The sequence below is a fragment of the Streptomyces bugieae genome (assembly GCF_036352915.1).
GTDB lineage: Bacteria > Actinomycetota > Actinomycetes > Streptomycetales > Streptomycetaceae > Streptomyces > Streptomyces endophytica.
This window is the reverse complement of the sequence record NZ_JAZBJP010000052.1, coordinates 1-46,715: the sequence shown is the minus strand read 5'-3', so window position 1 is coordinate 46,715 and position 46,715 is coordinate 1. Positions and strand designations below refer to the sequence as shown.

Here is a 46,715-nt window from a genome sequence, read left to right as displayed (position 1 = left end):
CTTGATGGGGTAAGGCTCCCAGTAGACGACTGGGTTGATAGGCCAGATATGGAAGCGCCGTAAGGTGTGGAGTTGACTGGTACTAATAGGCCGAGGGCTTGTCCTCAGTTGCTCGCGTCCACTGTGTGGTTCCCGGGTTGCGAACAGTCGCACCGGTTGAACCAAGTTTCACTTTAATTAACTGAAGAGTGTGCTTGTTCGCTCGAACCCGATAGGGTTTCGGTGGTCATAGCGTTAGGGAAACGCCCGGTTACATTCCGAACCCGGAAGCTAAGCCTTTCAGCGCCGATGGTACTGCAGGGGGGACCCTGTGGGAGAGTAGGACGCCGCCGAACAATCTTTCAAGGACCCTTGGTCCCAGCGTGCATGCTGGGACCAAGGGTCCTTTTGTTTTTCCGAAGCGCGCCGAAGTGGTCGGTGCGTGAGAATGAATGCAGTACCGAAGACAGGAGTCACGTCGATGTCCACCAACTCTTCCGACGATCGTTCGGAGCGCCGTCCGCAGCGGCGTGACGACGGTGACCGCGGTGGTTTCCGGCGTGACGACCGGGGGCCGCGGCGCGACAGCCGCGACGCCCGCGACAGCCGGGACAGCCGGGACAGCCGCGGTGGTGACCGCGGCGAGCGCGGTGGGTTCCGGCGGGACGAGCGGGGCGGTGGCCGCGGCGGGTTCCGTCGGGATGACCGTCCCTCTGGTGGCGACCGTGGGGGCTTCCGGCGGGATGACCGTCCCTCTGGTGGCGACCGCGGCGGGTTCCGTCGGGATGACCGTCCCTCTGGTGGCGACCGCGGCGGGTTCCGTCGGGATGACCGTCCGTCCGGTGGCGACCGTGGGGGCTTCCGGCGGGACGAGCGTGGGCACGGCGGCGAGCGTGGGCACGGCGGTGACCGTGGCGGGTTCCGGCGCGATGAGCGGTCGGGCGGCGGCGAGCGCGGTGGGTTCCGCCGGGACGACCGTGGGGGTTTCCGCAGGGACGAGCGGCGGGACGACCGTCGGGACGACCGGTTCTCGCGGGACCGGGACGAGCGGTTCTCCCGGGGCGACCGGGGTGGCGACCGTGACCGCGGTGGCTTCCGGCGCGATGAGCGGTCGGGTGGCGGCGAGCGTGGCGGGTTCCGGCGCGATGACCGTCCGTCCGGTGGTGACCGTGGGGGCCTCCGGCGGGATGACCGTCCCTCCGGTGGTGACCGTGGGGGCCTCCGGCGGGATGACCGTCCCTCCGGTGGTGACCGCGGCGGGTTCCGTCGGGATGAGCGTCCGTCCGGTGGTGACCGCGGCGGGTTCCGGCGGGATGAGCGTCCGTCCGGTGGTGACCGCGGCGGCTTCCGGCGGGACGAGCGGCGGGATGATCAGCGGCGGGACGACCGTGGCGGGTTCCGGCGGGACGAGCGTGGGCACGGCGGCGAGCGCGGTGGGTTCCGGCGTGATGAGCGTCGGGACGAGCGGCGTGATGACCGTGGTGGGTTCCGGCGGGATGACGAGCGTGGCGGACGTGGCGGGTTCCGGCGGGATGACCGGGGGCCGCGGCGGGACGACCGTGGTGGGTTCCGGCGGGACGACGAGCGCGGTGGGCGCCGGCCGTACGGCGGCGGGCGCGGCCGGGACGACCGTCGGGACGAGCGGCGGGACCGGGACCGGGAGCCGATCAAGCGGCTGCCGATTCCGGACGACGTCACCGGTGAGGAGATCGACAAGGACGTCCGGCAGGAGCTGATGAGCCTGCCGAAGACGCTGGCCGGGGACGTCGCCAGGAACCTGGTGATGGTCGCGCGGCTGCTGGACGAGGACCCGGAGCAGGCGTACGGGTACTCGCGGGTGGCGCTGCGGCTGGCGTCGCGGGTCGCGGCGGTGCGGGAGGCCGCGGGCTTCGCGGCGTACGCGGTCGGCAAGTACAGCGAGGCGCTGGCGGAGTTCCGGGCGGCGCGGCGGATGACCGGCAGCGTGGAGCTGTGGCCGGTGATGGCGGACTGCGAGCGCGGGCTGGGCCGGCCGGAGAAGGCGCTGGCGATGGCCGGCGAGCCCGAGGTGCAGAAGCTGGACCGGGCCGGGCAGGTCGAGATGCGGCTGGTCGCGGCGGGTGCCCGCCGGGACATGGGGCAGGCGGACGCGGCGGTGGTGACGCTGCAGAGTCCGGAGCTGGCCTCAACGGCCGTGCACCCGTGGACGGCGCGGCTGCGGTACGCGTACGCCGATGCGCTGCTGGAGGTCGGGCGTGAGGGCGAGGCCCGTGACTGGTTCGCCAAGGCGCTGGAGGCCGACCAGGGTGGCACCACGGACGCCTCGGACCGGCTGGCGGAGCTGGACGGTGTGGAGTTCACCGACGTGCTGGAGGAGTCCGGCGAGACGGAGGAGAACGGCGACGCGGACGGCGGGGAGCGGCCCGAGCAGGGCTGACCGTCGCGGGCGGAAGTGACGAAGGGCGGGATCCCGGTGGGGTCCCGCCCTTCGGCGTTGTGGGGGGGGGTGCGGGGGTCAGCGGCCCGGTGCGTGGGGGGCGATCGGGTTGCGGAGGGTGCCGATGAGCTGGAGGGCGCCGGCGGGGTCCTGGAGGTCGACCATCTGCTGGTTGTTGCGCAGCTGGAGGCGGTTGAGGCAGGAGAGCGCGAACTCGTCGGCGAACATGTCGTACTGCGCGAACCTGTCGGCCAGGTGGGGGTGGGCCGCCTGGTAGTCGGTGACGCACTCGGCGACCGTGCGCCAGAAGGTGTCCTCGTCGAGGATGCCGCGGTCGTCGAGGGTGGAGCCGAGGAAGCGGAAGAAGCAGTCGAAGACGTCGGTGAAGACGGAGAGGAGCTTCTTGTCCTCGGGGACGTCGGCGCGGATGCGTTCGACGGCGGGCGGCAGGACCGCGTCGGGGTCCATGACCGCGATCTCCTCCGCGATGTCCTTGAAGATCACGCGGGCCACGGCGCCGTCCTCGATGACCAGGATGGCGTTCTCGCCGTGCGGCATGAAGACCAGGTCGTAGGCGTAGAAGGCGTGCAGGACCGGGACCAGGTAGCCGTCGAGGTAGCGGCGGAGCCAGACGGCCGGTTCCAGGCCGGACTCCTCGACGAGGGCGCCGGCGAGGGAGTCGCCGTCGCGGTCGGTGTGCAGGAGCGAGGCCATGGTGGCCAGGCGCTGGCCCGGTTCCAGGGTGGGGACCGGGCTCTCCCGCCAGAGGGCGGCCAGCATCTTGAGGTACGGGGAGCCCTTCTCGGTGGCGGCCTCGTACTGGCGGTGGTGGTAGCCGATGGCGGCGCGCTCGCGGATGATCGAGAAGCGGGCGGCGCGGAAGGTGTCGTCGGCGTCGACGAGCCGGGCCAGCCAGTCGTTGATGGCCGGGGTGGCCTCCATGTACGAGGCGGACAGGCCGCGCATGAAGCCCATGTTGAGGACCGAGAGGGCCGTTTTGACGTAGTGCCTGGCCGGGTCGGTGGTGTTGAAGAAGGTGCGGATGGACTGCTGGGCGAGGTACTCGTCGTCGCCGGGGCCCAGGCAGACCAGGTGCTGCCGGGCGACCTCGGCGGCGAAGGTGACCGACAGCTTGTTCCACCACTGCCAGGGGTGGGTGGGGAAGAAGTAGTAGTCGTCGGGGTCGAGGCCGAGGCCGGTGAGGGTGGTGGTGAAGCGGGTGCGGGTCTCCTCGGGGAGTTCGGCGCGGATCAGGGTGTCGTAGTCGAGGCCGGCGCCGGCGGTGAAGGTGGCGTGGTCGCGGCGGGCGGCGAGCCAGATCAGCGTCAGCGGGCTGGCGGCCTCGGGGGCGTAGGCGTGGTACTCGTGGATGCCGAAGCCGAGGCGGCCGTTGTTGGCGACGAAGCAGGGGTGGCCCTCGGTCATGCCGGTCTCGATGGCCTGGAAGCCGGACTTGGCGAGTTCGGCGGCCGAGGGCTGGTCGAGGCCGAGTTTGTAGGCGGTGCCGGAGAGGGTGGAGCTGATCTCCTCCAGGTAGACCGGCAGGATCTCCTGGCCGAGGCCCAGGGAGGCGCGGAGCTCGATGAAGAACTCCAGGGCGTCCAGGGGGAGTTCGTCCGATCCGCGGTGGCGGGTGATGCTGTCGGCGTCGACCTGCCAGTGGTCGAGGGCGGCTCTGCGGGCGGCGAAGCGGTATTCGGTGCCGCCGTCGTCGCTGCGTACGGCGTAGTGGCCGTCCTGCGGCAGGCGCTTGGGGGTGAGCAGGCGCTCGTGGGCGAACTCGGCCAGGCCCTTGCGGATCAGCAGGCGGTTGGCGCGGGCCCACAGGGCGGGGGTGAGGTGGGCGACGGCGTCCTGGGCGGTGGGCATCAGTGGTCTCCTCGGGCGGCCAGGAACTGGTCGCGGGTGCAGGTGCTCAGGTAGGCGTCCTTGGAGGGCAGCGAGATCGTGCGCCGGATCTCGAAGCCGACGGCCTTGTTGAGGGCGTGCACGCCGGTGTTGCGGGTGTCGGGTTCGACGACGACGCGGTGGGTGGCCGGGTCGGCGAAGAGCATCTCCATGACGGTGGTGATCACGGCGTGGGTGAAGCCGTGGACCGGGGTGTCGGTGGGGGCGCAGAGGAAGTGCATGCCGGTGTCGCCCGGTTCGGCGACGTGGATGCCGACCAGTTCGCGGTGGGCGGGGTCGTAGCGTTCCATGAGGAAGGCCGGGGTGCCGTTGTGCAGGCCGAGGAAGGCGTCGTGGTGGGGGTCGGCGTCGATCCGCGCGAACTCCTTCTCGACGGCGGCGAGGTCGCAGTCCTGCATCAGCCAGAAGACGGCCTTGGGGTGGGTGACCCAGGAGTGCAGGACGGCGGCGTCGGCGGCGGGGGCGACGGGCCGCAGGGAGAACTCCCCCAGAGCGGGATCGGTGCGGGTGAAGACGGGGGTGTTCATGCGGGTATCTCCATGGGGTGGTGCGGGCCGGCCGGGGCGGCGAACTCCTGGAAGGCGATGGCCTTTTCGACCGGGTAGTACTCGCGGCCGAGCAGCTCGCGCACGAGGCACGAGTTGCGGTAGGCCGCCATGCCGAGGTCGGGCGTGACGAAGCCGTGGGTGTGCAGCTCGGCGTTCTGCACGTAGATGCCCTGGCCGGTGGTGTCGATGCTGTAGTTGCGGGCGACGGCGTAGCGGCCGGCGTCGTCCCAGGCGATCCGGTCGCGGACCGGTTCGAGGAAGTCCGGTACGCGGTAGCGGTAGCCGGTGGCGAGGACCAGGCCCTGGGTGTCGAGGCTGAAGTCGGTGCCCTGCTCCTCCTGGCGCAGGCCCAGGGTGTAGGTGCCGGAGGTCTCGTCGTAGGAGGCGGTGTGGAGGGCGGTGTTGGTGAGCAGGCGGGTGCGGACCGGGCCGGCCAGGCTCTTCTGGTAGAGCAGGTCGAAGATCTCGTTGATCAGCTCGGAGTCGATGCCCTTGTAGAGGTGCTTCTGGGTGGCGTTGAGCCGGTCGCGGGTGGCTCCGGGGAGGGCGTGGAAGTAGTCCACGTACTCCGGTGAGGTCATCTCCAGCGTGAGCTTGGTGTATTCGAGGGGGAAGAAGCGCGGTGAGCGGGTGGCCCAGGTCAGGTGGTAGCCGTGGGCGTCGATGTCCGTCAGGAGGTCGTGGAAGATCTCCGCGGCGCTCTGGCCGCTGCCGATCAGGGTGATCGAGTCCTTGGCCTGGAGGGCGGGCTTGGCGTCCAGGTAGCCGGCGTTGTGCAGCAGGTCGCCGCCGAGGCCCCGGCAGGCCTCGGGGAGGTGCGGCGGGGTGCCGGTGCCGAGGACGAGCTTGCGGGCGCGGAAGGTCAGCCGTTCGCCGGTGGGGAGGTGCTCGGCGTGGACGGTGTACAGCTCCTCGCCGGCGTCGTACTCGACGGTGGTGACGCGGTGTCCGAAGCGGATGGTGTCGAGTTTGCCGGCCGCCCAGCGGCAGTAGTCGTTGAACTCGGCGCGCAGCGGATAGAAGCTCTCGCGGATGTAGAACGGGTAGATCCGCCCGGATTCCTTCAGGTAGTTGAGGAAGGAGAACGGGGAGGTCGGATCGGCGAGGGTGACCAGGTCGGCCATGAACGGCACCTGGAGGTGGCTGCTCTCCAGCATCATGCCGGGGTGCCAGTCGAAGGACGGTTTGTCGTCCAGGAACAGGCCGTTGAGTTCGTCGATCGGCTCGGTCAGGCAGGCCAGGCCAAGGTTGAAGGGGCCGAGGCCGATGGCGAGGAAGTCGTATGGGGCGGACACGGGGTCTCCGATGGGGGGTTCGGCTCGGGGAGGGTCAGCGCGCGGTGAGCGCCGGCCGCGGCTGCTCGGCGAGGAAGGCGCCGGCGTGCTCGGCGATCAGGTCGAGGACGGTGGCGATGTCCTCAAGGGTGGTCTCCGGGTTGAGCAGGGTGAACTTGAGGTAGTGGCGGCCGTCGACCTTGGTGCCGGCGACGATGGCGTCGCCGGAGGCGAACAGGGCTTCGCGGGCGTGCAGGTTGACCCGGTCGGCGAGCTCGGGGTCCGGGTCGGCGCTGGGGACGTAGCGGAAGACCAGGGTGCTCAGCCGGGGCTCGGTGACCACCTCGAAGCGGGGGTCGTCGTGGAGGAGTTTCCACGCGTCGGCGGCGCGGTCGATGACCTCGTCGAAGAGTTCGCCGACGGCCGCCGCGCCCATGATGCGCAGGGTGAGCCAGAGTTTGAGGGCGTCGAAGCGGCGGGTGGTCTGGATCGACTTGTCGACCTGGTTGGGGATCCGGGCCTCGGCCATCCGGCGCGGGTTGAGGTAGTCCGCGTGGTAGGTGACGTGCCGCAGGGTGGACCGGTCGCGGACCAGGACGGCGCTCGAACTGACCGGCTGGAAGAAGGACTTGTGGTAGTCGACGGTGACGGAGTCGGCGCGCTCGATGCCGTCGAGGAGTTCGCGGCGGCGGGAGACCAGCAGTCCGCATCCGTAGGCGGCGTCGACGTGCATCCAGGCGCCGTGGCGGGCGCACAGGTCGGCGGTCTCCGGGAGCGGGTCGATGGAGCCGAAGTCGGTGGTGCCGGCGGTGGCGACGACCGCCATGGGTATCAGGCCGTCGCGCTGGCAGCGGGTCAGTTCGTCGGCGAGCGCGTCGGTGCGCATCCGCTTCTCGGCGTCGGCCGGTACGGCGATGACGGCCTCGGCGCCCAGGCCCAGCAGGGTGGCGGACTTGCGGATGCTGAAGTGGCTGCATTCGGACGTCAGGATGCGCAGCCGGGGGAGGACGTCGGTGAGCCGGGCGCCGTGAGGCGCCCCGTCCCGGGTCAGTTCGCGGCGGCAGGCCTCGTCGCGGGCGAGCAGCATGGCCTGGAGGTTGGACTGGCTGCCGCCGCTGGTGAAGATGCCGTCGGCCAGCTCGCCGAGGCCGATCCGGTCGGCCGTCCAGTCGACCAGCCGGCGTTCGATGAGCGTGCCGCCGGCGCTCTGGTCCCAGGTGTCCAGGGAGGAGTTGACGGCAGAGAGCACGGCTTCGCCGACGAGTGCGGGGATCACCACGGGGCAGTTGAGGTGCGCGAGGTAGCGCGGGTGGTGGAAGTAGACCGCGTCGCGGAGGTAGACCTCTTCGAGTTCGTCGAGCGCGGCGGCCGCGTCGTGCAGCGGCGCGTCGAGGTCGACACCGCTGATCGCGGGGGCGAGGCGGTCGACGGAGATGCCGGTGAACGGGCGGGCGGTACCGGCGATTTTGGCGCTGATCCGTGTGACGCTCTCGGTGACCGCGCTGTGGTAGCGGTGGGCCGTACCGTTGTTGAGCAGATACGTCCGGCTGTCGGCCGGGTCCTCGGCGGAGTGCGCGAGGAGACTCATGAAGGTGTCCTCCCTGGTGCGGACTTGACCACGTCCTGCGCAGGACGGGGTGTGCGCAGGGGCAGGGAGACCCGCCCGGTGACGTAGTGAGGTAAGCCTAACCTAACTACGTCCCAGGTGGGGAGACGGGGCCCGTACCGGGCCTGTCCGCGGCCTTAGTTGTCGTCCTCCAGCGTCCGCAGGACCAGGCCCGTGGCCGGCTTGGGCCCGAACGAGGTGGACTTGCGGGGCATCGTCACACCGCACTCGGCGAGTTGACGGACGGTCTCCTCGGACGTGGCGCGCATCAGCACGGCCGAACCGCCGTGCCGGGCGGCGTGCTCGACGGCGGCCTCGGCGTGGTGCAGATAGCCGATGTCCGACGGGTGGTCGGGGATGTGCCAGACCTCGTCCAGCAGGACGGAGTGCAGCACGGTGGCGTCCAGTCGCCGCCACGCCTCGGGCCGGTCCCGGCGGATCGTACGGTCCAGCAGCCCGGGATCCGGGCGGTCCAGGAGGTGGAAGGTGTCCGGCCCGCCACTGAGGACGAAGGCGGTACCGGACGTCTCCTCCAGGGTCCCCAACGCGTCCGCCAGCCCGCCCGCGAGCGGACGGGTGCGGAAGGCGCCGGCCAGCTCCGCCAGCGCCTTGGCGGGCGGCAGATGCGGCAGTACGCGGTGGATCGCGCGGACCTGGAGCGGATAGCGGGCGGTGTCGACGAGCAGGACCAGGCCGGACGCCCACGGCGAGGCGGCCGTGGCGTCCGGCTGCTGCTCGTACAGCCGCTGGTAGGTCGCCCAGCGGTGGTGGCCGTCGGCGATCAGGGCCTGGCGGCCGGCGAGGTCCGCGTCGATGGTGGCGAGGTCGGCGGGGGCGGTGACCGCCCACAGGCGGTGGGTGAAACCGTCCTCCGTGGTGGTGGACAGCAGCGGGGTGCCCTCCACCACGCGCTCGATCACCGCGGTGGCGCCGTTCGCCGGATTCCCGCCACGGTACGACAGCAGCAACGGCTCGAAATTGGCGGCCGCGGCGCGCATCAGGGCGGCCCGGTCCTCGACGACCTCGGGGATCACGTCCTCGTGCGGCAGTACCGGGCCGTCCAGGCGCAGCGCGCCGATCAGCCCGCGCTGCAGCACCTCGCCGGAGCGCTGCTCGTACACGTACAGTGCGGGGTCGGGGTCCTGTGCCAGCACGCCCTCGGCGCGCCAGCGGCGCAGGGTGTCGGCGGCCTGGCGGTGCCGGGCGGCGGGGTCCGCGGTGTGCGGCAGGATCAGCCGGACGATGTTGTACGGATCGGCGGTCTCCAGATGGCGCACCCCCTCCGGCCGGACCACCACGTCGTACGGCGGCGAGGTCACGGCGGTGAGGCTGCTGATCCGGTCCGGGGCGTAGCGCAGTCCGCGGAACGGGAGGAGGCGGAGGCCGTCGGTATCGGTCATTGAAGAATGCTATGCCGCGGGGGCGATGAGGGAAGATCGGGGGACAGTCCGGATGTGGCTGGAAATACCGGTAGGTGCGAGGAGCAGGACGGCATGAACGAGCAGGTTCGCAGGCAGCCCGACGGGAGCCGGCGCGCGCTCCACGAGGCGTACGACACGGCGCTGCTGGATCTGGACGGGGTCGTCTACGCCGGTGGCCGGGCCATCGCCCATGCCGTCGACTCGCTGACCGCGGCCCGGGACGGCGGGATGCACCTCGCGTACGTGACCAACAACGCGGCCCGCACCCCGCAGGCCGTCGCCGACCAGCTGTCCGGATTCGGACTGCCCACCGGCGCCGAGGACGTGATCACCTCGGCGCAGGCGGTGGCCCGGCTGATCGCCGAGCAGGTGCCGGCGGGCGCCCGGGTGCTGGCGATCGGCGGCGAGGGGCTGCTGGTGGCGCTGCGCGAGCGCGGCCTCACGCCGGTGTTCTCCGCGGACGACCGGCCGGCGGCCGTGGTGCAGGGCTACGACCCGACCCTGGACTGGGGGCGGCTGGCGGAGGCCGCGTACGCCGTGCAGCGCGGGGTGCCGTGGTTCGCGTCCAACACCGACCTGACGATCCCCAAGGAGCGCGGGATCGCGCCCGGCAACGGCGCGTTGGTGGAGGTCGTCCGGATCGCGGCGGGCGGCACGCCCCAGGTGGCGGGCAAGCCGCAGCCGCCGATGCACCGCGAGACGGTGCTGCGGACCGGCGCCCGGCGGCCGCTGGTGATCGGCGACCGGCTGGACACCGACATCGAGGGCGCCCACAACGGCGGGGTGGACTCCCTGCTGGTGCTCACCGGCGTGACCACCCCCGCCGAGCTGCTGGCCGCCCCGCCGGAGCACCGCCCTTCCTACGTGGACGAGGACCTGCGCGGGCTGCTCGTGCCGCAGCCGGAGGTGACCGCGGACGGCGGCGGCTTCCGGTGCGGCGGCTGGCGGGCCGAGGCCACCGGCGACGTGCTCGCCGTGGCGGGCGAGGGGGAGCCGCTGGACGGGCTGCGGGCGCTGTGCGCGGCGGCCTGGACGCAGGCGGGGGACGGCAGTTGCCGGGCGGACGCGGGGAAGGCGCTGGCCCGCATCGGTATGTGAGGACGGCGCCACGGGGCCCGGCGCGTGGCGGGGCCCCGGCGCACGGCGGCCGATGGCTCAGTCCCGCTCGGCCGCCGCGGTACCCGCCGTCAGCTCGGCGAGCAGGTCCTCCTCGGTGGCGCCGCGCCGCCAGTAGCCGGTGAACTTGACCGCACGGCGGTCGAAGCCGCGCTCGCGGACCAGATGGCGGCGCACCGCCTTGACGGTGCCGGACTCACCGGCGACCCAGGCGTACGGCGTGCCCTCGGGCAGTGCGGCGGTGCGCAGTGCGTCGAGCACCGGCTCGTGGCGCGCCGCGGTGGCCGGGTCCCGGACGAGCCAGGTGACGTCGGCGTCCGCGAAGGTCGGCAGCGGCTGCCGGTCGTCCTCGTGGCCGATCTCGAGGAAGACCTTGGCCTGGGTGCCGGGGGAGAGCCAGGAGAGGATGCCGGCGATCGCGGGCAGCGCCGTCTCGTCGCCGGTGATCAGGATCCAGTCGGTACCGGCCGGCGGGCGGAAGTCGACGCCGCCGTTGTCCGGGACGGCCGGGGCGAGGACGGTCAGCCGGTCGCCGGGCCGGGCCGCGGCGGCCCAGCGGGAGGCCGGTCCGCCCTGCGTCACCGCGGCCCCGGGTTCCGCGCCGTGCAGCGCGAAGTCGACGTCGAACTCCCCGGCGTCCGGGCGCTGTTCGCGGATGGTGTACGAGCGCATCACCGCGCGCTCGGCCGGGTCCTGGGCCCGCCAGGCGGTGTACCAGCCGTCGCCCGTGTCGTCGAAGACCGGGCGGTCCTGGTGGGGTTGCGGGAGGAAGAGCTTGAAGCGCTGGTCACGGCCGCCGGAGGCCAGTTCGTCCAGCCGCTCGCCGCCGAAGGTGACCCGCAGCATGGAGGGGCCGAGCCGTCGGGAGCGGACGACGTGCACGTCGAAGAAGCGGAAGGGGGCGGAGGCGGGGGCGGCGGTCGTGGTCATGCGGGAACCTCCCGGACGGGGGTGGGGGTGGGTGGGGCCGCGGGGGCGCGCGGGTGCGGCGGGCGGTGCGCCGCGGCCGGCGGACGTGCCGTGCGGACGGCCCGGGGCGGCCCGCGCGGTACGTCGCTGCGTCAGCCGACCTTCTTGGCGCTCTCGACGGCCTCGGCCAGCGTCTCGATGAGCGGTGCGGCGCCCGCGTAGGAGAAGCGCGGCTCGCTCGACCACGGGGTGATCTGGCCGGCCTTGACGGCGGGCAGCTTCGCCCAGGAGGGCTTCGCGGCCAGGTCCTTGGGCTGGAGGGTGGCGGTCCGGTTGTCCAGCAGGAGTACGTCCGCCTTGTACTTGTCGGCGTTCTCCCAGCTCAGGCTCTCGAAGTAGCCGCCCTTGTCCAGGTGGTCGGGGACGATCAGGTCGACGCCGAGGGACTTGTAGTACATCAGGTCGGCGTTGATGCCGGGGTTGGAGGCGTAGAAGAGGTCCGGGCTGCCGGAGCAGGCGAGCACCTTGACCCGGTTCGACTTGGCGGCCTTGCGCAGCTTCTCGGCGGCCTGCTCGAAGCGGGACTTGGCGTCGGTGACCTTCTTGGCCTTGAGGTCGGCGCCGAGCGACGCGGCCAGTTCGGCGTAGCGCTCGATGATCTTGACGAGCGGGACGCGGGACGAGGTGATGGCCACGGACTCGGCCAGCTTGGTGATCTTGTCCTTGCTGTCGTCCGGGACGAACCACAGTGCGCCCGGCTCGTACATGTTGGTGACCAGCAGATCCGGCCGCAGGCCCGCGTACTTCTCGACGTTGAACTGGTTGTAGGCGTTGCCGATGATGGTGACCTTGTCGACGTCGAGGTCGCCGGCCTGCGGGTCGGGCTTGCCGTTCTTGAGCTTGGTGGGGCCGAAGACGCCGACGATCTGGTCGTCGATCCCGAAGTCGTGCAGGGCGGCCGCGGTGCCGGTGAAGGCGACGATCCGCTGCGGGGTGCCCTTGAGGGAGACCTTCTGCTTGCGGTCGTCGGTGAAGCTCCACGGACCGCCCTTGGCGCTGCCGTTGGCGCCCGCCGAACTCTTGCCACCGCCGCACGCGGCCAGCAGGGCGCCGATGCCGACGGCGCCGCCCGCGGCCAGGACGCCGCGGCGGGACGGAGTTACGCTTCGGGAGGTGCTCATGGTGGCTGCGCTTCTCTCTGGGAGGGCCTGCAAGTCGAATGTGAGGGTAGGCTAACCTAACTACCGTGTTGGTCGACAGTCCCCCCGAAGCATCAACGGCCCCGGCCCCCACGGCCCCCCGGAAGCGGCACGCCCTGCGCTCCGCGGGACTGCTCGGCTCCGTGGCCGTCCTCGCCGTCGTCGTCGTCCTCGGCATCGCCGTCGGCGCCAAACAGATCCCGCTCGACCAGGTGTGGCACGGGGTGTTCCACTACTCCGGCACCGACACCGACGTGGTCGTCCACGACGTGCGCATCCCCCGCACCCTGCTCGGCCTGATCGCCGGCACCGCCCTCGGCCTGGCCGGCACCGTCATGCAGGCCCTGACCCGAAATCCCCTGGCGGACCCGGGAGTTCTCGGTATCAACGCCGGCGCCTCGGCCGCCGTCGTCTCCGCCATCAGCTTCTTCGGCGTCACCTCCCTCACCGGCTATGTGTGGTTCGCGTTCGCCGGCGCCGCGGTGGTCTCGGTCGCCGTCTACGTCCTCGGCGGCACCCGCAACGCCACCCCGGTACGGCTCGCGCTCGCCGGCACCGCACTGACCGCCGTCCTCGTCGGCTACATCAACGCCGTCAACCTCATGGACACCGCGGCGCTCGACAAGATGCGCTTCTGGACGGTGGGTTCACTGGCCGCCGCCACCATGCCGACGGTCACCCACGTCGCACCCTTCCTGGCCGTCGGCGGGGTCCTCGCGCTGCTGCTCGCCCGCCCGCTCAACGCCATCGCGCTCGGCGACGACCAGGCGCGGGCCCTGGGCGCCCGGCTGACCCGCACCCGGGTCCTGGCGATGGTCGCGGTCACCCTGCTGTGCGGCGGCGCGACCGCCGCCTGCGGCCCGATCGTCTACGTCGGCCTGATGGTTCCGCACGTCGTACGGGCCATCACCGGCCCCGACCTGCGCTGGATCCTGCCGTACTCCGCGGTGCTCTCGCCGGTCCTGCTGCTCGGCGCGGACGTCCTCGGCCGGGTGGCGGCCCGCCCCGGCGAACTCCAGGTCGGCATCGTCACCGCCGTCATCGGCGGACCGGTCTTCATCTATCTCGTACGACGGCGGAGGATGGCCCAGCTGTGAACGCCCAAGCTCTGAAGCCCGCGCAGGGCACGAAGCGCGCGGCGGCGCTGCGCACCAAGGGAGGGCTCTCGCTGCGCCTGGACGTCCGCGCCGTGATCGTCGGACTGGTGCTGCTGGCCCTCGCGTTGGCCGCCGGCATCGCGCTGATCGGCTCCGGCGACTACCCGATGACGCCGGGCGAGGTGGTCGCCACGCTGACCGGCGGCGGCGATCCCGGCGCCCAGTTCATCGTGCAGGACCTCCGGCTGCCCCGGGTGCTGGTGGGGCTGCTGGTCGGCGCCGCGTTCGGGATCGCCGGGGCGGTCTTCCAGACCGTCTCCCGCAATCCGCTCGGCAGCCCGGACGTCCTCGGCTTCGCCCAGGGTTCGTCGGTCGGCGCGCTGGTCGCCATCGTCTACTTCCAGGCCGGCACCTTCGCGGTCGCCGCCGGAGCGGTCGCCGGCGGCGTGGCCACCGGACTCGCCATCTTCCTGCTCGCCTGGAAGCGCGGCATCCACGGCTACCGCTTCGTGCTCGTCGGCATCGGGGCCAGCGCCATGCTCTACGCGATGGTCCTCTACCTGATGACCAAGGCCAACATCGTCGAGGCCACCCGGGCCACCACCTGGATGACCGGCTCCCTCAACGGCCGCGACTGGGACCAGGTGGGGCCGCTCGCCGCCGTCTGCGCCGTCCTGATCCCGCTGGTCCTGCTGTACGCGCGGCCGCTGCGGATGCTGGAGATGGGCGACGACGCGGCGTACGCACTGGGCGTACGCGTCGACCGGGTGCGCATCGTCGTGCTGCTCGCCGCGGTCGTGCTGGTCGCCGCGGCCACCGCGGCGGCCGGGCCGATCTCCTTCGTGGCGCTCACCGCGCCCCAGCTCGCCCGGCGGCTGACCAGGTCGCCCGGCCCCAACCTGCTGCCCGCCGCCCTCATGGGTGCCCTGCTGCTGGTCGCCGCCGACTGGGCCTCCCAGCAGCTCTTCGGCGCCGACCAGCTGCCGGTGGGCGTGCTGACCGGTGTCCTCGGCGGCGGCTATCTGCTCTGGCTGCTGGCCACGGAGCGGAAGGCCGGGCGGGTATGAGGCCCCGGCGAACCGGGCCCGGGCACCGACCGCAGCGCGACCACGTCCTCACCACCACCCCAGGAGCTTCGAAGTGAGCCGTCTCATGGCCGAGAACGTCACCCTCGCCTACGACCAGCGGGCCATCGCCGAGAACCTCTCGGTCGCCATTCCCGACCACTCCTTCACGGTCATCGTCGGCCCGAACGCCTGCGGCAAGTCCACGCTGCTGCGCGCCCTCTCCCGGATGCTTCGGCCGAGCGCCGGCTCGGTGCTGCTGGACGGCGCGGCGATCTCGTCCCTCCCGGCCAAGAAGGTCGCCAGGACACTCGGGCTGCTGCCCCAGTCCTCGATCGCCCCGGACGGCATCACCGTCGCCGACCTCGTGGCGCGCGGCCGCTACCCGCACCAGGGGCTGCTGCGGCAGTGGTCCGGCGAGGACGAGCGGATCGTGACCGAGTCCATGGCGGCCACCGGCGTCGACGGACTCGCCGACCGCTACGTCGACGAACTGTCCGGCGGCCAGCGCCAGCGCGTCTGGATCGCCATGGCGCTCGCCCAGCAGACCCCGCTCTTCCTCCTCGACGAGCCCACCACCTACCTGGACATCCAGCACCAGATCGAGGTGCTGGACCTGTGCGCCGAGCTGCACGAGGAGCAGGGGCGGACGCTGGTCGCCGTGCTGCACGACCTCAACCACGCCGCCCGCTACGCGACCCACCTCATCGCCATGAAGGACGGCGAGATCATCGCCCAGGGCCCGCCCGCCGACATCGTCACCGCCGACCTGGTCACCCGGGTCTTCGGGATCAGCTGCCAGGTCATCGACGACCCGGAGACCGGCACGCCGCTGGTCGTGCCCGCGGCCCGGCAGCCCCGCGGCGGCCGGGCGGCGCGGCTGGCAGCCGGCGGGACGGCCGGCAGGGCCGCTACAGCAGCGTCCTGAGACGCAGCAGATCGCGCAGCCCGGCCTCCAACTTGACCCGGCCGCTGCCCCAGGCCCGGGCGAAGTTCAGCCGGCCGTCCACCAGCGCGACCAGGTCGTCGCCCGTCATGGCCAACCGGATCTCGGCCTTGTCCGGGGGCGGGCCGGGCACGCAGCTCACGTCCTGGATGCTGCCCTGGGCCAGCCGGCCGAGGAACGTCACGTCCAGGTCGGTGATGCGGCAGCTGAGCGAACGGTCCAGCGTGGCGGCGCTGCGGACCTTGCCGTCAGCCGAGGACAGGTTCTGGGCCAGCCGGTCGAGCGCGGCACGGCACTGGTCGAGGGTTGCCATCGCGATCGACGATACGCCAGGTCGCCGGGCGGCCGGTCCGCCCCGGACACCCGCCCGCCGAGGTAGCGTCAAAGGCATGGAACAGTCCACGCCCGGCCCGGAGCCGGAGGCAGCCGGCGGCCCGGAGCAGGCCGGGCCCGCGCGGCCGGCCGGCAGCGCCGAGGAGGCGGCGGCCACCGAGGAGGCCGGACCCCGGCCGCTCGGCGTCCCCGTCACCCCCACCGGACAGCCCGCGGTCGACGCCGGACTGCGGCGTCTCGCCGATGCCGACCACCTGCCGGTGGGCGGACACCTGAAGGTGTACGAGGATGTGCACCGCGGGCTCCGCGACGTACTGGCCGGTCTCGACCAGCACCCCGGGCCGCCCGCACCGTCCTCCACGACGCACGACAACAGGAGCTGAACCACAGGTGGCAGGAGTGGCACGACGCCGACTCGACGCGGAGCTGGTGCGCCGCAAGCTGGCCCGCTCGCGCGAGCACGCCAGCCAGCTGATCGCCGCGGGCCGGGTGACCGTCGGCGGCACCACCGCGAGCAAACCGGCCACCCAGGTGGAGACCAGCGCGGCCGTGGTCGTCCGCGCCGACGACAGCGACCCCGACTACGTCTCGCGCGGCGGCCACAAGCTCGCCGGGGCGTTCGCCGCCTTCGTCCCGCACGGCCTGAAGATCGAGGGGCGCCGGGCGCTGGACGCCGGCGCCTCCACCGGCGGCTTCACCGACGTCCTGCTGCGGGCCGGCGCCGGTCATGTCGTCGCCGTCGACGTCGGATACGGCCAGCTCGCCTGGTCGCTGCAGAGCGACGAGCGGGTCACCGTGAAGGACCGCACCAACGTGCGCGAGTTGACGCTCGACCAGATCGACGGCCGGCCCGTCGACCTCGTCGTGGGCGACCTCTCGTTCATCCCCCTGGGGCTGGTGCTGCCCGCGCTGGTCGGCTGCGCGGCGCCCGACGCCGACCTGGTGCTGATGGTCAAGCCGCAGTTCGAGGTCGGCAAGGAGCGGCTGGGCAGCGGCGGCGTCGTGCGCAGCGCCGCGCTGCGGGCCGAGGCGGTCACGGCCGTCGCGGGCCGGGCGGCGGAACTCGGACTTGGCGTACTTGGAGTAGTTGCGAGCCCGCTGCCTGGACCTTCCGGGAATGTCGAGTACTTTCTGTGGCTGCGCGCCGGGGCGCCTGCACTCGACCCGGCGGATGTCGACCGTGCAGTGGCGGAGGGGCCTCGTTGACCACAACCCAGGCAGTTGAAGGCAGCGCAGCACACGAGAACACCGGAGCCCGGCGGACGGTGTTCCTGCTCGCACACACCGGCCGCCCGGCGGCCGTCCGCAGTGCCGAACTCGTCGTCCAGGGGCTGCTGCGCAGCGGCATCGGGGTGCGGGTACTGGCCGAGGAGGCCGCGGACCTGCCGCTGCCGTCCTCGGTCGAACGCGTCGAGCTGGAGCAGTGCGCGGCCGAGGGCTGCGAACTGCTGGTGGTCCTGGGCGGTGACGGGACCCTGCTGCGCGGCGCGGACTTCGCCCGGACGTCCGGCGTCCCGATGCTCGGCGTCAACCTCGGCCGGGTCGGCTTCCTCGCCGAGGCCGAGCGCGACGACCTCGACAAGGTCGTCGACCGGGTCGTCACCCGCGCCTACGAGGTCGAGGAGCGGATGACCCTCGACGTCCTCGTCCGCAACAACGGCAACGTCGTGCACACCGACTGGGCGCTCAACGAGGCGTCGGTGGAGAAGGCCGCGCGCGAGCGGATGCTGGAGGTCGTGACCGAGGTCGACGGCCGGCCGGTCTCCCGCTTCGGCGGCGACGGCGTGGTCTGCGCGACCCCCACCGGCTCGACCGCCTACGCCTTCTCGGCCGGCGGCCCGGTGGTCTGGCCCGAGGTCGAGGCGCTGCTGATGGTCCCCATCAGCGCCCACGCCCTCTTCGCCAAGCCGCTGGTGACCTCGCCGCACTCGGTCCTGGCCGTCGAGGTCCAGCCCAAGACGCCGCACGGCGTGCTGTGGTGCGACGGCCGCCGCTCCGTCGAACTCCCCGCCGGCGCCCGCGTCGAGGTCCGCCGCGGCGCCGTACCGGTCCGCCTGGCACGGCTGCACCACGCCTCCTTCACCGACCGCCTGGTCGCCAAGTTCGCCCTCCCGGTGGCGGGCTGGCGGGGGGCGCCCCACTAGCGGGCGCTCACGACGACCCCGCGAGGAGTGCCCTGGCGCGGGCCAGGGCCGGGTCCCGGTGGGCGGCGAGGTCCGCGTCGGCGAAGACCGGGACCGGTACGGCCGGGGGGATGCCGGCGCCGTCGAAGGTCCGGCCGCCGGCGGTCAGGAACTCCTCGTTGGGCAGGCCGAAGCGCCAGCCGTTCGGCAGGCCGCGGTCCAGGACGTCGGAGAACACGCCCTGGGTGTGCTCCCCGATCCGGGTGGGCGCGGGGGAGCGGCCCATCAGGGCCTGGGTGAAGGTCTCGCCCGCACTGATGGTGAGACGGCCGGTGAGGAGTGCCACCGGGCCGGTGTAGACCGGCCCGTGGTGCGGCCCGACCCGCACCGGCACGGGCGTGGTGAACCGTGCCGGATCCCGCGGGTCGTTGCGCGCCCGCTTGCGGTAGGCGGAATAGCCGCGGTCGGTCAGCCGGGAGGCGATGCGCAGGCCCAGCGGATCGGCGCCGCCGCCGTTCAGCCGGACGTCGACGATCAGGCCGCGCAGCGCCCCCGGGCCCCGGGTACGGCCCTTCGTGAACACGGCGTCCAGGGCGCGGTCGAGCTCGGCGACGTCCCCCGTGTAGTCGCCCTTCTTCGTGTACCCGGCGAACTGGGTGACGCGGAAGTAGCCGATACGGCCGGGCAGATCGGCATAGGACAGCTTGCCCTGCGCCCACGCGCGCCGGTGGACGCCGGGACCGAGACCGGCCGCCATCGCCGCCTCGACCCGGGCGGTGAAGGCCGGGGTGGGCAGGACCGTACCGGGACGTTTCCCCGCGAACCACCGGTCGGGGCCGGCGACGACCCGGGTGTGCGCATCGTGCAGCGGCTCGATCATCGCGCGCAGCACCGCGAACAGTTCGGCGTCGGTCGTCCGGGCCGTGATCCGGGGGCGGTAGCGGTCGCGGACCGCCGCCCAGTCGACCTTCTTCGCCCGGAAGAACGGGTAGTTCTCGGCATACGTCCGCCAGAACACGTCGAAGACCGCCCGGGGATCGCGCGACGGGCGCCCGGCGCACCGGGCGGGCAGCGCGGCGATCCGGTGCAGGGCCCGCCGCCCCGCGTTGTCCGCACTCGTCAGCCGGGCGCCGCCGGAGCCGTCCGGGGCCACCGTGAGCGGCGCCGAGTCCGGCACCGTGAACCGGCTCCGGCCCCGCGCGTCGGGCCCGCCCGCCCGGGTGCCCGTGACGGCCCCCGGCAGACAGCTGACGGCGGTGGTCTCGTACGTCCGCAGGCTGCGGCCCTTGACAGTGACGAGGGTCCCGTAGCCGTCCATCCGCCAGACGCCCTCCAGGGACGTGCGGGTGGCGGACGGCGGCCGGGAAGCGGTGGCGGCCGGGTCGGGTGCGCAGGCGGTGGTGGCGGTCAGCGCGGTCACGGCCGTCACGGCGGCGAACAGCGCGAGCGTGCCGCGGGGGCGAGGGGAGCGGCCGGGGCCGCAGCGGTCGTTCATCGGATACCTCGTGAGGGTGGTCAGGCCGCGGCCAGGGTGTCCGTGGCGCGGTGGCGCAGGGTCAGATGGACCGGCAGACCGGTCGCGAGCAGGGCGAGCAGCAGGGTGCCGCCGGCGATCGCGGCGGCCGTCGTCCAGGGCACGTACGGCAGCGCGCCACCGAACGTCCGCCGGAGCACCGGGGCGAGCGTGAGAAGCGCGATGGCCGTGCCGAGGACCAGGGCGGTGCCCGCGACGACGGCCGCCTCCCAGGCCGCCATCGCCCGCACCTGGCGGCGGTACGAACCGATCAGCCGCAGCAGCGCCAGCTCGCGGCGGCGCTCGGCGGTGATCACGGCGAGGGTGTTGGCGGCGGCGATGGCGGCGAACCCCGCGTACAGCCCGGTGCCGACGTAGTCCAGCCACACCTGGTCGGGCGGGCCGGCGGAACCGGTCCGGTGCTGCGCGGTGGTGTGCAGCGCGATCTTCGTGGTGCCGAACGCCACCACCAGCACCAGCGGGACCACCGCCGCGGAGAACCGGCGGGACTGCGTCGTCACGTTCCGCATCGCCAGCCCGGCCGCGCCGCCCCGGCCGACCAGCCGGGACAGCAGCCACGCCGCCGGGCCCACCAGCCGCGGCCCCAGCAGCGCCACCCCCGCACAGAACAGCAGCAGCACCAGGAACGCGCCCTGGCCGGCCTTCTCGGCGGGCTGGTCGGCCAGCAGCCGGGAGAGCAGCACCCCGCCCGCCGTCGCCAGGAGCCCCAGCGGCAGCCGCAGCGGCCCCAGCCCCCGGCGCCCGGCCGCCGCCTCCGCGAGCGCCCGCGCGGGCCGCAGTCCCGCGAACCGGGCGGCCGCGAGCAGCCCGGCCACCGCCGACGTCACCACCGCGACCGCCAGGCACACCGGCAGCGCCACCCAGCTGAACCGGAAGGCCACCGTGCCGGGGATCAGGCCGCGGGCGACCATGCCGTCGAACCACCAGCGCGCCAGCACCACGCCCAGCCCGCACCCCGCGAGCGCCGCCGGCACGGCCGCCATCACCGCCTGCGCGGCCACCGCCCGCCGGATCTGCCACGGACGCGCACCGACCGCGCGCAGCATCGCGAACTCGCGGTGCTGCTGGGCGACGGCCGTACCCATCGTCGAGGCGACCACGAAGACCGACAGATAGACCGAGCCGAGGAGCAGCACCAGCGCCATGTCCCCGACACCGTGGGCCGCCATCGTCCGCCGCGCGGTGACCGGGACGCCGTCCGCGCCGGTCGCCGCGAGCATCGTCACCGACGCCCCGACGACCGCGGCGGCGAACAGCGCCGCCACCGCCGTCCCCGCGAACGCCGGCCGGTGACCGCGCAACGCCGCGCGCGCCAATCCGCTGGGCATGAACGCACCTTTCGTTTCGCAACCGTGATCAGGGCGGTCGGACCGGAACGTGATCGACGCGGCCGTCCCGGACCTGACCTGCGTGGTCGTCCCGGGAGCCGGCGGGGCGCCCGTCCCGGAACCGTGATCAGGGTCGCGGCCCGGCGGTACCGGGCACCATGCGGAAACCCTCCGTTTTCGGGTGGGGTTTTCCGCAGTACCGGGCGGACGGGAGAGGGGAGGCCGTCGCGGGGCGCCCCCGGGACCTCGTAAGGTCGTATCCGTGTTGGAGGAGATGCGGATCCGGTCCCTGGGCGTCATTGACGACGCCGTAGTCGAGCTGTCCCCGGGCTTCACGGCGGTGACCGGCGAGACGGGCGCCGGCAAGACCATGGTCGTCACCAGCCTCGGCCTGCTGCTCGGCGGGCGCGCCGACCCCGCCCTGGTACGGATCGGCGCCAAGTCGGCCGTCGTCGAGGGCAGGATCAGCGTCGGCCCCGAGACCCCGGCCGCGGTACGTGCCGAGGAGGCCGGCGCCGAGCTCGACGACGGTGCCCTGCTGATCAGCCGCACCCTCTCCGCCGAGGGCCGCTCGCGGGCCCACGTCGGCGGCCGCTCCGTACCCGTCGGCCTGCTGGGCGAGTTGGCCGACGACCTGGTCGCCGTGCACGGCCAGACCGACCAGCAGGGCCTGCTCCGCCCCGCCCGGCAGCGCCAGGCCCTGGACCGCTACGCCGGCGACGCGGTCGACGTCCCGCTCGCCAAGTACACCGCCGCGCACCGCCGGCTGCGCGCCGTCACGACCGAACTGGACGAGCTGACCACCCGGGCCCGGGAACGCGCCCAGGAAGCCGATCTGCTGCGGTTCGGCCTCGACGAGATCGCCGCGGTCGAACCGCAGCCCGGCGAGGACACCGAACTCGCCGCCGAGGCCGAGCGGCTCGGCCACGCCGAGGCACTGGCCTCCGCCGCGACCGCCGCCCACGCCGCACTGGCCGGCAACCCCGAGGACCCCGAAGGCGTCGAGGCCACCACGCTCGTCGCCGGCGCGCACCGCGCCCTCGAAGCAGTACGCGGCCACGACCCGGAGCTCGCCGGCCTCGCCGACCGCCTCGGGGAGATCGGCATCCTGATGGCCGACGTGGCGGGCGAGCTCGCCGGTTACGCCGACAACCTCGACGCCGACCCGCTGCGGCTCGCCGCGGTCGAGGAGCGCCGCGCCGCCCTGAACCACCTGACCCGCAAATACGGCGAGGACATCGCCGCGGTGCTGGCCTGGTCGGAGCGGAGCGCCGCCCGGCTCGCCGAACTGGACGGCGACGACGACCGGATCGGCGAACTCACCGCCGAGCGCGACGCACTCCGGGCCGAACTGGGCGAACTCGCCCAGACGTTGACCGATGCCCGCACCGCGTCCTCGAAGCGCTTCGCGGACGCCGTGACCGCCGAACTCGCCGAGCTGGCCATGCCGCACGCCCGGGTGACCGTCGAGATCCGGCAGACCGAGGTGCCCGAGGACGCCGACGGCATCGTGGTCGGCGGCCGCACCGTCGCCTACGGGCCGGCCGGCGCCGACGAGGTCGAACTCCTCCTGGCCCCGCACCCGGGCGCCCCGCCCCGCCCGATCGCCAAGGGGGCGTCCGGCGGTGAACTCTCCCGGGTGATGCTCGCCGTCGAGGTGGTCTTCGCCGGCTCCGACCCCGTACCGACCTACCTCTTCGACGAGGTCGACGCGGGCGTCGGCGGCAAGGCGGCCGTCGAGGTCGGCCGGCGGCTGGCCCGGCTCGCCAAGTCGGCCCAGGTCGTGGTCGTCACCCACCTCCCGCAGGTCGCCGCCTTCGCCGACCGGCAGCTCCTGGTGGCGAAGACCAACGACGGCTCGGTCACCAGGAGCGGCGTCACGATCCTGGAGGGCGAGGAACGGGTCCGCGAACTCTCCCGCATGCTCGCCGGCCAGGAAGACTCCGAAACGGCCCGCGCCCACGCCGAGGAACTCCTGGAAACGGCCCGCACGGGCCGCTAGGGCCGGTCCGGTGGGTTGTCCGACGGGCCAGGGTCGGAAAAGGCCCTGAACGTGTCGTCCCGCCCGGCGGCGCTCCCTGAGGTGGGCCGGTCCGCCCCCGCGCCCTAGGGTGACGGGAGTTCGAGCCGGCAGGGTGCCGGGCGAGGGGAGTGACATGGTGGCGGTGGCAGGCGGCAAGGCGTTCACACGGATCTCGGCGCTGCTGGCGGCGGCAGGGGCGACCCGGGTCGCCTACGGGGCGCTCAGGAGCCGGCCGCCGGGCGGCGCCGTCCTGTGGGAGCGCAAGAACCACGCCGGCCGCACCGTCCACCTGCACGCCGGGCTCGCCACGGCCGCCGGCACGGCCCTCGCCGCGGCCACCGCCCCGGGACTGCCCGCCCGCACCCGGGCGGCAGCCGCGCTGGCCGTACTGGCGGCCGGGGCCTGCGGGGCGTACGACGACGTCTTCGGCGCCGGTGATCCCCGCCGCGGATTCCGGGCCCACCTCGCGGCGCTGCGGAACCGTGAGGTCACCAGTGGGGCGGTGAAGCTGTTCGGCATCGGCGCCGCCGGTCTCGCGGCGGGCGCCCTGGTGAAGGAACGCCCGGCCGACAAGCTCCTGGCGGGCGTGGTCATCGCGGGCTCGGCGCACGTGGTGAACCTCCTCGACGTCCGCCCCGGCCGCGCGGCCGGCGCCGTACTGGCCCTCGGCGCGCCCGGCCTTCTCCGGCGCGGCCCGGCCGGACCGCTGTCCGCCGCACCCATGGGAGCCGCGGCCGCGGTCGCCCGTGACGACCTGGAGGAACGCACCATGCTCGGCGACGCCGGCGCCCACGCCCTCGGCGCCGCCCTCGGCCTCGCCGTCGCCACCGGCACCACCCGCCCCGCCCTGACGGCCCACGCCGCGGCCCTCGTCGCCGCCACGATCGCGGGGGAGCGCGTCAGCCGGAGCGGCGCGTAGGGGCCGGGCAGCGGAGCGAACGCGTCGTGCGCGCCTCCCGGTGGGGCGGATGGCGCGCTCCGGTGGGCGGCTCACCCGTACGTACCGTCGACCCGCGCGGGCGGATTGTCATCCGTGTGGGTGATCTCAAGGGCGCTGGGGTGAGACTTCCCACCGGAACGGCGGGCGGACGATGCCGAATTGACGCCGCCGGACTGGCATCCTGGGCCCGGTGCGCGGTTCCGGGCGCGCTCGCTGCGTCCTGCCGTCTTCCGGTGGGTCGGCCCGCCCGGTGGCGCGCCGCGCAGCGCCCGCACCCAGCGGACCGACCTCACCGGTACGGCCCGTTCCGCCTCGACCCAGGAGTCCCGCACACGTGAGTACCCCGACCTCGACGCACGGGCTGTCACCGCTGCGCACGGTCCAGGTGCTGGGGTACGGCGGCGCCGGCAGCGCGGCCCATGTCCGCTCGCTGGCCGAGGGACTGGTGGCGCGCGGCGTCCGGGTCACCGTCTGCGCCACCCCGGAATCCGAGGAGGCGTACGACTTCACCGGCGCAGGTGCGCGGTTCGTCGACGTTCCTCCGCGGATGGACCCGGTGAGCGTGGCGACGCTGCGCAGCGCCTGCTGGGACGCCGACCTGGTCCATGCGCACGGCCTGCGGGCGGGGCTGCGCGCCTCGATGGCGCTGCGCGGACTGCGCGGCCCCAGGGGAGGGCGGCGGGTCCCGTTGGTCATCACCTGGCACACGAGTCCGCACACCGAGGGCGCGCGGGCCGGCGTGGTGCACCTGATGGAGCGTCGGGTGGCCCGGGCCGCCGCCGTGGTCCTGGGCGCCTGCTCCGACCTCGTCGACCGGGCCCGCGAGCGGGGTGCGCGCGACGCCCGGCTCGCCCCGGTCGCCATTCCGCGGCCCCGCTCCGGTGGAGCGCCGGCCGAGCCCGAGGAACGCGACCACCTGCGCCACAAGGAGCGGGCCGAACTGGGCGCGACCGGACGCCCGTTGCTGCTCGCGGTCGGCCGCCTCGACCCCGGCCAGGGCCACGACCTGCTGCTGGACGCCGCACACGCCTGGTGTGCGCTCGACCCCCAGCCGCTGGTCGTCATCGCGGGGGAGGGCGCCCAACGGGCCGCGCTGCAACGCCGGATCGACCTGGAGGAGCTGCCCGTCCAGCTGCTCGGCCGCCGCGACGACGTCCCCGAACTCCTCGCCGCCGCCGACCTCGTGGTGCTGCCCAGCAGGTGGGAGGCGCGCTCGCTGATCGCGCAGGAGGCGCTGCGTGCCGGGGTGCCGCTGGTCGCGACCGACACCGGCGGCACCCGCGAACTGGTCGGCCGGGCCGCGGAACTGGTCCCCTACGGAGACGCCGCCGCCCTGGCCCGCAGCGTGCTCGCCCTGCTCGCGGACCCCGACCGCCGGGACGCACTCGCCGAGGCCGGCCGCATCCAGGCGGCCGGCTGGCCGACCGAGAACGACACCATCACCCAAGTACTCAGCGTCTACGACGAGTTGACGCAGCCCTAGTCCTGGTCCTGGCCCCCCTGGCCCTGGCCCCCCTGGCTCTGGCCCTGGACCTGGACCTGGCCTTGGACCGGGCCCGAGTCCTGGCCGTCGCCGCACCGGGCTGCGTGACGGGTACGGCCGCGGCCGTGGGCTACGGCCGGTCGGTGTGGCGCCTGGCGCGCAGGGCCAGGCGCAGGCCCAGCACGGTCTGCGGATCGTCCAGGTCGGTGCCGAGCAGCTGGGCGATGCGGGCCAGCCGGTCGTAGAGGGTCTGCCGGTTGACGTTCAGATCGCGGGCCGTCTCGGCCTTGCGCCCCGCGCTGGCCAGATAGGCCTCCAGCGTCGGCAGCAACGGCTGCCGGGCGCCGCGGTCGTGGGCGAGCAGCGGGCCGATGGCACGGTCCACGAAATCGCTGAGCACACCCTGTTCGCCCTGTTCGCGCATCCGCCACAGCAGCAGCTCGATGTCCAGCCGGCGCGCGTCGTACCAGGGCTGTTCCGAAAGGCCCTGGGCGGCCGCCGCGGCCTCCGCGGCGTGCCGCAGCCCGGGGCCGGCCGCCGCCCAGTCACCCGCGGCGCCGACGACGACCACCGGCCGGTGCGCCGTCGGGCGGTCCAGCCCCGCGCGGACCACCCCGGCGCGCAGTGCCTCGGCGACGCGGTCGGCGAGCTCCTCGCGCTGCTGGCCGGCGCGCAGCGCCACGAGCATCGGCACCCGGCCCTCCACGGGGCGTACGCCGAGGAGCACCGGCGCCCCGAGGGCGGCGAGTTCCTCGCGCAGGGTCTGGGCGAGCAGCGCCCAGCTGTTGGGGGTGGGGAGGCCGGCCGGTAGCCGCATGACCACCGGAAGGACCGGTTCCGGGCCGGGGCGGAAACCGAGCAACCGGGCCTGTGCGGGCGCCTCGGCCGCGGAGATCCGGCCCTCCGCCAGATCGGCGAGGAAGTCGCCGCGGCCGCGGGCGGCCAGCACCTCCTCCTGGCGGGACTGGAGCATCACGACGGCGAGCAGATCGGCGGCACGTTCCGCGGCGATCCGGTGCACCGGCGCCACCGGGGCGTTGACGGGCAGCAGCACCAGGCGGGCGCGGACCGCGTCGGGGCCGTGCCCGCCACCGGGGACGTCGATCCGGACACCGGAATCGCGCAGGCCCTCCCAGGCCAGCAGCGGGTCCGCGTCGGCGGTTCCCTCCTCGTCGCCGCCGTCCGGGCCCGCGGCGTACAGCGGGCTGCCGTCCGGGGCCTCCAGGCAGAGCGGGTTGCCGGTGAACACGGCCAGCAGCCGCAGCACCTCGGGCGCGCCCCCGCCGCGCAGCAGGACGTCGGTACACCGGCGCAGGATCTGGTCGGCGCGGCGCAGCAGCGCGTAGTGGCTGTTGATGATCTCCGTGTGGATGGCCTCGGTGACCGTGACGTACGGGACCTCGCGGTGCAGCTGGATCAGCGGCAGACCACAGTCCCGTGCGGCGTCCACCAGCGCCGGGGGCAGCGATTCGAAACGAGAGCCCAGCTCCACGACGAGAGCAGCGATCTCGCGGTCCGCGAGCTTACGGATGAAGGCCCGCTGCTCGGACGGCCGGGTGCCCAGTCCGAGGCCGGTGGTCAGCAGCAGCTCGCCGCCCTTCAGCAGCGAGGCGATGTGCGGCACCTCGCCCGCGTGCACCCAGCGCACCGCGCGGTCCAGCCGGTCCCCACCGGCCAGCACCTCCGGCAGCCCGCGCCGCAGCGCGGGCAGCTCCAGCGCCCTGCGTACCGTGATCTCGGCTTCGATTTTTGCTTCCGGCCCCATGCCGACGAACGGTACCCGCAGTCCGCTATCCGGAGCCTCTCCGTCCTGGGGGCGGGGACTGGGGGGCGAGGGCGGCGTCCGGGGTCGAGAGCGCTGCTCTCGTCCGAGAGCGACGGTCGGGTCGGGAAGCGGTGGTCGGGTCGGGGAGCGGTGGCCGGGTCGGGGAGCGGTGATCGGGGGCGAGAGAAGCGGCCGGGTCCGAGAGCGGTGCTCCGGGTCGAGAGCGGTGGCAGGGCCTGAGGGCGACGGTCGGGTCCGAGCGCGGTGGTCTTGTCCCGACAGCGGCACTCTTGTGGTCAAGAGCCCCGGCTGTCCGAGAGCAGCCGCCAGGTTCGAGAGCGGCGGCCCCGCCCGAGTGCACCGGCCGTTTCCGAGAGCGGTGCTCCGGGCGGAGAGCAGCATCCCCGTCCGAGAGCGGGGGTGCCGCCGCACCGGGAAGCCGGGCTCCGGCTGTACGGCGGCCCGCCCCCCGTCGCGTCATGCCCCCGTCGCGTCACGCCCCCGTCGCTTCACGCCAGGGCCGCGTCCGAGCCGAGCTGGTCCGAGCCACGCTTGTCCGAGCCCACGCCCATCCGGGCCCACGTTCGTCCGGGCCCGCGCCTCGTACCGGGACGGCCCCTCACGTCGACTCCCGTACCACCAACCGTGCCTCCGTGATCACCGGTGCCAGCTCCGGCGCAGCCGCCGCGCCACTCGCCGCCGTCCCGCGATCCGCCGCGCTCCCACGACCCTTTCCGCTGCTGAGACCCGCGCGAGCACCGCTCCCACGGTCCGCACCGCTCCCACGGTCCGCACCGCTCCCACGGTCCGCACCGCTCCCACGGTCCGCACCGCTCCCACGGTCAGCTCCGTCATCGACACCACTCCCACGATCCGCACCACTCCCAGGATCCGCACCGCTCCCACGACCCGCACCATCCGCAAGCTCCGCACCGTCGTCGTCCCCGGCCCCCGAACCCCGCGCACCCCCCGCCCGCCGCGTATCCAGCAGCCGCAGCAGCAGCCGGGCCATCAGTCGGCCCATCTCCTCCACGTCCTGCCGCACCGTGGTCAGCGGCGGGTCCGCCCAGGCCGCCGGTTCCAGGTCGTCGTAGCCGACCACCGCCACGTCGTCCGGGACCCGCCGCCCCCGCGCCCGCAGGGTCCGCAGGGCGCCGTTCGCCATCAGGTCGGAGCACACGAAGACGGCGTCCAGGTCCGGCGCGGTGTCCAGCAGCGTGGCCATGGCGCGCTCGCCGCCCTCCGCCGTGAAGCCGCCGTCCGCGACCAGCCGTGGATCGGGCTCGCTCGTGCCCAGCGCCTCCAGATAGCCGTCGAGCCGGTCCACCGCCGACGTCTGGTCGAGCGGGCCGGTGATCACCGCGATCCGCCGACGGCCGCGGTCGAGGAGATGGCGTACGGCCTGCCGGGCGCCGTCGCGGTTGTCCGTGTCGACGTACAGCGGCCGCGGCGCGCGGTCGGCGCCCGCCCAGCCGGGCCGGCCGCCGTACACCGTGGGCAGCCCGGCGCGCTCGGCCATGGCGGGCAGCGGGTCGTCGCGGTGCAGCGAGAACATCAGCGCGCCGTCGACATGGCCCCCCGCCAGATAGCGGCCGATGCGGTCGTAGTCGGCGCGGTGCTCGACGAACATCAGCAGGAGCTGGGTGTCGGCGGCGGCCAGTTCCCGGCTGATGCCCCGTAGTTGACGGCCGAAGAAGGGGTCGGTGAAGACCCGGGCCTCCGGTTCCGCGATGACCACGGCGACCGCTCCGGTGCGGCGGGTGACCAGGGTGCGGGCCGCGCTGTTCGGTACGTAACCCAGCTCGTGCACCGCCTGGCGGACCCGTTCCTGGACCGCCTCCCGTACGCCCGTACCGCCGTTGACCACGCGGGACACCGTGGCGCGGGAGACGCCGGCGCGCGCCGCGACCGCCTCCAGCGTGGGCCGCCCACCGTTCGGTTCAGGCACGTTCCAACTCCTTTTTCGACTCGGTGACTTGACGGTGTGCCGTCGAGTCGGCAGGGTGCACGGAGGACGTCATGAGAGCGCTCTCAAGCGCGGTGTCCCCACGGATACCCCCCGGAACTCCTCACTACCCCCCACTGTTTCCGAGGAGAGAATGTCATGAGCATGAGGAAAAGAGCGGTGCTCTTCGCCATGAGCGCCGCACTCGTCAGCACCTGCTCCCTCGCCCTCGCCCTCCCCACCGCCTCCGCGGGGGAAGCGGCTCCGGCGACCGGCACCGCACACCCACCGAGCACGGACCGCACGGCGAGCACCGCCCGCACGACGAGCACCGCCCGCACGGCGAACAGCGCCCGCACCGCGAACGCCGCGAACGCCGCGACCGCCTTCCAGGAAGTGTGGCGTACGGACTTCAACGGCGCTGCCGGATCACGCCCCTCCAGCGACGACTGGATCACCGACACCGGTACCGGCTACCCCGGCGGCCCCGCCAACTGGGGCACCGGCGAACGCGAGACGTACACCGACCGCCCCGAGAACCTCCAGCTCGACGGCGCCGGCCACCTCAAGATCACCGCACTGAAGGACGGCGCCACCTGGACCTCGGCCCGCATCGAGAGCCGGCGCACCGACTTCGCCGCCCCGGCCGGCGGCAAGCTCCGCATCGAGGCGAGCATCCGGATGCCCGACGTCACCGGTGACACCGCGCTCGGCTACTGGCCCGCCTTCTGGACGCTGGGCGCCGACTACCGCGGCAACTACCGGAACTGGCCGGGCATCGGCGAGTTCGACGTCATGGAGAACGTCAACGGCATCAACAAGGTCTGGGGCACGCTGCACTGCGGCGTCAACCCCGGTGGGCCGTGCAACGAGACCCAGGGCAAGGGCAGCTCCCGCGAGTGCCCCGGCACCGCCTGCCAGGCCGGCTTCCACACGTACGCGCTGGAGCTGGACCGCACCAACGGCGCCGCGGAGTCGCTGAACTGGTATGTCGACGGGCAGAAGTTCCACACCGTGACGTCGGCCGAGATGGACGCCGACACCTGGGCGAAGGCCACCCATCACGGCCACTTCCTGCTGCTCAACCTCGCGATGGGCGGGGCGTTCCCGGACGGCGTCGCGGGCAGGGCGACACCCACCGACACCACCCGCCCCGGCGGCTCGCTCCTCGTCGACCACGTCGCGGTCTCCGTCCAGCAGCCCGCAACAGCGGCCGCCCGTACGGACCGCGAGCCCGCCCCCGCCGCTGCCACCGACCGGCACCCCGCCGCCCCGCAAGGAGCCACCCCGTGATCACTCGACGTACCCTGCTCGGCGGACTCGCCGCCGGCGCCGCCACCGCCTCCGGCATCACCCTGGCCGGCCGCGCCCTCGGGTCCCCTCTGGAGGCACGTACGACCTCGGGGCACAAACGGTCGGCGGGGGCGGTCCCCCTGCGCATCCTCAACAACTCGGGGGCGTACGGGAATTCCTCGGTGTGGGTGTACATCGTGGGGAATGACGGGGCGCAGCAGGTGTGGGTCGGGCCGGACGGGGGACTCAAGCCCGTGGCGCTCGGCGACAACGGGCCGGACGGGTACACCGATTACGCCATCCCGCTCGCCGCGAGCGGGGCCACGACCGTCCCCCTGCCGCAGATGTCCGGCCGGATCTACGTCGCGCTGGGCAGCAAGCTCAAGTTCAAGGCCGTCAAGGACGGCAACGGCAAGCCCGCGCTCGCCTACCCGGCGGGCTGGGTCTCCGGTGACCCCAACTACGACGTCCTCCACGACTGCGCCGAGTTCACCCACAACTCCGGCGGCCTGTACTGCAACACCACCATGGTCGACATGTTCAGCGTGCCGCTCGCCATCGAGCTCTCCGGCGCCAAGGAGCAGACCACCGGAACCCTCAAGGACGGCGCCCGCGCCCGCGTCTTCGCGGACGTCAAGGCCGCCGAGGGCTTCGACCGGCTGGTCATCGGCGACAAGCGGGTGATCGCCCCCGGTCACGGCCTCGACAGCGGACTGTTCGGCAAGGACTACCTCGCCCCCGCCATCGACGAGGCCTGGTCCGCCTACGCGAGCAAGGACCTGACCGTCACCACCAACGCCGGAACCTTCACCGGCCGGGTCAGCGGCGGCAAACTCACCTTCCGTGGGCCGGGCACGGTCTCCTTCGACAAGCCGTCCACCCGCGACGTCCTCTTCTGCGACGGCACCCTGGCCGCCCCCAACGACGGCACCCTCGGCCCGGTGGCCGCCGTCCTGGGCGCGGCCCTCAACCGCTCCACCCTGGTCTCCCAGGCGCACCAGCCCACCACCGACCCCGCCGCCTTCTACCGGCAGCGGCTGACCAACCACTACGCCAAGGCCATGCACGCCGCCACCCAGGACGGCCGGGCCTACGGCTTCGCCTTCGACGACGTCGCCGGCTTCGCCTCGTACATCGAGGACGGCGCCCCGAAGGAGATCACGCTCACCCTGACCCCCTTCTGACGCACCCGGCCGTCCCGATCTCCCGGCCCACACGCCGCGGCCGCCCCCGGAACACTCCCGGGGGCGGCCGCGGCGTACACCACCGGCGGGCTCAGCCGCCGTACGCCCCGCTCGCGGTCAGCCGCAGCGCGGTGTCGATCAGCGGAACGTGGCTGAACGCCTGCGGGAAGTTGCCCACCTGGCGCTTGGCCTTGGGGTCCCACTCCTCCGCGAGCAGCCCGAGGTCGTTGCGGAGCGAGAGCAGCTTCTCGAAGAGCTTGCGGGCCTCGTCGACCCGCCCGATCATCGCCAGGTCGTCCGCGAGCCAGAACGAGCAGGCCAGGAAGGCACCCTCCTCGCCCTCCAGGCCGTCCACGCCGAGTTCGCCCTGGCCGGCCGTCGGGTAGCGCAGCACGAAGCCGTCCTCGGTGGTCAGCTCCCGCTGGATCGCCTCGATCGTGCCGATGACGCGCTTGTCGTCCGGCGGCAGGAACCCGACCTGCGGGATCAGCAGCAGCGAGGCGTCCAGCTCCTGCGAGCCGTAGGACTGGGTGAAGGTGTTGCGCTCCTTGTCGTAACCCTTCTCGCAGACGTCCCGGTGGATCGTCTCGCGCAGGTCCTTCCAGCGCTCCAACGGGCCGTCGACGTCCCCGGACTCGATCAGCTTGACGGTGCGGTCCACCGCGACCCAGGTCATCACCTTGGAGTGGACGAAGTGCCGGCGCGGGCCGCGGACCTCCCAGATGCCCTCGTCCGGCTCGTCCCAGTGCTTCTCCACCCACTGGATCAGCTTGAGCTGGAGCAGCGAGGCGTAGTCGTTGCGGGCCAGGCCGGTCATGTGCGCCAGGTGCAGCGCCTCGGTGACCTCGCCGTAGACGTCGAGCTGGAGCTGGCCCGCGGCGCCGTTGCCGACCCGCACCGGACGGGAATTCTCGTACCCGGGAAGCCAGTTGAGCTCGTTCTCGCCGAGCTCGCGCTCACCGGCGATGCCGTACATGATCTGCAGGTTGTCCGGGTCACCGGCCACCGCCCTCAGCAGCCACTCCCGCCAGGCCCGGGCCTCTTCGCGGTAGCCGGTGCGCAGCAGCGAGGAGAGGGTGATCGCGGCGTCCCTCAGCCAGGTGAAGCGGTAGTCCCAGTTGCGGACGCCGCCGATGCACTCGGGCAGCGAGGTGGTCGGCGCGGCGACGATCCCGCCGGTCGGCGCGTACGTCAGCGCCTTCAGCGTGATCAGCGAGCGGACCACGGCGTCGCGGTAGGGACCGTGGTACGTGCAGTGCTCGACCCACTCGCGCCAGAACTCCTCGGTGGCCTCCAGCGACCCCTCCGGGTCCGCCACGGCCGGCGGCTGGTGGTGCGAGGGCTGCCAGCTGATCGTGAACGCGATCCGCTCGCCCGGCGAGACGGTGAAGTCGGAGAAGGTCGTCAGGTCCTTCCCGTACGTCTCGACCTCGGTGTCCAGCCATACGGAGTCCGGGCCGGCGACCGCGACGGTCCGCTCGTCGATCTTGTGCACCCAGGGCACCACCCAGCCGTACGCGAACCGCATCCGCAGCTCCGAACGCATCGGGACGCGGCCGCTGACGCCCTCCACGATGCGGATCACCTGCGGTGCGCCGTCACGGGGCGGCATGAAGTCGATCACCCGGACGGTACCGCGCGGGGTGTCCCACTCGGATTCCAGCACGAGTGAATCGCCCCGGTAGCGGCGGCGGTCGGCGGGCTGCGGCCCGTCCTCGGAACCGGTCACCGGTCCCATCCGCCAGTAGCCGTTCTCCTCTGTGCCCAGCAGCCCTGCGAAGACCGCCGGCGAGTCGAAGCGGGGCAGGCACAGCCAGTCGACCGTCCCGTCCCTGCACACTAGAGCGGCGGTCTGCATATCGCCGATAAGTGCGTAGTCCTCGATGCGCCCGGCCACGTGCATCTCCCGTCGAACTGGAGTCACGCCCCCCATGGGACGTTGTGATCTGTCCGTCCTGCCCATGAAACGTCGCCGAGCAGCGGGACCGGAAATCGGGCGGGGGTGGTGCCTTCCCGGACGGCTCGTTGCGAGTGTCCGAGCAGGATACGACGCAGGCGGGTGATCCGCGCGACGCTCGCGACGAGTGAAGTGCTCCGAACGGGTGGCCTCCGTCACGTGACAGCGTCACCCCCTGCTCGTCACACACCGTGACGGGGAGGGGTCGCACGAGGTTCCGGTGCGTGGCCGGGCGCGACCATGCCCGGGCGCTGATAGCCTGGTACCCCGTGGACCGGTGGGCCCCGGCAACATGTCACGGCACCCCGACCGCAGCGACGGCACCCCTCACAGACGCGGGACGGCGCCGCTTCGCACCTCTCCACCTCGCGACCACGGGAGCTCCCTCTTGGCCATGCCAGCCAAATCCACGACGACCAAGCACCTCTTCGTCACCGGGGGCGTCGCCTCCTCGCTCGGCAAGGGGCTCACGGCCTCCAGCCTGGGTGCTCTCCTGAAGGCGCGGGGCCTGCGGGTCACGATGCAGAAGCTCGACCCGTACCTCAACGTCGACCCCGGAACGATGAACCCGTTCCAGCACGGTGAGGTCTTCGTCACCAACGACGGCGCCGAGACCGACCTGGACATCGGCCACTACGAGCGGTTCCTCGACGTCGACCTCGACGGCTCGGCGAACGTGACCACCGGCCAGGTCTACAACACCGTGATCGCCAAGGAGCGCCGCGGCGAGTACCTCGGCGACACCGTGCAGGTCATCCCGCACATCACCAACGAGATCAAGCACCGCATCCGGCGGATGGCGACCGAGGACGTCGACGTCGTGATCACCGAGGTCGGCGGCACCGTCGGCGACATCGAGTCGCTGCCGTTCCTGGAGACGGTCCGCCAGGTCCGCCACGAGGTCGGCCGGGACAACGTCTTCGTCGTGCACATCTCGCTGCTGCCGTACATCGGTCCGTCCGGCGAGCTCAAGACCAAGCCGACCCAGCACTCGGTCGCGGCGCTGCGCAACATCGGTATCCAGCCCGACGCGATCGTGCTGCGCGCCGACCGCGAGGTGCCCACCGCCATCAAGCGGAAGATCTCGCTGATGTGCGACGTCGACGAGGCCGCGGTGGTCGCCGCGATCGACGCCCCGTCGATCTACGACATCCCCAAGGTCCTGCACGCCGAGGGCCTGGACGCCTACGTCGTGCGCAAGCTCGACCTGCCGTTCCGCGACGTGGACTGGACCCAGTGGGCCGACCTGCTGGAGCGCGTCCACAACCCCGACCACGAGGTCAAGGTCGCGCTGGTCGGCAAGTACATCGACCTGCCGGACGCCTACCTCTCGGTCACCGAGGCGCTGCGGGCCGGCGGCTTCGCCAACAAGGCCCGGGTCAAGATCAAGTGGGTCACCTCGGACGACTGCAGGACGCCCGCGGGCGCCGCCGAGCAGCTCTCCGACTGCGACGCGATCTGCATCCCCGGCGGCTTCGGCGACCGCGGCGTGGACGGCAAGGTCGGCGCGATCACCTACGCCCGCGAGAACAAGGTGCCGCTGCTCGGCCTGTGCCTGGGCCTGCAGTGCGTGGTCATCGAGGCGGCCCGCAACCTGGCCGGCATCGAGGGCGCCAACTCCACCGAGTTCGACCCGGCGACCGCTCACCCGGTCATCTCCACGATGGCCGAGCAGCTGGACATCGTCGCAGGTGAGGGCGACATGGGCGGCACGATGCGGCTGGGCATGTACCCCGCCAAGCTCGCCGAGGGCTCCATCGTCCGCGAGGTCTACGGCGACCAGGGGTACGTCGAGGAGCGCCACCGCCACCGCTACGAGGTCAACAACGCCTACCGCGGTGAGCTGGAGAAGAAGGCCGGGCTGCAGTTCTCCGGGACCTCCCCGGACAACAAGCTCGTCGAGTACGTCGAGTACCCGCGCGAGACCCACCCCTACCTCGTCGCCACCCAGGCGCACCCGGAGCTCCGCTCCCGCCCGACCCGCCCGCACCCGCTCTTCGCCGGGCTGGTGAAGGCCGCGGTCGCGCGCAAGACGGGCGCCGCGAAGTAGCACCCAGCGTGCCGGTTACGGTTGCCGGGGTACGGCCTCTTTTCGAGGTCGTGCCCCGGTTTCCGCGTTGGTAGAGGCTCACACAGGAGGACGCGCCATGGCGATCAAGGACACCCCGGAGGAGTGGACGGTCACCGCCTCCACCACGCCGTTCACCGGGAACAAGACCAGCGTTCGCACCGACGAGGTCGTGATGCCGGACGGCGCCACGGTCACCCGCGACTACCAGGTCCACCCCGGCTCGGTGGCCGTCCTCGCCCTCGACGACGAGGGCCGGGTGCTGGTGCTGAAGCAGTACCGCCACCCCGTGCGCATGAAGCTGTGGGAGATCCCCGCCGGGCTGCTCGACGTCCCCGGGGAGAACCCGCTGCACGCCGCCCAGCGCGAGCTGTACGAGGAGGCGCACGTCAAGGCCGAGGACTGGCGGGTGCTGACCGACGTCTACACCACCCCCGGCGGCTGCGACGAGGCCGTGCGGATCTTCCTCGCCCGGAACCTGTCCGAGGCCGAGGGGGAGCGCTTCGAGGTCGCCGAGGAGGAGGCCGACATGGAGCTGGCGCGGGTACCGCAGGACGAGCTGGTGCGCGGGGTGCTCGCCGGTGAGCTGCACAACAACTGCCTGGTCGTGGGCGTGCTGGCGCTCACCGCCGCGCAGCGCGGCGCGGGCCTGGACGCGCTGCGGCCGGCCGACGCGCCCTGGCCGGCCCGCCCGTTCGAGGCCTGACCGCACCCCTGCCGTGGTCCCCGGCCGGCCGGCCCCCGATCCGGTCGGGTGACCCAACCGCCCTGCTCCGCACGGGACGTGACGCCCCGTGAACTACGCTCGTAAGGGTTCCCGTCCGCGCCTGCGGCGGGTGCGTACGCGCAGGTGGACGGGAGCGTGACCGGTGACGGACCAGGCGGTGGGCGCAGGGCGGCTCGCGCCGGAGACGGCGACGGCCCCGGCCGCCGCGGGCCGCACCCCGCCGGCCGGCTTCACCGGCCGCCGCCGCGAGCTCAAGGCACTGCACGCCGACATCGCCCGGGCCGGCCTGGACACCCTCTCCGGCCGCAAGGGCGCCCGCAGCCGGGTGCTGCTGATCGCCGGCCGCCCCGGCTCGGGACGTACCGCACTCGCCGAGCAGCTGCTCACCGAGCTGGCCGACGGCCACCCCGACGGGGTGCTGCGCGCCGCGCTGACCGGACCGGGCGGGGAGCTCGCCGACACCGGCCGCACCGCGCGTGAGCTGCTGACCGCCCTCGGTGCGGACGCCCCGCCGGGCGCCGACGCGGACGAGCTGACCGAGCGGCTGCGCGGGGCGCTCGCCGACCGCCGCGCGCTGCTCTTCCTCGACGACGCGCCGGGCGCCGACGCCGTCGAACCGCTGCTCCCGGACGCGCCGGACTGCCTGGTCGTGGTCGTCTCCCAGGGGCCGCTGACCGGCATCCCGGACGTCCGCCCGTGCACCCTGGGCGGGCTGGACGGCGCGGCCTGCGTGGACGTCCTGGAGCGGTACGCCGGGCCGACCCGGATCACCGTCGACCCGCGGACCGCCGACAGCGTCGCCGAGGAGTGCGGCGGCCAGCCCGCCGCGCTGATCCTGGCCGGCGCCTGGCTCGCCGCCCGCCCCAAGTCGTCGGTGGCCGATCTGTACCAGGCGCTGCGGGCGGTCCCGGTGCCGCCGGACCTGCCCAGCGGCGCCCGCCCCCTCTTCCGGGCCTTCCGGCTCTCCTACGAGGCGCTCCCGGCGACCGCCGCCCGGATACTGCGGCTGCTCACCCTCGCCCCGGCCGGCCTCGTGGACGCGCACACCGCCTCCGCGCTGGCCGGCTGCTCGATGCCGACGGCCGCCGCCGCACTCACGGACTTCGCCGCGCTCGGCCTGCTGCGGCCGGTCGCGGCGGACCCCGGCACCCCGCCCGCCGGCCCCGGGACCGCGGACGCCGCGCTGCACCCGCAGTACCGCGTCCCCGGTTGCCTCGATGCGCTGCTGCGCGAGCTGCTCGGGGAGCACGAGCGGCCGGCCGAGCTCCAGCTGGCCCGCGCCCGCGTATTGGAGCGGACCGTACGGCTGCTGCAGTCGTGCCGGGCGATGACCGAGCCGGCCGGATCCACCGCCCGGCAGAAGGCCGCCGGGCTGCCCCGGTCGCTGCGCTTCAGCTCCCGGGGCACCGCGGCGCACTGGCTGCACAGCCGCCGCCCGGCGCTGCTCGCCGCCGCCGGGGCGGCCGCCGCGGACGGCCAACTCGACACCCTGGACCGGCGGTTGATGGCCGCGCTGACCCGCACCCTGCTCGCGCACCAGGGCCCCGAGGCGGCCGCGCCGGACCTCTATACGGTGCACGGGCTCGTGCTGCAGGCCGCCGAGCGGCGCGGGCTGGCGCGCGAGCGGGCCGCCGCGCTGCTGAACCTCGCGGACCTGGACAGCGGTGCGGGACGGACGGCCCAGGCGCTCGGCCGGTACCGGGGTGCGCTGGAGGCCGCCCGGTCGGCGGCGGACCCGGTGGCCACCGTCCGGGCGATGGAGTCGCTGGGCGGTACGTACGCCGAGCTGGGCGACGGGGTGCGGGCCGCCGACTGGTACGGGCGGGCGCTGGAGCTGCGGCTGGCACGCGGTGAGGCGGCGGACGCGGCGCGGGTGCACGGGCGGATCGGCGGGGCCCTGATGGCGGTCGGCCGGTGGGGCGAGGCGCTCAAGCAGTGGCGGGCGGCCGCCCGGACGTACCGCAGGCTGGGTGACCTGGCCGGCCAGGCCCGGGCGACCGGGGAGGCGGCGCGGGTCCAGGAGTACGCCGGACGCCCCGAGGAGGCGCTGCGGACCTGTCTGGAGGCCCTGGAACTGGTCCGGAAAACGGACGACGGACGGCTCCAGGCGGCCCTCCAGCTGCGGATCGCGGACACCCTCGAACGGCTCGGGGACCCAAGCGCGGCAGGGCTCCACCGCGCCGCGGGAGAGCGACTCCTGGAAGATCACCCGGAGTGACCTACGAAATCGGTAGTGCCTCTCCCAAGATTTAATGCTTTGCAAGGCTAGACAAGAAGAGCTCCTTCAATAGACTGGCTGGGCCGCGTACGGCGCGGTCAGTTCCGTCATGCATCGCATGAGGGGATAATTCCTCCTGCACCCTCTCTTTCAAGGACCGTGATCGACGTGAAGGTCGGCATCCCCCGCGAGGTCAAGAACAACGAGTTCCGCGTGGCCATCACGCCCGCCGGAGTCAACGAACTCGTCCGCCACGGCCACCAGGTCTTCATCGAGAAGGACGCCGGTCTCGGCTCGTCCATCACCAATGAGGAGTACGTCTCCGCCGGCGCCACCATCCTGGGTACCGCCGACGAGGTCTGGGGCACCGCTGACCTGCTGCTGAAGGTCAAGGAGCCCATCGCGGAGGAGTACCACCGCCTCCGCAAGGACCAGACCCTCTTCACCTACCTGCACCTGGCCGCTTCCCGTGAGTGCACGGACGCCCTCCTGGAGTCCGGCACCACCGCCATCGCCTACGAGACCGTCGAGACGGCCGGCCGCCAGCTGCCGCTGCTCGCCCCGATGTCCGAGGTCGCGGGCCGGATCGCCCCGCAGGTCGGCGCCTACCACCTGATGCGCCAGGCCGGCGGCCGCGGTGTGCTGCCCGGCGGTGTCCCCGGTGTCCACGCGGGCAAGGCCGTCGTCATCGGCGGTGGCGTCTCCGGCTGGAACGCGGTGCAGATCGCCGTGGGCCTCGGCTTCCACGTCACCCTGCTCGACAAGGACATCAACAAGCTCCGCGAGGCCGACAAGATCTTCGGCACCAAGGTGCAGACGATCGTCTCCAACGCCTACGAGCTGGAGAAGGCCGTCATCGAGGCCGACCTCGTCATCGGTGCCGTCCTGATCCCGGGCGCCAAGGCCCCCAAGCTCGTCACCAACGAGCTGGTCGCCAAGATGAAGCCGGGCAGTGTCCTTGTCGACATCGCGATCGACCAGGGCGGCTGCTTCGAGGACTCCCGTCCCACCACGCACGCCGAGCCGACCTTCGAGGTGCACAACTCGGTCTTCTACTGCGTCGCCAACATGCCCGGCGCGGTGCCGAACACCTCCACCCACGCGCTCACCAACGCCACGCTGCCCTACATCGTGGAGCTGGCGAACCGCGGCTGGGTCGAGGCGCTGCGCCGTGACCCGGCGCTGGCCAAGGGCCTGAACACCCACGACGGCAAGGTCGTTTACGGCCCGGTCGCCGAGGCCCACGGTCTCGAGTGCACCGAACTGCGCACCCTCCTCGGCTGAGACGTCAACGAAGCGCGTCAACGCTGAGCATCCGGCCGGGCCTTGTCGACAGGGCCCGGCCGGTGGCGTGTGTGACGCACGGTGCGCGCCGTTCCGGAACGTCGTCTCTCAACTCGCCGTGAACGTAACCCTTTAACCGATTCGCGCACCCCCGAAACATCGGTCCGATCCCGCTTGCGCCCTTGACATCGAGGGGTCCGGTTACCGACACATCGTGCCGGGTCCGGTGGATTGTGTTGCTGCGGACGCCCGACACGCCATAGAGTCGCCAACCGTCGGCATGGTGCCACGCTGACCTATCGATAAAGTTTCCTGGTCACGTCCAAGGAGGTAAGACGACTTGTGAATGAGTCGACATTTACTCCCGGGGGTGGTCAACCAGGAGCGGTTGCACGGGGCCAGGGTCCCTCGGGGTTCGAGGCTGTCGGCTCCGTTGCGGTCCACACCTTCGCAGCCCATCAGAGCATTTCCACGACAGCCCACCAGAGCATGGACGGCCATCACGTGAACGCCATGGCCGGCGACCGGGGCAGTGGAGAACCCGCCCGTTTCGCCGACTACGACGACCTGCCCGAGGGGCACTTCTACGATCCGGACGCGGAGTACGAGCCGGACCCCGAATACGCCGCGACGCTCGCGCCGGACGCCGCGCGCCAGCGCCGCGAACGCGTCGGCCCGACCGGACGCCCGCTCCCTTACTTCCCCATCCCGGGACCGCTGTCGGACCACGGCCCGGCCAAGATCATCGCGATGTGCAACCAGAAGGGCGGGGTCGGCAAGACCACCTCGACCATCAACCTGGGCGCCGCACTCGCCGAATACGGACGACGGGTGCTGCTCGTCGACTTCGACCCGCAGGGCGCCCTGTCGGTCGGCCTCGGCGTCAACCCGATGGAACTCGACCTGACGGTCTACAACCTGCTCATGGAGCGGGGCATGTCGGCCGACGAGGTGCTGCTGAAGACCGCGGTCCCCAACATGGACCTGCTGCCCAGCAATATCGATTTGTCAGCGGCAGAAGTGCAGTTGGTCAGCGAGGTCGCCCGCGAGTCGACCCTGCAGCGCGCCCTGAAGCCGCTGCTGGCCGACTACGACTACATCGTCATCGACTGCCAGCCCTCGCTCGGCCTGCTCACCGTCAACGCCCTGACGGCGGCTCACAAGGTCATCGTGCCGCTGGAGTGCGAGTTCTTCGCGCTGCGCGGTGTCGCGCTGCTCACCGAGACCATCGAGAAGGTCCAGGAGCGGCTCAACCCGGAGCTGGAGCTCGACGGCATCCTGGCGACGATGTACGACTCCCGTACCGTGCACAGCCGCGAGGTCCTCGCGCGCGTCGTCGAGGCCTTCGACGACCACGTCTACCACACCGTCATCGGCCGTACGGTCCGCTTCCCCGAGACCACCGTCGCGGGCGAGCCCATCACCACGTACGCCTCCAACTCCGTCGGTGCCGCCGCCTATCGCCAGCTCGCCAGGGAGGTGCTCGCCCGGTGTCACGCCGAGTGAGTCTGCCGGGAGCCGACGAACTGTTCCGCACCACCGGGGGAGTGGCGCTCCAGCCCTCCACCCCCCGCCGCACGCCGGGCGGTTCGGCGGCCGCGGCCAACGGCGAGGCACCTCGGGTGCCCGCGCCGGCCGGCGAGCCCGACCCGGCCGCGGAGGGCCCGGAGGCGGCCCCCGCACGCCGGCGGCGCACGGAGAACGACGGTACCGACGCACCGGCCACGGCCGGTGACGGCGGGCCGGCCACCCCGCCCCCGGTGCCCCCGGTCGCCCCCGCGGCCGAGCACAGCGGGCGCGAGGCGGACGGCGCCGCGTCCCACCGCACCCGCGCCTCCCGGCAGGGCGCTCCCGAGGCCGGCGCGGCCGCCCCCGCACCGGCCACCGGCCGGCGCCGGGGCACACGGGGCGCCAACCGCCGCCCCAGCGGCCGGGAACGGCACGACGAGAAGATCACGGTCTATGTCTCCGCCGAGGAGCTCATGGACCTCGAACACGCGCGGCTGGTGCTGCGCGGCGAGCACGGCCTCGCCGTGGACCGCGGCCGGATCGTCCGCGAGGCGGTCGCCGTGGTCCTCGCCGACCTGGAGTCGCGCGGCGACGCCAGCATCCTGGTGCGGCGGCTGCGCGGCCGCTGAGCAACACCGGCTCCGCCGCGCGGCGCGTCCGCCGCGGTGCCGAAACGTCACAGCGCGCGACGCGGGATAGCCTGCCACCGCGATGCCGAACCATGACGAAACCCCCGCGCCCCGCGCCCGCCGACGACTCGGGCGCGGGCCGGGCGCGGAGCCGGCGCCCGCGGTGCCGGTGGAGTCCCCTGCCGGCGGGACTCCCGTGGAGGCGGCCGAGAAAACCGCAGCGGCGCCCGAGGAGGCGCCGGAGGAGACCCCCGGCCCGACCTCCGCGGATGCCGAGGTCGAGGTCGGGGTCGAGCCCGGGGCGGGGGCCCAGGCCGATCACGAGGCCGGTGGCGGGTCCGGCGGCGAGACCGGCGGTGACGGGAAGTTCACGCTCCGGCTCGACAACTTCGAGGGGCCCTTCGACCTCCTGCTCCAGCTGATCTCCAAGCACAAGCTGGACGTCACCGAGGTCGCGCTGTCCAAGGTGACCGATGAATTCATGGCGCACATCCGGGCCATGGGGCCGGACTGGGACCTCGACCAGACCACCGAGTTCCTGGTCGTCGCGGCCACCCTGCTCGACCTGAAGGCGGCCCGGCTGCTGCCCGCCGCCGAGGTGGAGGACGAGGCGGACCTCGCGCTCCTGGAGGCCCGCGATCTGCTCTTCGCCCGGCTGCTGCAGTACCGCGCGTACAAACGGATCGCCGACATCTTCAGCGACCGGCTGCCCGTCGAGGCGCGGCGCCATCCGCGCACCGTCGGGCTGGAACCGCAGCACGCGGAGCTGCTCCCCGAGGTCGTGATCAGCATCGGCGCCGAGGGCTTCGCCAAGCTCGCGGTGAAGGCGATGCAGCCCAAGGCCAGGCCACAGGTCTACGTCGACCACATCCACGCGCCCCTGGTGAGCGTGCGGGAGCAGGCCGAGGTGCTGCTGGCGCGACTGCGGGAGGCCGGCGAGACCAGCTTCCAGCAGCTGGTCGCGGACGCCCCCGACACCCTCACGGTCGTCGCGCGCTTCCTGGCCCTTCTGGAGCTCTACCGCGAGCGGGTGGTGGCATTGGACCAGGAGGAGGCGCTCGGGGCGCTCACGGTGCGCTGGACGGGCACGGAGGGGGCCGTACCGGTCGTCACCGACGAGTTCGACCAGGAACCGGGCCGGCAGGCACCGGGTCAACCGGATCCGGGCGAGCAGGAACCCGCGTGGCAACAGGAATCGGGGCGGGCCGGGCGAGTGGAAGTGGAAGAGGAGCAGGCATGAGCGGCGTGGCCGACGACGACGCGTACGACGTCGAGGCGTATGACGTCGAGACGTACGACGTCACGGAGGCCGGGGCGGACGGCGGGGGGCCGGCGGAGCGTCCGGGGCCGCCGGCCGGGGCGCTGGGCGTCGCCGAGCTGGAGCTCAAGCCGGCACTGGAGGCCGTCCTCATGGTCGTCGACGAGCCGGCGACCGAGGAACACCTGGCCAGGGTCCTGCAGCGGCCCCGCCGCGCGGTCGCGCTGGCGCTGCGCGAGCTGTCCGACGACTACACCCGCGAGGGCCGCGGATTCGATCTCCGGCTGGTCGCCGGCGGCTGGCGGTTCTACTCCCGGGCCGAGTACGCCGACGCCGTGGAGAGCTTCGTCCTGGACGGCCAGCAGGCCCGGCTCACCCAGGCCGCATTGGAGACTCTGGCCGTGGTCGCGTACCGTCAACCGGTCAGCCGTTCCCGCGTCTCGGCCGTGCGCGGTGTGAACTGTGACGGCGTGATGCGCACGCTCCTCCAGCGCGGCCTGGTGGAGGAGGCGGGGACGGAACCTGAAACAGGTGCGATCCTGTACAGGACGACGAACTACTTTTTGGAGCGGATGGGCCTGCGCGGCCTGGACGAGCTCCCTGAGCTCGCACCGTTCCTCCCGGAGGCGGACGCGGTCGAGGGCGACTCCGCGGAAGGTATCCCGTCGTTCGACGTAGACGACAGCGGCGACTCTCAGACGGATCATTGATGCGAAGCAGCGGCAGGAACAACAGGGACAGCGGACGCGGCAACTACCGCGGCGCGGGCAACAAGAAGGACGAGAAGCAGCAGCGCGCCGGCCGCCCCCGTCCCGAGGAGCGCCGCTACGACGTGGGCGGATCCGGAAGCGCGGGCGGCGGCAAGGACGAGCGCGGCGGCGGCCCCAAGGCGGGCGGCAGCCGGGGTGCGGCGGCCCGGGGCGGCGCCAAGGGCGGCCCGCGCACCGGCGCGGCCTCCAAGGCGGGGCGTCCCGGCGGCAAGGGCGGCCCGCAGCGCGGCCGCGGCCAGGCGCCCGCGCGGCCGCGGGAGTACGACGCCCAGGTCGAGGAGCGCAACCGCGCCCGGCACGACAAGCCGCAGATCAAGACCCCCAAGACGTTCGGCGATCAGGAGGGCGAGCGGCTCCAGAAGGTGCTGGCCCGGGCCGGCATGGGCTCGCGACGGGCCTGTGAGGAGCTGATCGACCAGGCGCGGGTCGAGGTCAACGGCAAGATCGTCATGGAGCAGGGCGTCCGGGTCGACCCGGAGAAGGACGAGATCAAGGTCGACGGCCTGACGGTCGCCACCCAGTCGTACCTCTTCTTCGCGCTGAACAAGCCGGCCGGTGTCGTCTCCACGATGGAGGACCCGGACGGCCGCCAGTGCCTGGGCGACTACGTCACCAACCGCGAGACGCGGCTCTTCCACGTCGGCCGGCTGGACACCGAGACCGAGGGCATCATCCTGCTCACCAACCACGGTGAGCTGGCGCACCGCCTGACGCACCCGCGCTACGGCGTCAAGAAGACCTACCTGGCCGCCATCCAGGGCCCGCTCCCGCGTGACCTCGGCAAGCAGCTCAAGGACGGCATCCAGCTGGAGGACGGCTACGCCCGCGCCGACCACTTCCGGGTCGTCCAGCAGACCGGCAAGAACTACCTCGTCGAGGTGACCCTCCACGAGGGCCGCAAGCACATCGTCCGCCGCATGCTGGCCGAGGCCGGCTTCCCGGTCGACAAGCTGGTGCGCACGGCCTTCGGCCCGATCTCCCTGGGCGACCAGAAGTCGGGCTGGCTGCGCCGCATGACCAACACGGAGGTCGGCATGCTGATGCGCGAGGTCGAGCTCTAGGCCGCCGATGGCCTGCCGGACCGGCCCTTGAGGAAGGGCCGGGTCCAGTTGCCCGGGCTTCGCGGCGGACGCCCGGAACCCGGGCCCGGAACCGTCGCGCGCGCCGGAACCTCACCACCTGACCCGCCCACCCCCCGAAGGGGGGTGGGCGGCGGGGAAAAAGGAGGCGGGCGCGAGCACCGAAGCGGCCCCACCACGCGCGGAAGCGGCCCAGCACGCGCGGAAGCGGCCCCACCACGCCCGGAAGGGCCCCACCAGGCGCCCCCGAGCCCGCCAACTCGCTTGCGGCGCCGACCCACCACCCCTTAACGTCACCATGACGATTAAGGGGTGGTTTTTCATGGGGAACACGAGCTCGACGTCGCGCACGGGCACGGGCACGAGCGCGGCGACCGGCGCGCTGGTCGGCCTCGCGCTCGGTGATGCGCTGGGCTTTCCGACCGAGTTCAACGACGTACCGGCGATCGAGGCCAAGTGCGGCCCCTGGCGGCAGATACCACTGCCCGACCCCGCCTTCGTCACCGACGACACCCAGATGACGCTGGCGCTGGGACGCGGCCTACGGGCGGCGATGGACGCCGGTGAGCTGACGCCGGCGCGGCTCGTCGGCCCGGTGCGTACCGAGTACGTCGCCTGGTGGCGCTCGCCCGACAACAACCGTGCCCCCGGCAACACCTGCCTGCGCGCCTGTCAGCTGCTCAGCGACGAGGACCGCCACTGGGCCGAGGCGAGCCAGATCGGCTCCAAGGGGTGCGGCGCCAACATGCGGGTCGCGCCCATCGGGCTCGCCCCTGGGCTGAGCCCGCAGCAGCGTTCCGGCGCCGCCCAACTCCAGTCCGCGCTGACCCACGGCCACCCGACCGCACTCGCCGCGAGCGACCTCACCGCGTACGCCGTGCGCGTCCTCGCCGACGGCGCGACCCCCGCGGAGCTGCCCGCCCTGCTCCGTACGTACGCGCACGACCAGCGGACCGTCTACCGGGAGGACTGGCTCGGGGACCTGTGGCAGCGCGGCCAGGACGCCTCCGCGGCCGCGTTCATCACCCGTGGCTGGGACGACTGCCTCGGCGTCCTGGACCGGCTGGACGCGGCGCTCGCCGCCCCGGACCGGGAGACCGACCCCTGCCTGGCCACCGGCGCCGGCTGGATCGCCGAGGAGGCACTGGCCACCGGCCTGCTCTGCTTCCTGCTCTTCCCCGCCGAACCGCTCACCGCCCTGCGCCGGGCCGCCTGCACCTCCGGCGACTCCGACTCGATCGCCTGCCTCACCGGTGCGTTCGCCGGCGCCCACCTGGGCGCCGACGCCTGGCCCACGGAGTGGGCCGCCCGCATCGAATACCGCAACGAGCTCCTGGCCCTCGGCGAGGGGTGGTAGCCCCACGTACCCGTCTGCGGCGCCGCGGGTCTTGGTCGCCGTTGCGCGCTTTGCGGCGCCCCGCACGTACCTGTCTGCGGCGTCGCGGGGCGTCTCGCCGTTGCGCCTGGCGGCGGGCGTTTGTGTGTTGGGTGCGGTGCCGGCCCTCCAGACTTCGTCCTCCGGTCCAGCCCCTCCCGTGAGTGGAAGTTTCCAAGCTGGTTGGGGGCGGACCTGGTCTGTCGGCTGCGGGCACGTGGGCATTACGTGCACCCCCACCGCCGTTTCTTTCCCTCTCACGGGAGGGGACGGGCCGGAGGGGCCGGTTGTGTGGACGTAAAGCGTCAGCAGTCCACACAACGGCCCCGGAGGCCCGGCACCGCACCCGACAACCACCCAGCCCGCCGCAGGCGCCACGGCGAGACGACCCGCGGCGGGTGAGACGG

At 73.1% G+C, this 46,715-nt stretch carries 35 protein-coding genes, 2 rRNA genes and 2 pseudogenes; 26 read left to right on the top strand and 13 right to left on the bottom strand.

The genetic code is table 11. The features are described from left to right. The 4 genes and pseudogenes from V2J85_RS38105 to V2J85_RS38090 all read left to right on the top strand — a co-directional run. A 23S ribosomal RNA gene (locus tag V2J85_RS38105) occupies positions 1-106 on the top strand; the annotation flags it as partial. A gap of 112 nt (positions 107-218) precedes the next feature. Next, positions 219-335: ribosomal RNA gene (rrf, locus tag V2J85_RS38100) — 5S ribosomal RNA — on the top strand. Between the two features lie 281 nt (positions 336-616). Beyond that, positions 617-1,624 (top strand): annotated as a pseudogene (locus V2J85_RS38095) (hypothetical protein); the annotation flags it as partial. Between the two features lie 30 nt (positions 1,625-1,654). Then, entirely contained in the window at positions 1,655-2,395 is a 741-nt protein-coding gene (locus V2J85_RS38090; protein WP_330824134.1) for a tetratricopeptide repeat protein, read from the top strand. Between the two features lie 78 nt (positions 2,396-2,473). Here V2J85_RS38090 and V2J85_RS38085 read toward each other — a convergent pair whose 3' ends face one another. The 5 genes from V2J85_RS38085 to V2J85_RS38065 all read right to left on the bottom strand — a co-directional run bounded on the left by V2J85_RS38085 (position 2,474) and on the right by V2J85_RS38065 (position 9,131). Further along, positions 2,474-4,264: an IucA/IucC family protein gene (locus tag V2J85_RS38085; RefSeq protein ID WP_261952250.1), complete on the bottom strand. Its 1,791-nt coding sequence runs from the start codon at positions 4,262-4,264 to the stop codon at positions 2,474-2,476. Then, positions 4,264-4,830, bottom strand: coding sequence for a GNAT family N-acetyltransferase (locus V2J85_RS38080; protein ID WP_330824133.1), 567 nt, complete (start codon positions 4,828-4,830; stop codon positions 4,264-4,266). The genes V2J85_RS38085 and V2J85_RS38080 overlap by 1 nt, the downstream gene beginning before the upstream one ends. Beyond that, entirely contained in the window at positions 4,827-6,146 is a 1,320-nt protein-coding gene (locus V2J85_RS38075; RefSeq protein ID WP_261952252.1) for a lysine N(6)-hydroxylase/L-ornithine N(5)-oxygenase family protein, read from the bottom strand. Before V2J85_RS38075 ends, V2J85_RS38080 begins: the two co-directional genes overlap by 4 nt. Positions 6,147-6,180: 34 nt before the next feature. Beyond that, a complete protein-coding gene (locus V2J85_RS38070; RefSeq protein WP_261952253.1) occupies positions 6,181-7,713 on the bottom strand; it encodes a pyridoxal phosphate-dependent decarboxylase family protein in 1,533 nt (510 codons plus the stop codon). A 155-nt stretch (positions 7,714-7,868) separates the two neighbouring features. Continuing rightward, on the bottom strand, positions 7,869-9,131 hold the full coding sequence (locus tag V2J85_RS38065) for a DUF1015 domain-containing protein (protein ID WP_330824132.1): 1,263 nt from the start codon (positions 9,129-9,131) through the stop codon (positions 7,869-7,871). A gap of 93 nt (positions 9,132-9,224) precedes the next feature. Between V2J85_RS38065 and V2J85_RS38060 the strand changes: the two genes are divergently transcribed. After that, positions 9,225-10,250, top strand: coding sequence for an HAD-IIA family hydrolase (locus tag V2J85_RS38060; RefSeq protein ID WP_330824131.1), 1,026 nt, complete (start codon positions 9,225-9,227; stop codon positions 10,248-10,250). Positions 10,251-10,307: 57 nt separating this feature from the next. Here V2J85_RS38060 and V2J85_RS38055 read toward each other — a convergent pair whose 3' ends face one another. Then, positions 10,308-11,198: a siderophore-interacting protein gene (locus V2J85_RS38055; RefSeq protein ID WP_330824130.1), complete on the bottom strand. Its 891-nt coding sequence runs from the start codon at positions 11,196-11,198 to the stop codon at positions 10,308-10,310. A gap of 131 nt (positions 11,199-11,329) precedes the next feature. Continuing rightward, a complete protein-coding gene (locus V2J85_RS38050) occupies positions 11,330-12,358 on the bottom strand; it encodes an ABC transporter substrate-binding protein (RefSeq protein WP_330824129.1) in 1,029 nt (342 codons plus the stop codon). 68 nt (positions 12,359-12,426) lie between these two features. Here V2J85_RS38050 and V2J85_RS38045 point away from each other — a divergent pair, with 68 nt between their 5' ends. The 3 genes from V2J85_RS38045 to V2J85_RS38035 all read left to right on the top strand — a co-directional run bounded on the left by V2J85_RS38045 (position 12,427) and on the right by V2J85_RS38035 (position 15,465). Further along, positions 12,427-13,473, top strand: a complete 1,047-nt coding sequence (locus tag V2J85_RS38045; RefSeq protein WP_419836871.1) for a FecCD family ABC transporter permease — start codon at positions 12,427-12,429, stop codon at positions 13,471-13,473. Further along, complete coding sequence (locus V2J85_RS38040; RefSeq protein WP_330824127.1) at positions 13,470-14,540, top strand: FecCD family ABC transporter permease; 1,071 nt, start codon at positions 13,470-13,472, stop codon at positions 14,538-14,540. Before V2J85_RS38045 ends, V2J85_RS38040 begins: the two co-directional genes overlap by 4 nt. 73 nt (positions 14,541-14,613) lie before the next feature. Further along, positions 14,614-15,465, top strand: a complete 852-nt coding sequence (locus V2J85_RS38035) for an ABC transporter ATP-binding protein (protein WP_330824126.1) — start codon at positions 14,614-14,616, stop codon at positions 15,463-15,465. Here V2J85_RS38035 and V2J85_RS38030 read toward each other — a convergent pair. After that, positions 15,449-15,796, bottom strand: coding sequence for an SCP2 sterol-binding domain-containing protein (locus V2J85_RS38030; RefSeq protein WP_261952261.1), 348 nt, complete (start codon positions 15,794-15,796; stop codon positions 15,449-15,451). The genes V2J85_RS38035 and V2J85_RS38030 overlap by 17 nt on opposite strands. 76 nt (positions 15,797-15,872) lie before the next feature. On the opposite strand from V2J85_RS38030, the gene V2J85_RS38025 reads away from it, so the two are divergent. The 3 genes from V2J85_RS38025 to V2J85_RS38015 are packed head-to-tail and all read left to right on the top strand — an operon-like array spanning position 15,873 to position 17,960. Then, complete coding sequence (locus V2J85_RS38025) at positions 15,873-16,199, top strand: hypothetical protein (protein WP_261952262.1); 327 nt, start codon at positions 15,873-15,875, stop codon at positions 16,197-16,199. Positions 16,200-16,206: 7 nt separating this feature from the next. After that, positions 16,207-17,022, top strand: coding sequence for a TlyA family RNA methyltransferase (locus tag V2J85_RS38020; RefSeq protein ID WP_261952263.1), 816 nt, complete (start codon positions 16,207-16,209; stop codon positions 17,020-17,022). Beyond that, on the top strand, positions 17,019-17,960 hold the full coding sequence (locus tag V2J85_RS38015; RefSeq protein WP_261952264.1) for an NAD kinase: 942 nt from the start codon (positions 17,019-17,021) through the stop codon (positions 17,958-17,960). The genes V2J85_RS38020 and V2J85_RS38015 overlap by 4 nt, the downstream gene beginning before the upstream one ends. 7 nt (positions 17,961-17,967) lie before the next feature. Here the strand turns inward: V2J85_RS38015 and V2J85_RS38010 are convergent, their stop codons facing one another. After that, positions 17,968-19,434, bottom strand: a complete 1,467-nt coding sequence (locus tag V2J85_RS38010; protein ID WP_330824125.1) for a S41 family peptidase — start codon at positions 19,432-19,434, stop codon at positions 17,968-17,970. Positions 19,435-19,454: 20 nt separating this feature from the next. Next, entirely contained in the window at positions 19,455-20,801 is a 1,347-nt protein-coding gene (locus V2J85_RS38005; RefSeq protein WP_330824124.1) for an ABC transporter permease, read from the bottom strand. Between the two features lie 274 nt (positions 20,802-21,075). Here V2J85_RS38005 and recN point away from each other — a divergent pair, with 274 nt between their 5' ends. From recN to V2J85_RS37990, 3 genes are all read left to right on the top strand, one after another. Then, positions 21,076-22,803, top strand: a complete 1,728-nt coding sequence (gene recN, locus V2J85_RS38000) for a DNA repair protein RecN (protein ID WP_261957190.1) — start codon at positions 21,076-21,078, stop codon at positions 22,801-22,803. 154 nt (positions 22,804-22,957) lie between these two features. Then, positions 22,958-23,743 (top strand): hypothetical protein, encoded by a 786-nt coding sequence (locus V2J85_RS37995; RefSeq protein WP_261952267.1) that lies wholly within the window; start codon positions 22,958-22,960, stop codon positions 23,741-23,743. A 355-nt stretch (positions 23,744-24,098) separates the two neighbouring features. Continuing rightward, on the top strand, positions 24,099-25,247 hold the full coding sequence (locus V2J85_RS37990) for a glycosyltransferase family 4 protein (protein WP_261952268.1): 1,149 nt from the start codon (positions 24,099-24,101) through the stop codon (positions 25,245-25,247). A 130-nt stretch (positions 25,248-25,377) separates the two neighbouring features. Here the strand turns inward: V2J85_RS37990 and V2J85_RS37985 are convergent, their stop codons facing one another. Continuing rightward, the gene (locus V2J85_RS37985) at positions 25,378-27,012 is read right to left on the bottom strand and encodes a PucR family transcriptional regulator (protein ID WP_261952269.1); all 1,635 of its coding nucleotides are present in this window, start codon (positions 27,010-27,012) and stop codon (positions 25,378-25,380) included. Positions 27,013-27,973: 961 nt separating this feature from the next. Beyond that, positions 27,974-28,960, bottom strand: a pseudogene (locus tag V2J85_RS37980) (LacI family DNA-binding transcriptional regulator); the annotation flags it as partial. Positions 28,961-29,116: 156 nt separating this feature from the next. On the opposite strand from V2J85_RS37980, the gene V2J85_RS37975 reads away from it, so the two are divergent. Further along, positions 29,117-30,250: a glycoside hydrolase family 16 protein gene (locus V2J85_RS37975; RefSeq protein ID WP_330824123.1), complete on the top strand. Its 1,134-nt coding sequence runs from the start codon at positions 29,117-29,119 to the stop codon at positions 30,248-30,250. Continuing rightward, positions 30,247-31,434 (top strand): beta-1,3-glucanase family protein, encoded by a 1,188-nt coding sequence (locus V2J85_RS37970; RefSeq protein WP_261952270.1) that lies wholly within the window; start codon positions 30,247-30,249, stop codon positions 31,432-31,434. The genes V2J85_RS37975 and V2J85_RS37970 overlap by 4 nt, the downstream gene beginning before the upstream one ends. 91 nt (positions 31,435-31,525) lie before the next feature. Here the strand turns inward: V2J85_RS37970 and V2J85_RS37965 are convergent, their stop codons facing one another. Further along, the gene (locus tag V2J85_RS37965; protein WP_261957191.1) at positions 31,526-33,337 is read right to left on the bottom strand and encodes a glycoside hydrolase family 15 protein; all 1,812 of its coding nucleotides are present in this window, start codon (positions 33,335-33,337) and stop codon (positions 31,526-31,528) included. A 448-nt stretch (positions 33,338-33,785) separates the two neighbouring features. Between V2J85_RS37965 and V2J85_RS37960 the strand changes: the two genes are divergently transcribed. From V2J85_RS37960 to V2J85_RS37915, 10 genes are all read left to right on the top strand, one after another. Next, the gene (locus tag V2J85_RS37960; RefSeq protein WP_330824122.1) at positions 33,786-35,441 is read left to right on the top strand and encodes a CTP synthase; all 1,656 of its coding nucleotides are present in this window, start codon (positions 33,786-33,788) and stop codon (positions 35,439-35,441) included. Between the two features lie 97 nt (positions 35,442-35,538). Beyond that, entirely contained in the window at positions 35,539-36,165 is a 627-nt protein-coding gene (locus tag V2J85_RS37955) for an NUDIX domain-containing protein (RefSeq protein ID WP_261952272.1), read from the top strand. Between the two features lie 163 nt (positions 36,166-36,328). Then, on the top strand, positions 36,329-38,404 hold the full coding sequence (locus V2J85_RS37950) for an AAA family ATPase (protein WP_330824121.1): 2,076 nt from the start codon (positions 36,329-36,331) through the stop codon (positions 38,402-38,404). Positions 38,405-38,572: 168 nt separating this feature from the next. Beyond that, positions 38,573-39,688 (top strand): alanine dehydrogenase, encoded by a 1,116-nt coding sequence (ald, locus tag V2J85_RS37945; RefSeq protein WP_261957192.1) that lies wholly within the window; start codon positions 38,573-38,575, stop codon positions 39,686-39,688. A 489-nt stretch (positions 39,689-40,177) separates the two neighbouring features. After that, the gene (locus V2J85_RS37940; RefSeq protein ID WP_030416497.1) at positions 40,178-41,194 is read left to right on the top strand and encodes a ParA family protein; all 1,017 of its coding nucleotides are present in this window, start codon (positions 40,178-40,180) and stop codon (positions 41,192-41,194) included. Then, positions 41,179-41,826 carry a hypothetical protein gene (locus tag V2J85_RS37935; RefSeq protein ID WP_330824120.1) on the top strand — a complete coding sequence of 216 codons (648 nt, stop codon included), beginning with the start codon at positions 41,179-41,181 and terminating at the stop codon, positions 41,824-41,826. Before V2J85_RS37940 ends, V2J85_RS37935 begins: the two co-directional genes overlap by 16 nt. An 82-nt stretch (positions 41,827-41,908) precedes the next feature. Then, a complete protein-coding gene (locus V2J85_RS37930) occupies positions 41,909-43,066 on the top strand; it encodes a segregation and condensation protein A (RefSeq protein ID WP_330824119.1) in 1,158 nt (385 codons plus the stop codon). Beyond that, entirely contained in the window at positions 43,063-43,794 is a 732-nt protein-coding gene (gene scpB, locus V2J85_RS37925) for an SMC-Scp complex subunit ScpB (protein WP_261952277.1), read from the top strand. Before V2J85_RS37930 ends, scpB begins: the two co-directional genes overlap by 4 nt. Beyond that, complete coding sequence (locus tag V2J85_RS37920; protein WP_261952278.1) at positions 43,794-44,915, top strand: pseudouridine synthase; 1,122 nt, start codon at positions 43,794-43,796, stop codon at positions 44,913-44,915. Before scpB ends, V2J85_RS37920 begins: the two co-directional genes overlap by 1 nt. 340 nt (positions 44,916-45,255) lie before the next feature. Continuing rightward, positions 45,256-46,290: an ADP-ribosylglycohydrolase family protein gene (locus V2J85_RS37915; protein ID WP_330824118.1), complete on the top strand. Its 1,035-nt coding sequence runs from the start codon at positions 45,256-45,258 to the stop codon at positions 46,288-46,290. The last annotated feature ends 425 nt before the right edge of the window (positions 46,291-46,715 follow it).

Coding starts and splice junctions, on each gene's coding strand:
- V2J85_RS38085 (WP_261952250.1), bottom strand. CDS start 4,264: ATGCCCACCGCCCAGGACGCCGTCGCCCACCTCACCCCCGCCCTGTGG.
- V2J85_RS38080 (WP_330824133.1), bottom strand. CDS start 4,830: ATGAACACCCCCGTCTTCACCCGCACCGATCCCGCTCTGGGGGAGTTC.
- V2J85_RS38070 (WP_261952253.1), bottom strand. CDS start 7,713: ATGAGTCTCCTCGCGCACTCCGCCGAGGACCCGGCCGACAGCCGGACG.
- V2J85_RS38065 (WP_330824132.1), bottom strand. CDS start 9,131: ATGACCGATACCGACGGCCTCCGCCTCCTCCCGTTCCGCGGACTGCGC.
- V2J85_RS38060 (WP_330824131.1), top strand. CDS start 9,225: ATGAACGAGCAGGTTCGCAGGCAGCCCGACGGGAGCCGGCGCGCGCTC.
- V2J85_RS38055 (WP_330824130.1), bottom strand. CDS start 11,198: ATGACCACGACCGCCGCCCCCGCCTCCGCCCCCTTCCGCTTCTTCGAC.
- V2J85_RS38050 (WP_330824129.1), bottom strand. CDS start 12,358: ATGAGCACCTCCCGAAGCGTAACTCCGTCCCGCCGCGGCGTCCTGGCC.
- V2J85_RS38030 (WP_261952261.1), bottom strand. CDS start 15,796: ATGGCAACCCTCGACCAGTGCCGTGCCGCGCTCGACCGGCTGGCCCAG.
- V2J85_RS38025 (WP_261952262.1), top strand. CDS start 15,873: ATGGAACAGTCCACGCCCGGCCCGGAGCCGGAGGCAGCCGGCGGCCCG.
- V2J85_RS38010 (WP_330824125.1), bottom strand. CDS start 19,434: ATGAACGACCGCTGCGGCCCCGGCCGCTCCCCTCGCCCCCGCGGCACG.
- V2J85_RS38005 (WP_330824124.1), bottom strand. CDS start 20,801: ATGCCCAGCGGATTGGCGCGCGCGGCGTTGCGCGGTCACCGGCCGGCG.
- recN (WP_261957190.1), top strand. CDS start 21,076: ATGCGGATCCGGTCCCTGGGCGTCATTGACGACGCCGTAGTCGAGCTG.
- V2J85_RS37995 (WP_261952267.1), top strand. CDS start 22,958: ATGGTGGCGGTGGCAGGCGGCAAGGCGTTCACACGGATCTCGGCGCTG.
- V2J85_RS37985 (WP_261952269.1), bottom strand. CDS start 27,012: ATGGGGCCGGAAGCAAAAATCGAAGCCGAGATCACGGTACGCAGGGCG.
- V2J85_RS37975 (WP_330824123.1), top strand. CDS start 29,117: ATGAGCATGAGGAAAAGAGCGGTGCTCTTCGCCATGAGCGCCGCACTC.
- V2J85_RS37965 (WP_261957191.1), bottom strand. CDS start 33,337: ATGCACGTGGCCGGGCGCATCGAGGACTACGCACTTATCGGCGATATG.
- V2J85_RS37960 (WP_330824122.1), top strand. CDS start 33,786: ATGCCAGCCAAATCCACGACGACCAAGCACCTCTTCGTCACCGGGGGC.
- V2J85_RS37955 (WP_261952272.1), top strand. CDS start 35,539: ATGGCGATCAAGGACACCCCGGAGGAGTGGACGGTCACCGCCTCCACC.
- V2J85_RS37940 (WP_030416497.1), top strand. CDS start 40,178: ATGGACGGCCATCACGTGAACGCCATGGCCGGCGACCGGGGCAGTGGA.
- V2J85_RS37930 (WP_330824119.1), top strand. CDS start 41,909: ATGCCGAACCATGACGAAACCCCCGCGCCCCGCGCCCGCCGACGACTC.
- scpB (WP_261952277.1), top strand. CDS start 43,063: ATGAGCGGCGTGGCCGACGACGACGCGTACGACGTCGAGGCGTATGAC.
- V2J85_RS37920 (WP_261952278.1), top strand. CDS start 43,794: ATGCGAAGCAGCGGCAGGAACAACAGGGACAGCGGACGCGGCAACTAC.
- V2J85_RS37915 (WP_330824118.1), top strand. CDS start 45,256: ATGGGGAACACGAGCTCGACGTCGCGCACGGGCACGGGCACGAGCGCG.